The sequence below is a fragment of the Bradyrhizobium sp. WYCCWR 13022 genome, assembly GCF_030435535.1.
Taxonomy (GTDB): Bacteria; Pseudomonadota; Alphaproteobacteria; order Rhizobiales; family Xanthobacteraceae; genus Bradyrhizobium.
This window is the reverse complement of sequence record NZ_JAUIZJ010000023.1, coordinates 113367-169488: the sequence shown is the minus strand read 5'-3', so window position 1 is coordinate 169488 and position 56122 is coordinate 113367. Positions and strand designations below refer to the sequence as shown.

General features: G+C 65.4%; 55 protein-coding genes (2 of these 55 only partly in view). 31 read left to right on the top strand and 24 right to left on the bottom strand.

Annotated elements, in window-relative coordinates; genetic code table 11:
* On the top strand, positions 1–743 hold the 3' portion of the coding sequence (locus QY049_RS27780; RefSeq protein WP_258765006.1) for a bifunctional allantoicase/(S)-ureidoglycine aminohydrolase. It extends 97 nt beyond the left edge of the window; 743 of the gene's 840 nt are visible here — the last part of the coding sequence; its start codon lies off the left edge, out of view; the stop codon is at positions 741–743.
* A 33-nt stretch (positions 744–776) separates the two neighbouring features.
* Here QY049_RS27780 and QY049_RS27775 read toward each other — a convergent pair whose 3' ends face one another.
* Positions 777–2801 carry a PAS domain-containing sensor histidine kinase gene (locus QY049_RS27775; protein ID WP_258765007.1) on the bottom strand — a complete coding sequence of 675 codons (2025 nt, stop codon included), beginning with the start codon at positions 2799–2801 and terminating at the stop codon, positions 777–779.
* Positions 2802–3044: 243 nt separating this feature from the next.
* Here QY049_RS27775 and QY049_RS27770 point away from each other — a divergent pair, with 243 nt between their 5' ends.
* From QY049_RS27770 to QY049_RS27760, 3 genes are read left to right on the top strand one after another with little or no spacing between them, the layout of a single operon-like run.
* On the top strand, positions 3045–3704 hold the full coding sequence (locus QY049_RS27770) for an FABP family protein (RefSeq protein ID WP_194479385.1): 660 nt from the start codon (positions 3045–3047) through the stop codon (positions 3702–3704).
* A gap of 13 nt (positions 3705–3717) precedes the next feature.
* Positions 3718–4431, top strand: coding sequence for a dihydrofolate reductase family protein (locus QY049_RS27765; protein ID WP_258765008.1), 714 nt, complete (start codon positions 3718–3720; stop codon positions 4429–4431).
* Positions 4432–4439: 8 nt separating this feature from the next.
* A complete protein-coding gene (locus QY049_RS27760; RefSeq protein WP_258765009.1) occupies positions 4440–5711 on the top strand; it encodes an NAD(P)/FAD-dependent oxidoreductase in 1272 nt (423 codons plus the stop codon).
* Between the two features lie 36 nt (positions 5712–5747).
* Here the strand turns inward: QY049_RS27760 and QY049_RS27755 are convergent, their stop codons facing one another.
* Both QY049_RS27755 and QY049_RS27750 read right to left on the bottom strand, forming a co-directional pair.
* Positions 5748–6068, bottom strand: a complete 321-nt coding sequence (locus QY049_RS27755) for a hypothetical protein (protein ID WP_194479388.1) — start codon at positions 6066–6068, stop codon at positions 5748–5750.
* Positions 6069–6179: 111 nt separating this feature from the next.
* On the bottom strand, positions 6180–6755 hold the full coding sequence (locus tag QY049_RS27750) for a cysteine hydrolase family protein (RefSeq protein WP_258765010.1): 576 nt from the start codon (positions 6753–6755) through the stop codon (positions 6180–6182).
* Positions 6756–6997: 242 nt separating this feature from the next.
* On the opposite strand from QY049_RS27750, the gene QY049_RS27745 reads away from it, so the two are divergent.
* Positions 6998–8557: an oleate hydratase gene (locus QY049_RS27745; RefSeq protein WP_258765011.1), complete on the top strand. Its 1560-nt coding sequence runs from the start codon at positions 6998–7000 to the stop codon at positions 8555–8557.
* Positions 8558–8563: 6 nt separating this feature from the next.
* On the opposite strand, the gene QY049_RS27740 is transcribed toward QY049_RS27745, so the two are convergent.
* The 6 genes from QY049_RS27740 to QY049_RS27715 all read right to left on the bottom strand — a co-directional run bounded on the left by QY049_RS27740 (position 8564) and on the right by QY049_RS27715 (position 13869).
* Positions 8564–9142 carry a hypothetical protein gene (locus QY049_RS27740; protein ID WP_258765012.1) on the bottom strand — a complete coding sequence of 193 codons (579 nt, stop codon included), beginning with the start codon at positions 9140–9142 and terminating at the stop codon, positions 8564–8566.
* 213 nt (positions 9143–9355) lie between these two features.
* Complete coding sequence (locus QY049_RS27735; RefSeq protein WP_258765013.1) at positions 9356–10099, bottom strand: CoA-transferase; 744 nt, start codon at positions 10097–10099, stop codon at positions 9356–9358.
* A complete protein-coding gene (locus tag QY049_RS27730) occupies positions 10099–10917 on the bottom strand; it encodes a CoA transferase subunit A (protein ID WP_258765014.1) in 819 nt (272 codons plus the stop codon). The genes QY049_RS27735 and QY049_RS27730 overlap by 1 nt, the downstream gene beginning before the upstream one ends.
* A 33-nt stretch (positions 10918–10950) precedes the next feature.
* Positions 10951–12264, bottom strand: a complete 1314-nt coding sequence (locus QY049_RS27725; RefSeq protein WP_258765015.1) for a tetratricopeptide repeat protein — start codon at positions 12262–12264, stop codon at positions 10951–10953.
* A gap of 15 nt (positions 12265–12279) precedes the next feature.
* Positions 12280–13290: an aldo/keto reductase gene (locus QY049_RS27720; protein ID WP_258765016.1), complete on the bottom strand. Its 1011-nt coding sequence runs from the start codon at positions 13288–13290 to the stop codon at positions 12280–12282.
* 153 nt (positions 13291–13443) lie between these two features.
* The gene (locus QY049_RS27715) at positions 13444–13869 is read right to left on the bottom strand and encodes a PaaI family thioesterase (RefSeq protein WP_194479396.1); all 426 of its coding nucleotides are present in this window, start codon (positions 13867–13869) and stop codon (positions 13444–13446) included.
* Positions 13870–13940: 71 nt separating this feature from the next.
* Between QY049_RS27715 and QY049_RS27710 the strand changes: the two genes are divergently transcribed.
* Positions 13941–14567 (top strand): CoA pyrophosphatase, encoded by a 627-nt coding sequence (locus QY049_RS27710; protein WP_194479397.1) that lies wholly within the window; start codon positions 13941–13943, stop codon positions 14565–14567.
* 53 nt (positions 14568–14620) lie between these two features.
* Positions 14621–15838: a hypothetical protein gene (locus QY049_RS27705; RefSeq protein WP_258765017.1), complete on the top strand. Its 1218-nt coding sequence runs from the start codon at positions 14621–14623 to the stop codon at positions 15836–15838.
* Between the two features lie 73 nt (positions 15839–15911).
* Here QY049_RS27705 and QY049_RS27700 read toward each other — a convergent pair whose 3' ends face one another.
* Positions 15912–16214 carry a hypothetical protein gene (locus tag QY049_RS27700; protein ID WP_194482589.1) on the bottom strand — a complete coding sequence of 101 codons (303 nt, stop codon included), beginning with the start codon at positions 16212–16214 and terminating at the stop codon, positions 15912–15914.
* 195 nt (positions 16215–16409) lie between these two features.
* Here QY049_RS27700 and QY049_RS27695 point away from each other — a divergent pair, with 195 nt between their 5' ends.
* The 5 genes from QY049_RS27695 to QY049_RS27675 all read left to right on the top strand — a co-directional run bounded on the left by QY049_RS27695 (position 16410) and on the right by QY049_RS27675 (position 21444).
* Complete coding sequence (locus QY049_RS27695; RefSeq protein ID WP_194479399.1) at positions 16410–16889, top strand: hypothetical protein; 480 nt, start codon at positions 16410–16412, stop codon at positions 16887–16889.
* A 184-nt stretch (positions 16890–17073) separates the two neighbouring features.
* On the top strand, positions 17074–18021 hold the full coding sequence (locus tag QY049_RS27690) for a TAXI family TRAP transporter solute-binding subunit (RefSeq protein ID WP_194479400.1): 948 nt from the start codon (positions 17074–17076) through the stop codon (positions 18019–18021).
* A 112-nt stretch (positions 18022–18133) separates the two neighbouring features.
* Positions 18134–20245 (top strand): TRAP transporter permease, encoded by a 2112-nt coding sequence (locus QY049_RS27685; protein WP_258765018.1) that lies wholly within the window; start codon positions 18134–18136, stop codon positions 20243–20245.
* Complete coding sequence (locus tag QY049_RS27680; RefSeq protein WP_194479402.1) at positions 20206–20625, top strand: DUF1850 domain-containing protein; 420 nt, start codon at positions 20206–20208, stop codon at positions 20623–20625. The genes QY049_RS27685 and QY049_RS27680 overlap by 40 nt, the downstream gene beginning before the upstream one ends.
* Positions 20626–20637: 12 nt before the next feature.
* Positions 20638–21444, top strand: coding sequence for an SDR family NAD(P)-dependent oxidoreductase (locus tag QY049_RS27675; RefSeq protein WP_258765019.1), 807 nt, complete (start codon positions 20638–20640; stop codon positions 21442–21444).
* Between the two features lie 176 nt (positions 21445–21620).
* Here QY049_RS27675 and QY049_RS27670 read toward each other — a convergent pair whose 3' ends face one another.
* Together QY049_RS27670 and QY049_RS27665 are read right to left on the bottom strand one after the other, a co-directional pair.
* The gene (locus tag QY049_RS27670) at positions 21621–22391 is read right to left on the bottom strand and encodes a hypothetical protein (protein ID WP_258765020.1); all 771 of its coding nucleotides are present in this window, start codon (positions 22389–22391) and stop codon (positions 21621–21623) included.
* Between the two features lie 82 nt (positions 22392–22473).
* A complete protein-coding gene (locus QY049_RS27665) occupies positions 22474–24051 on the bottom strand; it encodes a sodium:proton antiporter (protein ID WP_258765021.1) in 1578 nt (525 codons plus the stop codon).
* 70 nt (positions 24052–24121) lie between these two features.
* Between QY049_RS27665 and QY049_RS27660 the strand changes: the two genes are divergently transcribed.
* The 4 genes from QY049_RS27660 (at position 24122) to QY049_RS27645 (ending at position 28812) form a co-directional block, all read left to right on the top strand.
* Positions 24122–24886: a tetratricopeptide repeat protein gene (locus tag QY049_RS27660; protein ID WP_301270221.1), complete on the top strand. Its 765-nt coding sequence runs from the start codon at positions 24122–24124 to the stop codon at positions 24884–24886.
* 118 nt (positions 24887–25004) lie between these two features.
* Positions 25005–26390 carry a tetratricopeptide repeat protein gene (locus QY049_RS27655; RefSeq protein WP_258765023.1) on the top strand — a complete coding sequence of 462 codons (1386 nt, stop codon included), beginning with the start codon at positions 25005–25007 and terminating at the stop codon, positions 26388–26390.
* Between the two features lie 177 nt (positions 26391–26567).
* On the top strand, positions 26568–28478 hold the full coding sequence (locus QY049_RS27650) for a propionyl-CoA synthetase (RefSeq protein ID WP_194479408.1): 1911 nt from the start codon (positions 26568–26570) through the stop codon (positions 28476–28478).
* A 64-nt stretch (positions 28479–28542) separates the two neighbouring features.
* Positions 28543–28812 (top strand): hypothetical protein, encoded by a 270-nt coding sequence (locus QY049_RS27645; RefSeq protein ID WP_194479409.1) that lies wholly within the window; start codon positions 28543–28545, stop codon positions 28810–28812.
* Positions 28813–28909: 97 nt separating this feature from the next.
* Here the strand turns inward: QY049_RS27645 and QY049_RS27640 are convergent, their stop codons facing one another.
* The gene (locus QY049_RS27640; protein ID WP_128949643.1) at positions 28910–29605 is read right to left on the bottom strand and encodes a DUF1013 domain-containing protein; all 696 of its coding nucleotides are present in this window, start codon (positions 29603–29605) and stop codon (positions 28910–28912) included.
* 265 nt (positions 29606–29870) lie between these two features.
* Here QY049_RS27640 and ispH point away from each other — a divergent pair, with 265 nt between their 5' ends.
* The 3 genes from ispH to rnhA are packed head-to-tail and all read left to right on the top strand — an operon-like array spanning position 29871 to position 32290.
* Positions 29871–30839, top strand: a complete 969-nt coding sequence (ispH, locus tag QY049_RS27635; RefSeq protein WP_194479410.1) for a 4-hydroxy-3-methylbut-2-enyl diphosphate reductase — start codon at positions 29871–29873, stop codon at positions 30837–30839.
* Between the two features lie 6 nt (positions 30840–30845).
* On the top strand, positions 30846–31829 hold the full coding sequence (locus QY049_RS27630) for a homoserine kinase (RefSeq protein ID WP_258765024.1): 984 nt from the start codon (positions 30846–30848) through the stop codon (positions 31827–31829).
* Complete coding sequence (gene rnhA / locus QY049_RS27625) at positions 31826–32290, top strand: ribonuclease HI (protein WP_194479412.1); 465 nt, start codon at positions 31826–31828, stop codon at positions 32288–32290. The genes QY049_RS27630 and rnhA overlap by 4 nt, the downstream gene beginning before the upstream one ends.
* 99 nt (positions 32291–32389) lie before the next feature.
* Here the strand turns inward: rnhA and QY049_RS27620 are convergent, their stop codons facing one another.
* The 6 genes from QY049_RS27620 to QY049_RS27595 all read right to left on the bottom strand — a co-directional run bounded on the left by QY049_RS27620 (position 32390) and on the right by QY049_RS27595 (position 39249).
* Positions 32390–32875, bottom strand: a complete 486-nt coding sequence (locus QY049_RS27620; protein WP_194479413.1) for a peroxiredoxin — start codon at positions 32873–32875, stop codon at positions 32390–32392.
* 108 nt (positions 32876–32983) lie between these two features.
* A complete protein-coding gene (locus QY049_RS27615; protein ID WP_258765025.1) occupies positions 32984–33538 on the bottom strand; it encodes a DUF924 family protein in 555 nt (184 codons plus the stop codon).
* 15 nt (positions 33539–33553) lie between these two features.
* Positions 33554–35239: a long-chain fatty acid--CoA ligase gene (locus QY049_RS27610; RefSeq protein ID WP_258765026.1), complete on the bottom strand. Its 1686-nt coding sequence runs from the start codon at positions 35237–35239 to the stop codon at positions 33554–33556.
* A 195-nt stretch (positions 35240–35434) separates the two neighbouring features.
* Positions 35435–36877, bottom strand: a complete 1443-nt coding sequence (locus QY049_RS27605; RefSeq protein ID WP_258765027.1) for a D-alanyl-D-alanine carboxypeptidase family protein — start codon at positions 36875–36877, stop codon at positions 35435–35437.
* 189 nt (positions 36878–37066) lie between these two features.
* The gene (locus QY049_RS27600) at positions 37067–38863 is read right to left on the bottom strand and encodes a glucan ABC transporter ATP-binding protein/ permease (protein ID WP_258765028.1); all 1797 of its coding nucleotides are present in this window, start codon (positions 38861–38863) and stop codon (positions 37067–37069) included.
* A 74-nt stretch (positions 38864–38937) separates the two neighbouring features.
* A complete protein-coding gene (locus QY049_RS27595; protein ID WP_194482590.1) occupies positions 38938–39249 on the bottom strand; it encodes a HigA family addiction module antitoxin in 312 nt (103 codons plus the stop codon).
* A gap of 166 nt (positions 39250–39415) precedes the next feature.
* On the opposite strand from QY049_RS27595, the gene QY049_RS27590 reads away from it, so the two are divergent.
* The 7 genes from QY049_RS27590 (at position 39416) to QY049_RS27560 (ending at position 44961) form a co-directional block, all read left to right on the top strand.
* Positions 39416–39787 carry a hypothetical protein gene (locus QY049_RS27590; protein WP_246755694.1) on the top strand — a complete coding sequence of 124 codons (372 nt, stop codon included), beginning with the start codon at positions 39416–39418 and terminating at the stop codon, positions 39785–39787.
* Positions 39788–39891: 104 nt separating this feature from the next.
* Positions 39892–40296, top strand: a complete 405-nt coding sequence (gene hisE / locus QY049_RS27585; protein ID WP_258765029.1) for a phosphoribosyl-ATP diphosphatase — start codon at positions 39892–39894, stop codon at positions 40294–40296.
* Between the two features lie 35 nt (positions 40297–40331).
* Positions 40332–40934, top strand: coding sequence for a YqaA family protein (locus QY049_RS27580; protein ID WP_194479419.1), 603 nt, complete (start codon positions 40332–40334; stop codon positions 40932–40934).
* Between the two features lie 54 nt (positions 40935–40988).
* Positions 40989–41516 carry a hypothetical protein gene (locus QY049_RS27575; RefSeq protein ID WP_258765030.1) on the top strand — a complete coding sequence of 176 codons (528 nt, stop codon included), beginning with the start codon at positions 40989–40991 and terminating at the stop codon, positions 41514–41516.
* Between the two features lie 29 nt (positions 41517–41545).
* Positions 41546–42946 (top strand): aspartate ammonia-lyase, encoded by a 1401-nt coding sequence (locus QY049_RS27570; RefSeq protein ID WP_301270220.1) that lies wholly within the window; start codon positions 41546–41548, stop codon positions 42944–42946.
* A 261-nt stretch (positions 42947–43207) separates the two neighbouring features.
* The gene (locus tag QY049_RS27565; RefSeq protein WP_194479422.1) at positions 43208–44176 is read left to right on the top strand and encodes a nitronate monooxygenase family protein; all 969 of its coding nucleotides are present in this window, start codon (positions 43208–43210) and stop codon (positions 44174–44176) included.
* 11 nt (positions 44177–44187) lie between these two features.
* Positions 44188–44961 carry a thioesterase family protein gene (locus QY049_RS27560; RefSeq protein ID WP_258765032.1) on the top strand — a complete coding sequence of 258 codons (774 nt, stop codon included), beginning with the start codon at positions 44188–44190 and terminating at the stop codon, positions 44959–44961.
* 394 nt (positions 44962–45355) lie between these two features.
* On the opposite strand, the gene QY049_RS27555 is transcribed toward QY049_RS27560, so the two are convergent.
* On the bottom strand, positions 45356–46918 hold the full coding sequence (locus QY049_RS27555; RefSeq protein WP_258765033.1) for an AMP-binding protein: 1563 nt from the start codon (positions 46916–46918) through the stop codon (positions 45356–45358).
* Positions 46919–47042: 124 nt separating this feature from the next.
* Here QY049_RS27555 and QY049_RS27550 point away from each other — a divergent pair, with 124 nt between their 5' ends.
* The 4 genes from QY049_RS27550 to QY049_RS27535 all read left to right on the top strand — a co-directional run bounded on the left by QY049_RS27550 (position 47043) and on the right by QY049_RS27535 (position 50000).
* Positions 47043–48008 carry a nitronate monooxygenase family protein gene (locus QY049_RS27550; RefSeq protein WP_194479425.1) on the top strand — a complete coding sequence of 322 codons (966 nt, stop codon included), beginning with the start codon at positions 47043–47045 and terminating at the stop codon, positions 48006–48008.
* Positions 48009–48132: 124 nt separating this feature from the next.
* Positions 48133–48381 carry a hypothetical protein gene (locus tag QY049_RS27545; RefSeq protein ID WP_194479426.1) on the top strand — a complete coding sequence of 83 codons (249 nt, stop codon included), beginning with the start codon at positions 48133–48135 and terminating at the stop codon, positions 48379–48381.
* Positions 48382–48516: 135 nt separating this feature from the next.
* Positions 48517–49236: a hypothetical protein gene (locus QY049_RS27540; RefSeq protein ID WP_258765034.1), complete on the top strand. Its 720-nt coding sequence runs from the start codon at positions 48517–48519 to the stop codon at positions 49234–49236.
* An 83-nt stretch (positions 49237–49319) separates the two neighbouring features.
* On the top strand, positions 49320–50000 hold the full coding sequence (locus QY049_RS27535) for a hypothetical protein (protein ID WP_258765035.1): 681 nt from the start codon (positions 49320–49322) through the stop codon (positions 49998–50000).
* Positions 50001–50121: 121 nt separating this feature from the next.
* On the opposite strand, the gene QY049_RS27530 is transcribed toward QY049_RS27535, so the two are convergent.
* Entirely contained in the window at positions 50122–50346 is a 225-nt protein-coding gene (locus tag QY049_RS27530) for a cysteine rich repeat-containing protein (protein WP_194479429.1), read from the bottom strand.
* A gap of 234 nt (positions 50347–50580) precedes the next feature.
* On the opposite strand from QY049_RS27530, the gene QY049_RS27525 reads away from it, so the two are divergent.
* The gene (locus QY049_RS27525) at positions 50581–50862 is read left to right on the top strand and encodes a hypothetical protein (protein WP_194479430.1); all 282 of its coding nucleotides are present in this window, start codon (positions 50581–50583) and stop codon (positions 50860–50862) included.
* A gap of 165 nt (positions 50863–51027) precedes the next feature.
* Here QY049_RS27525 and QY049_RS27520 read toward each other — a convergent pair whose 3' ends face one another.
* The 3 genes from QY049_RS27520 to QY049_RS27510 all read right to left on the bottom strand — a co-directional run.
* Positions 51028–52947, bottom strand: a complete 1920-nt coding sequence (locus tag QY049_RS27520; RefSeq protein ID WP_258765036.1) for an ATP-binding protein — start codon at positions 52945–52947, stop codon at positions 51028–51030.
* Entirely contained in the window at positions 52944–53615 is a 672-nt protein-coding gene (locus tag QY049_RS27515; protein WP_258765037.1) for a response regulator transcription factor, read from the bottom strand. The genes QY049_RS27520 and QY049_RS27515 overlap by 4 nt, the downstream gene beginning before the upstream one ends.
* A 77-nt stretch (positions 53616–53692) precedes the next feature.
* Positions 53693–56122, bottom strand: partial view of a DUF2235 domain-containing protein gene (locus tag QY049_RS27510; protein WP_258765038.1) — the 3' portion only. The gene runs 264 nt beyond the window's last position; 2430 of the gene's 2694 nt are visible here — the last part of the coding sequence; its start codon lies off the right edge, out of view; its stop codon occupies positions 53693–53695.

Below are 56122 nucleotides of genomic sequence, written 5' to 3'. Positions count from 1 at the left end.
TTCCAAACAGCGTGCAGCGCGATATCGTCGTCAGCCACCTGCCGCACTGGGACGACACGCGCGTCTGGGTGCTGGCGCGGCCGCTCTCCGGTTTCGCCGAGACGTTCTCCCATTATCTGATGGACATCGCGCCCGCGGGGGGCAGCGATATCCCCGAGCCCGAGAAGGACGCCGAGGGTGCGCTGTTCGTCGCGGGCGGGCAGGTCACGCTCACGCTGGCGGGCAAGGACAGGGAGCTGAAAGCCGGCGGCTTCGCCTATCTGCCGCCCGGCTGCGGCTGGAGCCTGCGCAATCGCAGTTCGAACTCGGCCCAGCTCCACTGGATTCGCAAGCTGTACCAGCGCGTGCCAGGATTGGCCGAGCCCGAGCCGATCGTGACCAACGAAGAATCGATCGCGCCGGTGGCGATGCCCGATACGGAGGGGCGGTGGGCCACCACGCGCTTCATCGATCCCGCCGACATGCGATACGACATGCACATCAACATCGTGACCTTCGAGCCGGGGGCGACGATCCCCTTCACCGAGACGCATGTCATGGAGCACGGGCTTTACGTGCTCGAGGGCAAGGCGGTCTATCGTCTCAATCGCGATTGGGTGGAGGTCGAGGCCGGCGACTATATGTGGCTCCGCGCGTTCTGCCCGCAGGCCTGCTACGCGGGCGGCCCCGGCCGGTTCCGCTATCTGCTCTACAAGGACGTCAACCGCCACATGAATCTGCGGCAGGGCGCGCCGCTGATCTAGCCGACGCGCCGGATCAAGAGCCCCAAGCGTCCCTTACCGTCCCGCGTTCGCCAAATTCGCCAGGCTCGCCGCGAGCTCGTCGCTTCGGAACGGCTTCGTCAGGCGCGACAGGTCCGGCGTGATGCCTTCGTTGTTGGCGTAGCCTGACACGACGAGGATCTGGATCTCGGGGTATTGATGGCGCAGCGCCAGCCCGAGGTCCGTTCCGCTCATGCCGGGCATCAGGTGGTCCGTGACCAGCAGGTCCGGGCGCAGGCCGTCCTTGACGCGTTGAAGCGCGTCCTCCGCCGAAGCGGCTTCGACGACGCGGTAACCGAGTTCGCTCAGCATTTCGGCCGTGCTCATGCGCACCAGCGGCTCGTCGTCCACCAGCAGCGCCGTGCCGGCGGGCAGCGGTCGCAGTTTTGACTCCGTGACGGCATCGATCGCGCCAGCGGCGGCATGGCTCACCGGCAGCCACAATTCCACCGTGGTGCCTGATCCCGCCGCACTCTTGATGATCAGCGCGCCGCCGAGCTGCGAGGCAAGGCCGTGGACCATCGAGAGGCCGAGACCGGTCCCTTGTCCGATGCCCTTGGTCGAGAAGAAAGGCTCGACGGCATGAGCCAGCGTCTTCTCGTCCATGCCGATGCCGGTATCCGCGACGGAGATGCAGACATACTCGCCCGGCGCCAGGCGATAGGCTTGCGAGGCTTCGATCGTCCTGGCCTTGGCGGAGATGCGCAAGCGTCCGCCGTCGGGCATGGCATCGCGAGCGTTCACGCTGAGGTTCAGGATCGCCATCTCGATCTGGTTGGGATCGGCCATGGCCTCGGGAAGCCCGTCCGGCGTGTCCACCGTCACCTGGATCTGCGGTCCTGTCGTGCTGGAGATCAGCTCGCCCATGTCGGCCACGAGCCGGCCGATGTCGACCGGAACGGCCTGAAGCGGCTGCCGGCGCGCGAAGGCAAGCAAGCGCTGCACCAGCGTCTTGGCGCGCTCGGCTGCCTGCGCGGCGCCGGCGATCAGGCGATGCTCGCGCTCGCCGCCGATGCCCTTGCGCTGGAACAGGTCGAGCAGGCCGACGATCGGCGTCAGCAGATTGTTGAAGTCATGCGCGACGCCCCCGGTGAGCTGGCCCATCGCCTCCATCTTCTGGGCCTGGCGCAGCGCTTCCTCGGCCTGTGCGAGTCGCGCCTGCTCCTCCAGGCGATCGGTCACGTCCGTCCCGGTCAGGAACGCGCCGATCCGCGTGCCGTCGGGAGCGCGCAGCGCCTCGAACTTCATCTCGTAGACGCGGCGGTCGAAATGCGGATCGCCGAACTCCTCGATATTGGTGAAGGCTTCGCCAGCCAGCGCCCGGCCCCAGATCGCAAGGGCGGCCGCGAGATGCTCGGGCCGGTCGGCGAGGAATTCGTGCAGGGAATCGCCGACCTTCGGCCGCTTGCCGTAGATGCGCTGATAGGCGTCCGCGCATGAGGCGTTGATCGCGAGCCAGCGATAACCGAGATCGAGCGCCTGGATCTGCCCGTCGGTGGTTTCCACGATGGTGGCGAGCAAGTGACGCTCGGCGGTGCGTTCGGCCACGCGCTGTTCGAGTGTGGCGTTCAGCTCCTTGTAGCGCGCTTCGCTCGCCCGCAACTGCGTCTCGCCGAGAACGCGCTCGGTGGTCTCGGAGACGATGCAGAGAACGCCGCCGACCGAGCCATCGTCATCGGGCACGGCCGAGTAGGAGACGTCCCAGTAACTCGTCTCGCCGTAGCCGTGGCGCTCGACGTAGAATGGGCGGTCCTTCGCCGCGAATGTCTTTCTCGTTTGGCGCACGCCCGATAGCAGCGGCTCGAGATCGTCCCACAGCTCGCCCCAGTTCTCGATCGCGGGACGGCCGAGCGCGCGGGGGTGATTGGCGCCGATGCCCGGCGCATAGGCGTCGTTGTACAGCGCGACATATTCGGGGCCCCAGAACAGCACGATCTGGGCCTGAGCGGCCAGCAACATGCTGACCGTCGTCTTGAGGGCCTGGGACCATTGACGGGGAGGTCCGAGCGGCGAGCGCGACCAGTCGAGGGCACGCATCATCGAACCCAGCTCGCCTCCGTCGGAGGGGAAGCCCACTTCAGTTGACTGCCGAGCAGCTTTCTCCGACAGCACCGGACCCCCTCGTGACGCATGACATGATTGGGCATCCTTGCCCATTCGAGCCCGGATTTCGAGGACTCGCACTCAACGGCTCATAACGCGCATGCAGCCTTCGAGTTCCATTCCGCTCGATTCGCGCCGGCCGTGTGGTATTGCTGCTGCGCGCAACGTTGCGAGGTCGCCATGCTCCCCATTCCCGCCGACATCTTCACCGAGCCCGAGGACGTTTCTCCGGACAGTCTTGCCAATCTCGGGCCACTCCGCCGGCTCGCCGGCACCTGGCAGGCGGACAAGGGCATCGACATCAATCCGAAGGCGGATGGGCCGGAGCGGCGGACCTTCATCGAGCACATCCGGATGGACCCGATTGATCCGCAGGCGAACGGGCCGCAGCTGTTCTACGGGCTGCGCTATCACATCCACATCAATACGCCCGAGGAAGACATCACCTTCCACGACCAGGTCGGCTATTGGCTGTGGGAGCCCGCGACCGGGCTGATCATGCAGACGCTGGCGATCCCGCGCGGACAGGTGCTGCTGGCTTCGGGCCAGGCCAAGGCGGATGACAAGAAGATCTCGGTCACGGCGAAGCGCGGCGACACTTCTTACGGGATCTGCTCGACCGACTTCCTGGAACGAGCCTTCCGCACCGACTCCTACCGTTGCGACATCACCTTCAACGACGACGGCAGCTGGAGCTATCTGATCCAAACCGCGTTGTTCGTCCGCGGCGCGCCGTTCAACCATCACGACAGCAATACGCTTCTGCTGGTCGCACCGCCAAAACTGAATCCGCTCGCGACGATCGTCAACAATCGCGCCAAGGGCAACAAGCCCGCCTGAGAAGAGAATTTGCATGAAGCCCTACGTCATCTGCCTGATGCATTCGAGCCTCGATGGCCGCACCCATCCGAGCCGCTGGCGCCCGAAGGGCGCCGGCACCGACTGGTTCGAGAAGATCCATGACGAACTCGGCGGCGATGCCTGGGTGATCGGCCGCGTCACCGGCTCGGAGTTCGCCAAGGGCAAGCCCTATCCCGAGACGGGTGAGAAGCTGCCCCGCGAAAACTGGTTCGCGCGGCGCGATGCCAAGAACAATGTCAAGACCTACGGCGTCGTGCTCGATGCGCACGGCAAGATCGGCTGGGGCCGCTCGGATATCGGCGGCGATCCAATCGTGGCGGTGCTGACCGAGGGCGTGCCGGATTCGCATCTCGCCGGCCTGCGTGGCGAGGGCGTGTCCTACATCTTCGCCGGCAAATCCGAGATCGACCTCGCGCTGGCGATCGAGATTCTCAATCGCGAGCTTGGCGTGAAGCGCCTGCTGGTGGAAGGCGGCGGTGTCGCCAACGGGGCCTTCCTGCGCGCCGGCCTGATCGACGAGTTCAACCTGATCCTCAGCCCCGCGATCGACGGCGCCAAAGGTGCGCCCTTCGTGTTCGATTCGACCGAGGAAGACCAGGACAAGCGCGCGCCGCTCGCCGCGATGACGCTGGAGAGCACACGGGATGTCGGCGGCGGCGTGCTGCTGCTGCGCTATCTGATCCAGAACGATCCCGCGCGCCAATAGCGACCCGCATGCCGGACAAGCCGAACCACATCGTCATCGTCGGCGCCGGCGCGGCCGGCCTGATGGCCGCGCGCGTGCTCGCGCACGGCGGCAGGCGCGTCGCGATCCTGGAGGCGCGCGAGCGCTGCGGCGGGCGCATCCATCCGCTGCCAGCATCCAGGTTCGGCTATCCCGCCGATGGGGGCGCCGAGTTCGTCCATGGCGAGGCGCCGGTCACGCGCGGCCTCGTGCGCGAGGCGGGGCTGACGGTGCGGACGATCGGCGGCGCGCAATGGAGCTTCGACGGCACGACGTTCTCGCGCGAGAGCCCGCGCGATCCCTACGACGAGCAGCTTCATGCCGCAGTCAAGGATCTGACGGAGGATCTCACCGTCGCCGAGTTCCTGCGCCGTCATTTCGCAGGACCGGACTACGCGCGGTTGCGGCACGCCGTCGAGCGCATGGTCGAGGGCTATGACGCGGCCGACCCCGCGCGTGCCTCGACATTGGCGCTACGGGACGAATGGATGAACGACGGACATGCGACACAGGCACGCATCGACGGCGGCTATGGCGGCCTGATCGATTTTCTGACGGCGCAGTGCCGCAAGTCCGGCGTTGCCATTCGTTTCGGCGCCGTGGTCACGACGATCGAGGAGGACGGGGGCAGGGTCGCCGTCCGGTGCGCCGGCGGCGAGGTGCAACTCTGCGATCGCGTGATCGTCACCGTGCCGCTGCCGCTATTGCGCGAGATCGCGTTGCCGCCAGCCGCGCGCGCAAAGGCGGCAGCCGCCGACGATATCGGCTTCGGCAGCGTCATCAAGATCCTGCTGCGATTTACGCGGCCATGGTGGCGCGAGCGGCGCGAAGAGCTCGCCGATATGTTGTTCCTGTTGTCGGACGAGACCATCCCGGTGTGGTGGACGCGTCGACCGGACCAGCATCCGGTGCTGACGGGATGGTTCGGCGGTCCGCGGACTGCGGAGCTGTCGCACCTTGATCCACGGGGATTGATCGACGCCGGGATCTCTTCGCTCGCCGCCATCTTCGGCATTCCGCGCGAGGAGATCGCACGGGATCTCGTGGCGGCCGAAGCCGCCAACTGGGCGCACGATCCCTTTGCCCGCGGCGCCTATTCCTGGGCGACGCCGCGGACGCGCGCGGCGCAGGAGCGCCTGGCGCGCGCCGACGGCCCGGTGCTGTTCTCAGGCGAGGCGCTCTATCGCGGCCGCGACATGGGAACGGTCGAGGCGGCGCTCGCGAGCGGGCTAGAAACGGCGGAGATGATCCTGCGGGGATGAGAAAGGAAGGCCCGCATCTCCGCGGGCCTTGTTGTCTCACCAGCGATTGCCGCCGAAGCTGAACGTCACGCCGGGACCGCCGCCGCCGTAATAGCCATAGGGTCCGCCGCCGTAGTAGCGGTGGTGCCGCGGATAGTAGCCGTAGCTGCGATAGTGCGGCCGATAATAGCCGTGGTGATGCGGGCGCCAGTGGTGATGGCGATGACCGCGATGGCCGTGCCTGTGCTGCGCGCTGATGTCGGTCGATTGGCGCGCCTGCGTGCTCGGCTTGGCCTTGCCACCGCCGGCCGCGTTGGCTGCGGATCCACCGGCCAACGCCGCAGCGCCGACAGCCATCGCGACAAAGAGATACTTCATGTCATCACTCCAGTTGAGAAGTCGAGTGACAACAGATGGGCGCTGCTTGCGTTCCGGCGAGGGCGGGCGTCGAAACGACGCAGACGATCAGCGCGGAAAGCGCGCTGAGGTCTATTGTCGCAGCGCTGCAAGCGAAGCGATCACCTCGTTCGCGGTCACGATGCGGGCGAATTCACCATTCAGATTCGTCAACGTCATCGCGTGGATCTCCTCGGCCGAATGCGTCTCGCCATCGGGGCCGACGCGGTCGAATGTCCAGGTCGCATCGCGCACGAGTTGCGCATCGAAGCCGAGATTGCCGGCCATGCGTGTCGTCGTCTCCACGCAATGATTGGTGGTGGCACCGCAGATCACCAGCGTAGCGATGTTATCAGTGCGCAGGCGTGTCTCGAGGTCGGTGCCGATGAAGGCGCTGTTGACGCGCTTGACGATCACGACCTCGCCGCCCTGCTCGCGCGCTTCGTCCTTGACGGCATAGCCGGAACGCGAGGGCAGGAAGGTCGAGTTCGACTTGGTGCCTTCGTGGCGGATGTGGAAGATCGGCGCGCCGCGCGCCCTGAATGCTGCGAGCAGGTCCGCGATGCGCGCCACCGCATGCGGATTGTTGCGCCGCTTGCCCGCAGCCTCCCATTCGTCGAATGCCCGTTGGACGTCGACAACGATGAGAGCAGGGAGGGGATGGGGCATGGCGAGGGATTCCGCAGTTTTGCAGACTATGCGAGGCGTTCGCCGGCTCAGGCAATGCCGATTATCCCTCGTTTCGGGACGGCCTCACGGGTGCGGCGCGGGAAGCCGTGGTGCTCCGAGACGACAGAGCACTCACTTCGATTTGAAATCGCGACCTCGGCCGCGCTTGATCCAGCGCAATCTCGACCATCGCGCGCCGATGCAATGTCGGGCCGGAACTTGGACTGCAATCGAGGCAAGGCATGAAGGCTTATTTCATCGGCGGCGGCATCGGATCGCTCGCCGGCGCGGCGTTCCTGATCCGTGATGCGAATCTGTCAGGGCGCGACGTCGTGATCTACGAGGCGCAGCCGCTGGTCGGCGGCAGTCTCGACGGTGCGTTGCTCGAGAACGGCGCCTATTCGCTGCGCGGCGGCCGGATGCTCACCACGGACCATTACGAATGCACCTGGGATCTTCTGTCGGACATCCCTTCGCTCGTACGTCCGGGCCACAGCGTGCGCGACGAGACCGTGGCGTTCAACGTGGAGAACCCCGCGCATTCGCGCGCGCGCCTGGTCGATCGCAACCGCTTCAAGATCGATGTCTCGCATATGGGCTTCACCGCCCGCGATCGACTCGAACTGCTGCGCCTCACCGAAGCGTCGGAAGAGACGTTGGGGGGCAGTCGCATCACCGACTGGCTGTCGCCAAAATTCTTCGAATCGAACTTCTGGTACATGTGGCAGACCACCTTTGCCTTCCAGCCCTGGCACAGCGCGGTCGAGCTGAAGCGCTATCTGCACCGCTTCATGAATGAATTCCCGCGCATCGAGACGCTCGCCGGCGTCAAGCGCACGGTCTACAATCAATATGATGCGATCGTGCGGCCGCTCGAGGACTGGCTGAAGCGGCAAGGCGTGCAATTCGTGCGGGGCACGCGCGTCACCGACATGGCCTTCGAGCAGGCAGGCGAGAAGCTGCGGGTGCGCCAACTCGTGCTCGACCGCGATGGCCGCACCGCCAATGTCCGTATCGAGGACGGTGACCTCGTGTTCTTCCAGAACGGCTCGATGACGGACGCCTCGAGCCTCGGCACCATGACCGAGCCCGCGCCGCATCTGACCAAGGCCGACAGCCAGGGCTGGGCGCTCTGGGAGACGATTGCGAGGGGACGTCCCGAATTCGGCAACCCGTCGGCGTTCAACAGCTCGATTCCCGAATCCTACTGGCTGTCGTTCACGGTGACTTGCCGTGACTCGCGCTTCTTCGACCGGATGGAAGCGTTTTCCGGCAACAAGGCCGGCACCGGCGGGCTCGTGACCTTCAGGGATTCCAACTGGCTGATGTCGGTCGTGCTCTATCACCAGCCGCACTTCGCCGGCCAGCCGAAGAACGTCCAGGTGTTCTGGGGCTACGCGCTGCATCCCGATCGCGTCGGCAATTTCGTCGCCAGGCCGATGTCGGATTGCGGCGGTGCCGACATCCTGAGGGAGCTCTGCGGCCATTTGAATTTCGACCGCGCCGTGTTCGACGACGCGATCTGCATTCCCTGCCGCATGCCCTACATCACCAGCATGTTCATGCCGCGCAGCATCAGCGACCGGCCGCTGCCGGTGCCGACGAATTCGGTGAATCTCGCTTTCGTCAGCCAGTTCGTCGAGATTCCCGAAGACGTCGTCTTCACCGTCGAATATTCGGTGCGCGCGGCGCAGACGGCGGTCTATCAGCTGATGAAGATCGACCGCCCGGTGCCGGCCGTGACCCGCCACGACAAGTCGCTCGCCGTGATGTTCGCGACGCTGGAGAAGGCGTTCGCGTGATGGCCGCTACTTGAACGGATCCTGGATCGAGGGCGATGACTGCCTGATGCGGCGCACGCTCACAGGCTTGCCGTCGGAGACGAACAGCAGTTCATAGGTCCGGCCTTCGTTGTCGGTCGCCGAGCAGGTGACGTCGTTCACCTTCCTGGCGGCGAAATTGCCGGTCTGGCGGCAGGTGCCCGTGGAGGTCTGCTCTGCCGGTACCGGAAGGCCGTCGACCTTGGGCCGGTTCTTGGAGTTGAGCAGCATGCGGTCGATCGGCAGCTCGTAGGAATTGTCGTCGGCCCGCTTGCCGTTCTCGCCGGAGAACGACACGACGTGGTTCTCGTCGCTGGGGTCGTCGACGGCGACGGCGAAATTGACCCGGCCCTTGTCGTCATGAGCAAAGGCCACGGTCTTGCAGGCAAAGCGGCGACCTGCGACCGTCAGTGTCTTGCAGTGGCCCGACATCAACGCGAGCATGTCGACCAGGGAGTTTTGCCGGGCCGGCGGATTGTTCACCGGGATCGCGGTGGAAGATCCGGCAAAACAAGGGCTTGCAAAAGAGACGAGGATTGCAGCCAGACCTAACAGGCGGAGGCGCATCGTCAGGCTCATGTGCCGCGGGGCTACGGAGGGGCGGAAGTTCCGCCCGATAACCCCCGAATCGCAATTTGGTTGCGACCCCGTTTGCCTGACCAATTCCGTCTGGAATACCACCGCGCCACCCATGGGCGATTCGCCCCGATCGCCCCAACACATCCGCAGGCACTTGCCGTCAGGCCGGTGTTTTTTTCGTGGCGGGCAGGGGAGCCGACATCACGCCGCCTGCTTCATGGTCCGCGCAAAGGCCGGATAAGTCTCGGCCAGCTCGTCGAAAACCCGTCCGCGCAGCAGCGCCAGCGTCGCGTCATCGGGCCGCGGCGTTTCGCGCACGACCTCGGCCTCCTGGTAGTCAAAGCCTGTGTTCTCACGGATGTCGGCTGGCGTGAACGGCGGGTGCACGGAGCGAAGTGCGAAGCTGCCCGCCTCGCGATCGAAGTCAAACAGCGCCATGTTGGTCAGAAGTGCATGGGGCCCGCCGCGGCGTGGCACCTCCGGCGTGATGGCGCGGGCGCTGACGAAATCGACCTTGGGCACGAACACGCGCGGCGAGTGTTCTTCGCGAAACAGGATCACGCGCGGGATGAGGTGATAGAGATAGGCCGAGCCGAACGAACCGGGCCAGCGCACGCTGCTGGTGGGATAGTCGCCGGTGCCGACCAGGTTGATGTTGCCCTGGCCGTCGATCTGGCCGCCGCCGAGGAAGAACGCGTCGACCCGGCCTTGCGCGGCACAGTCGAACAGCTCGATGCCGCCATTCGTGAAGAAGTTGTGCGCCTGCGACCCCAGGATCGAGATGCGCACCGGCGGCTTGCCACCGAGTTCGTTGCGCGCGCGCAGCAGCATGGCGCCGGCTGCGGGGATCGGCGACGACGCGCCGACGGCGACATGATGGATGCCGTCGAGCAGATCGGCGATGGTGGCGATCAGGATCTCGCGTCGCTCGCGTTCGGCCGACATCAGGCCACCTGCTTGCGATGGGTCAGGAAGGTCGAGAGATAGGCGCGAAAGCCGTCCTCGCTGCGCGCCATCGCCGCGTAGCGCGCGATCTCGGCCTCGTCGGCGGGATATTCGTCCCACAGCGCCAGCGGCCAGGCGCCGCGTGCGGCGACCGCGATGCCGTCGACATAGAGCGAGGGCAGAACGCCAGCGGCGGAATCCTCGCTTTCCAGCAGATTGCGATCGACGATGCGCTCCACGGTGACCAGCGTGCGCTTCGAAGCATAAGCGAGGTCGGCGAGTTCGCGATGCCGGCCGATGCGGACATTGCCGGCACGGTCGGCCTCGGGCGCGTGAAACAGCGCGACATCAGGCGAGATCGCGGGCACCACGACCACCTTGCGCGCCTCGCCGACGGGACTGTCGATCACCCGCCAGTCCGGCCGCACGTCGAGCAGATCGCTGCCGATGATCCCGGCGATCGGCATGAACGGCACGCCCTTCTGCGCGGCGAGCAGGCCGGCATAGATCGCGGGGCAGGTGGAGTCGCGGATCGTGAAGGAGCCGTTCTTGACGCCGGCCGTGAAGCGCGGCGCGGCGCCGGCTTCGCCCAGAGACACCGCGCTGGTTTCGAGCGAGGCGATGCTACCTGCGCCGATCAGGAGGTCGGCCTGCATGCCCGAGATCGGCACGCAGATCAGCTTGAGGTCATGGATGCCGGCCTCCAACAGCGCTGCGGTCGCCGCCATCGCCACGCCCGAACCGTCGACGGGGATTGCCAGCGACTGGCCAGGTGCAACGCGCGCAGCCAGCGCCTCCAGCGCAACGATCTCGGTCATGGGCGTCCTCCGGTCTGTTGTCTCCATCCTGCCTCAAGCCATCGCTGCCTGCCAGCGCCTATCGCGCAAGGATGGGCGGCGGTGCAGGCGGGCGTCGAGCAGCTCGCGGGCGCGCGGCAGCTCGCCGCTGCGCATCAGGGCGACGAGGAACGTGTCCTCGATCAGCTCGCGCTGCGCGTGGCTACCGCCGATGCGCACCACCTCGCCAAGGACTGGCTCCAGCTCGCGCACGCAAGTCGCGTAGTTCCCACCCGCAAAGGCTGCCAGTGCGCGGCAGATCGCCGGCACCACGACACCGGCCGGCAGCTTGCCGTCGCTGAGCCGCTGCTCGATGACGGCAAGGCGCGCGGCAAGCGCCTCGCGGTTTTGCGTCGCGGCTGCGAGCAACGCCATGTGGACGTCGGCGAAGGGCAGGCCCGATTTCGGGAACAGTTTTTGCGCCGCGGCGTCGGCCTCGACCCAGAGCGGCTTCGGCACCGCGTGGCCGTAAGCCGACAGGCGCCAGAGCAGCGAGGCACTGTCGGTAATGACGTTGAGCGGCGGCGCCTGGGTGGCGGAGGGCTGGAGCACGTCGGTATAGATTTTGAGTGCGCGAGCGGCATCGCCGTGCTCGAGCGCACCGAGCGCCTGGTGCCACAAGATATGGCCGTGCAGGATGCCGGCGCGGTCATAGGTCGGAATCCACGCGTCGACGAGGCGGTCGGCGTCCTCGATAGAGCCATCCTCGAACATCGCATGCAGCACGGCGTGCGCGGCATGGGCGTTGGCGCGACGAAGGTCGAAGCCGCGCTCGGTCACAGCGCGGCCGCGCGCGACGTCGCCATTCTCGGTCATCGCCCAGCCGGACATGGTGAGGAACCACCAGTCCTCGCCATAATGATGCGCGACGCGTTGGCAGAGCTCGTGCCGCGCGCGGTCGTGATCGGCCATGCCGGAGAAGGCGAACAGGCCGAACGCGCCGAGCGGCAGCGACAGCACCACGGCATCGCGCGGCCAGCTCTCGATATGCCTGGACATGGCTGCGATCGCGTCGGCCCCGCGTCCCTCGATCGCGAGCGCCAGCGTCTCGACATGCGAGCGCTCGCGCTCGGTGCCACGTTTGGCGACGAGTTCGCGCGCCGCTGCGGCCTTCTGGCGAGCGAGATCGCCTTGCTGGTAGAAGGCGTGGACGCGGGCGCGGGTGATGTGGGCCAGCGCGAAATCGGGATCGGCGGCGATGGCGCGCTCCAGCGCCTCCGCCGTGCCGGTCCACCCCGCAAGCATGAGATCGACGCCTTCCCGATAGGCGGATGCGGCCTGATCGGAGGTGGTGGAGAGCTGCAGGCCGTAGCGGTCTTCATGCGCCATCGTCGTCTCCCGCTCTCACGCCGTCCGCGCGCGGCGTCCTTCGATCGGATAGGCCGGATCGTTGTAGCCCGGTGTCGAGGGATGGCCCGGCACGACCAGCCGGTCGATCAGCGCCTCGTCTTCCGCGGTGAAGCGGTAGTCGAGCGCGCTGATGTAGCCGTCCCACTGCTCCTCGGTGCGCGGGCCTGCGACGATCGACGAGACGAAGGCGGAGTTCAGCACCCAGGCGACCGCGAATTGCCCGGCGGTGATGCCGTTCTTCTCGGCGTGGGTCTTGATCTCCTGCGCGAGCTGGAGCGATTCCGGTCGCCACTCGGTCTGCATCATCCTGACGTCGTTGCGGCCCGCGCGTGTCTCCTTGTCCGGAGCGGCGTCGGGCTTGTACTTGCCGGTGAGCACCCCGCGCGCCAGCGGGCTGTAGGGCACGATGCCGAGGCCGTAATAGGAGCAGGCCGGAAAATGCTCGACCTCGGGCATGCGGTTCATCGCGTTGTAGTAGGGCTGGCTCACCACGGGACGGTCGATGCCGAGCCGGTCGCAAATGTTGCAGATTTCGGCGACGCGCCAGGCGCGGTAGTTCGACACGCCGAAATAGCGAATCTTGCCTGATCGGATCAGGTCGCCCATCGCGCGCACCGTCTCCTCCAGCGGCGTCGCATGGTCTTCCTTGTGCAGATAGTAGATGTCGATGTGGTCGGTGCCGAGCCGCTTCAGGCTCTCCTCCGCCGCCTGCAACACCCAGCGCCGCGACAGCCCAACGCGATTAGGATCATTCCCCATGGGATTGGCGAGCTTTGTCGCGAGCACCCAGGCGTGCCTGATGTTGCCGATGGCGCGACCGACGACTTCCTCGGAGCCGCCCTTCGAATAAGCATCCGCTGTGTCGATGAAGTTGATGCCGGCATCATGCGCCTTGGCGATGATGCGCCTTGATGCCGCCTCATCGGTCGGCCCGCCGAACATCATGGTGCCCAGGCAAATCGGCGAGACTTTCAGGCCGCTGCGGCCGAGTTGGCGGTATTGCATGGGCTGTTTCCTCGAGGCTTCCGTTGCGGGACACCATAGCCAGCTACGCTGGTCATTGCGAGCGTAGCGGAGCAATGCGGAGATGCATCCGGTCAAGCCGGGCGACGACGGGGGAGGGCGCGATGAGCAGCGGCGGGAGCCTGACCGCAGACCCTACGCCGGCCCCTTCAAGATCTTGAATACGCCGTTCGCCATCACGATGCAGCGGTCGTCGACCGTCACCTCTGTGCTCATGAAGATCAGGCTGCGGGTCGAGCGCACCACGCGGGGGCGGGAGATCAGAATGTCGCCGATCTTGCCGGCCTCGACGAAATGAGTGTCGAGCTGCACCGTTGCCATGTACTCCTTGCCGGAGACGTAGCGGGCGGTCATGCCGCAGGTGCGGTCCGCGAAGGTCATCATCACGCCGCCCTGAACCATGCCGCGGCGGTTGTGGTGCTTGTCTTCGGTCGCGAGTGCGAACTCGTACTGGCCGCCGACCTTGCGCTCCCACAACGGGCCGACCAGATGCATGAAGCCTGTCGTCTCCAGGATGGTCCAGCCGTCGGATTTGAGCTTCGCTGTGGCCTTGCTGGTCATCGCTCCGTCCATCCTTGCAACACGTGTCTCTCCTCGTTTCATCGAGCGCGGTCCTGGTGTAGTCAAGCATCATGAGAGCTTTCGGCGATGCCACCAGACGGAATATCGAAGAGGCCTGCGCGTCCTTCGCGCGGCTGCCGGATGCAGCCGGGCCGTCGGCACTGAAGCGCGCCGCGGTGGTGCTGGCGCTGACCGCATCCCATGACGGCGACGACACGGCGTTTCTGCTGACCAGACGCGCATCGAGTTTGCGCTCCCATCGCGGCCAGTGGGCGCTGCCGGGTGGACGCTGCGATGCCGGCGAGACGCCGGTCGAGGCGGCGCTGCGCGAACTCGACGAAGAGCTTGCGCTCAAGCTTCCGGCCGATGCAGTGCTCGGCCTGCTCGATGATTATCCGACGCGCTCCGGTTATCTGATCACGCCGGTCGTGGTCTGGGCCTCGAGCAGTGATGCGATCGTGCCGAACCCGGACGAAGTCGCCTCCGTCCATCGCATCGCGCTCGACACGATCGAACGCGACGACGCCTTCGATTTCACCGCCATCCCCGAAAGCGCCCGTCGCGTGATTCGCTTCCATCACCAGATGAGCCTGATCCACGCGCCGACCGCGGCGCTGATCTACCAGTTCCGCGAGCTGCTGGCGGGGCGGCAGACCCGCGTCGCCGACCTGGAACAGCCCGTTTTCGCCTGGAAATGATGGTAAACGGCGCGTTAACGTGACGGTTACCGGATGCCTGCTAAGAGGGCAGCATGCATCATTCGATTCGAACACATCTGGCGCTGGTTCCACTCGCGCTCGTCCTGCTCGTTCCCGCTGCGCGCGGCGGCGAGTCCGACACGCTGCCGCCGGCCGTCAGCAATGCCAACGCCCAGCTGTTGTCGCAGTTTTTTGCGCAAGGCGGGGGCGCATCGCCCGCGGTGCTCGAATATCGCCGCAAGCTGGCCGAGTATCAGGCTATCAGGGGCGCCTTTGACCAAGAGGCCGGCGCCTATTGGGGCCAGGTCACTGAAAAGCGGAAAGGGCGCAACGCCAAGCGGCGCAGCGGACAACAAATCACGCTCGACGACTACGTGCTGGACCAGCCGCCGGTTTACACCGGGCCGAAGCGGCCGGTGAATCCGGAGCCGGAGGAAACGCCGGAGCGACCGCCTCGCAAGCCGCTTCCGGTCGCCTCCGATCTGCTGCGTGCCGCGCGGGATCTCTATCAATTCACGCCGCAGCGCCCCGCGAACGAGGTCGAGTTCAAGCGCGCCTATGCGCGCTACGCGCTCGCTTCCGGGCTCACGCGCGAGCAGGCGGTGCGGGTCTATTCGTTCGAGACCGGCGGCACCGGCAATTACGACGTGCAGGCGGGCATCGAGCATGGCGGCAAGCGCGCGATCTCGACCGCGATGGGCTACAACCAGCTGCTCACCACCAACAGCGTGGAACTGCTGGCCGAGCAGGGCCGCGAGCTCATCCGCGCGCTGTCAGACAAAGTGGCGCGCGCCTCAGGGCCGGCGCGGCAGTCGCTCGAGCACAAGCTTGCCGTGCTGAAGAAGATGGTGGCTCATGCGAAGTCGGTGCCGGACTCCTGGTCGGAGCACGAGAAGATCGGCGACACCGCGCAGGGCTGGGCCATGCATGCAATGGTGCTCGACGTCGACATCGGCCCGATGCTGCAGACCCACAAGCTGCTGACCTCGGTGCTGTTCGCCCGCGCCAAGGGCTATACCCGTCCGCTGACTGCTGCCGAGCTCGAGATGATGAATCTCACCGGCGACGGCACCGGCCTCGACATGGTGACGATGCCGCAGGCGATGCGCGAGCAGGTGCCGACCTCGAACTTCTTCCAGCGCGGCGGCTACGAGCGCAACCCGGTCGCGATCCGCCACAACACGGTGGCGAAGCTGCTGGCCGTGACGGATGCGCGGATGGATTCGAACAGCAGCAAGCCCGGCGCAAGGGAACTGGCAGCGGCGTTCTAGGGTACTGGCTGGTTGCCTCCTCACCTCTCCCCGCAAGAGCGGGGTGAGGGAGCGCGCACCGTGTTCGTGGCGTTTACTGATCCGGCCCGAACTTGAACCTGCCGTCGCCTTCCAGATATTGCCCGCTGCGCATGTAGAGCTGGCCGTTCTGGCCGATGAAGAACAGCGTGCCCTTGGGCACCTTCTTGGCGCCCTTCAAGAGTTCGCCGGCATTGCTGGTGCCCATCTTGTAGGAAAAGGTCTTGCCTTCCTTGTCATAGGCATAGCCGGTGTCCGGCCTGAGCTCCCACGGCGTTGCCGCTTTTTGCGCGCAGGCGGGAGCGGCGAGTGCGCCGAGCGCAGCTACGATTGCAAATGTCTTGATTGAAAATGCCATCATCCATCCTCCCCAACATCGGGGCGCCCTTGCTTGAACAAATCACGAACGATAGATCCGGGTCAACTTGCGATGACGTCGCAGCGCATCACACCTTGCCCAGCAGTTTGTGATTTTCCCTTCGTCCCCTCGCGACTATGTTCCGCTTTCAGTCTAGAACGCAACACGACAAAGATATTGGTGGGGATGATTCGAATGCGCCATGTCATTAAATTCTGCGGAATCGCTGCGGTGTCGCTGACGGCGCTGGCGCAGGCCGCCCGGGCCGATGACTTCCAGCTCAGCCACAACCAGCGGATTTCGTGCAGCCGCGGTCTTGCCCCCGGCAAGCTCAACACGGCGACCTGCAAGTCCTACACCTATCTCTTCAACACCAAGACCTCGGAATATTTCCGCTGCCAGGTCTCGCTGGCGCTGACCCGCGACAACAAGGAAGTCATCAACGTCCAGACGGACGGTGGCTGCACCAAGAAGCCGCGCATCTTCGAGGCCGATGGCCACTATGATTTCGACGCAACCGAGACCGAGCCGCCGAACACCAACTCGTTCTTCGGCCCCGGCGGTTACTCGGTCTGGGCGGCCGACATGACCGCGCAGAAGATTCGCGGCTGCATCACCATCTCCTCCGGGCTCGGCTCCGACATTTCCAAGTGCGTGGACATGACTTTCCAATGACGGCCTGCCTGCGGCGGCGAGGCGGATGCCGACGATCCGGCTGCGCCACGTCGCCGCACCCACCGGGTTCCCTCAAAGCCCAGCCAAAACAATCGCTTCCGCAGCCCTGTTTTGCCTTTTGGATGGGTTGACCCGTCCGCCTCATCCGGCCAATTTCGCCGCCGGTTTGGGGAGTACAACAACCATGAAACGGACGATTTTTGGCGTGGCCGCGGCTTTGGCTCTGGCGGCGTCGGCACCTTGCGCGCAGGCGCAATCCTTCATCAACGTACTGACCGGGGGCACCTCCGGCGTCTACTATCCGCTCGGGGTCGCGATCGGGAAGATCTACGGCGACAAGATTCCGAACGTGAAGACGCAGGTGCAGGCCACCAAGGCGTCGGTCGAAAATCTCATCCTGCTCCAGCAGGGCCGCGGCGAGCTGGCGTTCACGCTGGGCGACTCGCTGAAAGCCGCCTGGGATGGTGACGAGGAAGCCGGCTTCAAGACCAAGCTGGACAAGCTGCGCACCATCGGCGCGATCTATCCGAACTACATCCAGATCGTCGCGACCGCCGAGAGCGGCATCAAGACGCTCGCCGACCTCAAGGGCAAGAGCCTGTCGGTCGGCGCGCCGAAGTCGGGCACTGAGCTGAACTCGCGCGCGATCCTGGCCGCCGCCGGCATGACCTACAAGGATCTCGGCAAGGTGGAATATCTGCCGTTCGCCGAATCCGTCGACCTGATGAAGAACCGCCAGCTCGCGGCGACCCTGCAATCGGCGGGCCTCGGCGTGGCTTCGCTCAAGGATCTCTCGACCTCGGCCCCGATCACGGTGGTTGCGGTACCGAAGGAGACCGTCGACAAGATCGGCCCGCCCTTCATCTCGGCGGTGATCCCGGCCAACACCTATACCGGCCAGGACAAGGACGTGCCGACCGCGGCCGTGGTCAACTACCTCGTGACCTCCTCGGCAGTGTCGGACGACCTCGCCTATCAAATGACGAAGCTGGTCTACGAGTCGCTGCCCGAGCTCGCCAACGCGCACGCGGCGGGCAAGGAGATCAAGCTCGAGACGGCGGCCACCGGAAGCCCGGTTCCGCTGCATCCCGGCGCGATCCGCTATTACAAGGAAAAAGGGCTGATCAAGTAACACAGGTGTCATGGCCGGGCTTGACCCGGCCATCCATCCTCGAACAGTCATCTCTCGATGGATGCCCGGGTCAAGCCCGGGCATGACGATTTCAGGGCGCGGGGACAGATCGATGTTGCAGGCTGAGGGTACCGACGCGGCGCCCATCAAGGTCGAGTTCGACAATTTCGAGCACGGTTTTCCGGAAGGTTTTGGCCCGGGCTGGTGGGGCGCGCTCGCCTACTGGATCGGCATCGCCTTTGCGACCTTCCAGCTCTATGTCGCGGCCTTCAACTATCTGCCGAGCCAGGTGGTGCGTGGCGTCCACGTCGGCTTCCTGGTCCTGCTCACCTTCGGCCTGATCGCCAACTTCACCGCGAAGAGCAATTTCGGCCGTGCGCTCGGCTGGACGATCGGCGGCGCCGGTTTCTTCTGCGGTCTCTATCAGTGGATCTTCTACGCCGATTTGATCGCGCGTGACGGCGATCCGACCAGGCTCGACCTCGCTGTCGGCACGCTGCTCGCAGTGCTGATCTTCGAGGGCACGCGGCGCCTGATGGGTGCGGCGCTGCCGCTGATGTGCGGTGCGTGTCTCGTCTATTGGTTCTTCGGACAGTACCTGCCGTCGCCGCTGAACCATCGCGGCTATGACTTCGACCAGATCGTCACGCATCTGTCCTACGGCACCGAAGGCTTCTACGGCGTGCCGATCTACGTCTCGGCGACCTACATCTTCCTGTTCATCCTGTTCGGTTCGTTCCTGGAGCGCGCCGGCATGATCCAGCTCTTCACCGACGTTTCGCTCGGGCTGTTCGGCCGGACCCGCGGTGGACCTGCCAAGGTCGCGGTGTTCGCCTCGGGCATGATGGGTACGATCTCGGGCTCCGGCGTCGCCAACGTCGTTACCGTCGGCCAGTTCACGATCCCCTTGATGATCAGGTTCGGCTACCGCCGCGCCTTTGCCGCCGGCGTCGAGGCGACGGCCTCGATGGGCGGCCAGATCATGCCGCCGGTGATGGGCGCGGTCGCGTTCATCATGGCGGAGACGCTCGGCGTTCAGTACTCGGAGATCGTGAAAGCGGCCGCGATCCCCGCAGTGCTCTATTTCGCCTCCGCTTTCTGGATGGTGCACCTGGAAGCCGGCAAGCACGGCCTGCACGGTATGAAGCGTTCGGAAACGCCGAGCGCCTGGAAGGCGCTGGTAAAGGGCTGGTACTTGGTGTTGCCGCTCGCAGCCCTTGTCTACATGCTGTTCGAGGGCTTCACGCCGCTCTATGCCGGCAGCATGGGTCTCGCGCTGACGGTGACGCTGATCCTGGGCGCGAGCATCACGGCCGGCGCGTCCTCGATGCTGATCCGCTACATCTTCTGGATCGGGCTCGCGCTGGTCGTTGCCGCGCTCTCGCATGACGGGCTGAAGATCGTGCCGGTCGGCTGCGTCGTGATCGCTCTGGTCCTCGTCACGGCCTTCGTCCGTGGTGGTGTTGCGGCACTGCGCTCATGCCGTGATTCGCTTGCTGAAAGCGCAAAATCCGCCATCACCGTCGGCATGGCCTGCGCCATCGTCGGTGTCATCATCGGCATGATGTCGCAGACCGGCGTCGGCACCATCTTCGGCAGCTGGGTGATCGGTCTCGGCGAGAAGAGCCTGTTCCTGGCACTGATCATGACCATGCTGCTGTCGATCCTGCTCGGCACCGGCATCCCGACCATCCCGACCTACATCATCACCGCAGCGCTTGCCGCGCCGGCGCTGGCGAAACTCGGCGTGCCGCTGATCGCGAGCCACATGTTCGCGTTCTACTACGGCATCATGGCCGACCTCTCGCCGCCGGTCGCGCTCGCAGCTCTTGCGGCCGCGCCGATCGCGAAGGAGAACCCGGACAAGATCGGCTGGGAGGCGATGCGCATTGCGCTTGCCGGCTACGTCATCCCCTTCATCTTCGTCTATTCGCCGGCCTTGATGCTGCAGGCCGGCGATCCCATGGCGGCCAGGCTCGGTTTCTACGGCGCGGTTGCGCTGGCGAGCTTCAAGGCGCTGGTGGCGATCGCGCTGTTCGGCATGGTCGCGATCGGCTTCCTGTTCACGCGGCTGTCGCTGCTCGAGCGCGTGGTGGCGCTGGGCGCCGCGCTGTGCCTGCTCGGCGACTTCCCGTTCAGCGACACCGCGGGCTTCGTGCTCTCGGCGGCACTCGTGCTGTGGCAATGGCGGCAGCGTCCGCCTGCCGTCGTCGAGGCGGTGTGAGCCTCTGCTTCGCAACGGCCGGCGGCGTGAAGGCGCTGGCGCTGTCCGCGTTCACACTTGTCTGGACGCATTCGATCGCGAAGGTCGACTGGCAGGAGGACTGGCGCGTGACGCCCGCGGGTCTCGAACTCGTGCAGGCCCGCGTCAAGGGCACCGGCCCCGGCATGGAGCCGCCGCCCGAGGCGCGGCTCGTCGACGGCTGGTTTCAATGGCAGCCGAAGCGCGCTCCGATGCCGGAGGTCGTGCTCGGCAATTCCGGCGCCGCCGGCGAATGGCGGCTATGCCATGACGGGACGTGCCGGACGCTTTCGGAGATTGTCGGCCATCCCATCGGTGCTAACGTCACCAAGATGAGCATCTGCGACGAACAGCAGAAATAAGGGAGAGATGCGATGGACCGGCTCAAGGGCAAGGTTGCGATGGTGGTGGGCGCCGGGTCGATCGGCCCCGGCTGGGGCAACGGCAAGGCGACCGCGGCGACCTTTGCGCGCGAGGGCGCGCAGGTGTTTTGCGTCGACCGCAACGGCGCAGCCGCGGAAGAGACTGCCAGGATCATCACCGGCGAGGGCGGCAAGGCAACCGCATTCACCGCCGACGTCTCGCGGCCTGCCGAGATCGAGGCGATGGTCGCGGCGTGCCTCAAGGCCTATGGCCGCATCGACGTGCTCGACAACAATGTCGGCATCGCCGAGATGGGCAGCGTCGTCGAGGTGACCGAAGAGAGCTGGGACCGCGTCTTCAGCGTCAACCTCAAGAGCGCCTATTTCGCCATGAAGCACGTGATCCCCGTGATGGTGAAGCAGGGTGGCGGCTCGATCATCAATATTTCCTCGATCGCCTCGATCCGCCACATGGGCATCTCCTACGTCACCTACGGCACCTCGAAGGCCGCCATGAACCAGATGACCCGCACCACGGCAATCGAGTTCGCGAAGCACCATGTCCGGGTGAATGCGATCCTGCCGGGCCTGATGAAGACGCCGATGGTGGAGCATTCCGCCGGCCTCGCCAACAGCTACGCCAAGGGCGATGTCGAGGCGATGTGGCGAGCCCGCGATGCGCAGGTGCCGATGGGCCATATGGGCGACGCGTTCGACGTCGCCAACGCCGCGCTGTTCCTGGCCTCGGACGAGTCGAGATATGTGACGGGGATCGAGCTCGTGGTGGACGGCGGGATCACGTGCAAGGCGGGGGCCTGATCTGGCTTCAGCTAGCCCCGTCATCCTGAGGCGCGAGTGGCGCGATGCAAGGCATCGCGCCGGGAGCCTCGAAGGATGAACGGCCCCGCTGCAGCCGGGCCGTCGCCCTTCGAGGGCCGCTGAAGAAGCGGCCACTTCAGGGTGACGGCGCTACATTGATGCTGCGGCTACAGGACTTACTGCGCCAGCGCCAAAATCCCTCCGGCGAAGGCGTGCCACGCCGCCGTCTCGCTGATCGGCCAGTTCAGCACCTTCACGGCCAGCAGCGCGAGCGTGCCGGTGATGTAGACCGGATGCACACGGCCCTCGACGCGCCAGTCTCGCACCATGGCGACGACGAGCAGCAGCGAGGCGACCACCGCCGGGGCGATCGTCACCGGCACTGGCGGCGGACCCGGCGGCCCGGGAGGTGCGAGGAAGGTCAGAAACCAGCGCGCGATTGCGGCGTCGAGGATCGAGACTGCGGCGAGGAGCATCAAGCGCTTGTGGATCTCGGGCCTGCGCGTATTCATGATGGCGAGCACGAATATCACTGCGAAGAACGCGATCCCGCTCATCGGCACGATCGAGAAGGAGATGCCGGCGTCCTTCTGCCCAAGCGCAGCGGAATGCTGCATCACATGCACGGAGGCGAGGAAGCCGAAGATCGTCATCGCGGTCGCAAGCGAGACGCCGGCAATTCCGAGCGAACGGTGATTGACCACGCGGCCCGACGCCGCCAGCCAGGTCTGGAGCACAAAATAAAGTGTCCAGGTGAAGAACAAGAGTCCGTGAAAATGAATCACCGGGCTCGCGGAAAATGTCCGGTGGACGAGCGGCACCCAATAGGTCGGCGCGAAGCCGAGGAAGGCGGTGGCTGCGCAGGCCAGCGCCATGTGGAGGTAAAAATATCGTGCGGGCGACGCATCACGCGCGCGCACACGACGGTCGTCGATCAAGGTCGTCATCTGGAATGAGTCCGGGGAGGGGCAGTTTGGTTCGATCGATGAGTCTGTCATCTCCCAGATACGGCCCCTTCCCGCGCCGGGTTCATCCCCCCGCGCTCAATTCCGCCCGATCCAACTCCTCCTCCAACCGGTGAAACGCGTCGTCGCCGATGACTTCGGTGGTGCGGAGGTCGAAGATCGACTTGCGCGCGGCCTCGATGGCGCGGCGGCGCAGGGGATCGGCGGGGAGTTCGCCGTTGGCGATGCCGCCGTGTGGATCGTCGTCCGCCTGCATCAGGATGGCGCGGTATTCGAGCCGCAGGATCTCGGCCTCCTCCGACGGATCGTCCTCGATCGCATCGAGCGCGGCGCGATAGGCGATGGCGCGGGCGCGCGCGACCTCGATGCCGACGGGATCGTCGTCCTTGAGGCCGAAGGCCAGAATCAGCGGCCGCAGCGTCAAGCCCTGGATGATCAGCGATCCCAGCACCACCGCGAAGGCGATGAACACGATGAAGTCGCGATAGGGAAAATTCTCCGGCAACGCGAAGGCGGTGGCGAGCGTGACCAGGCCGCGCATGCCGCACCAGGAGATGATGAGGCCGCCCTTGGGCGAGGCAACCTGCTTGGGATCCTTCGGGTGATAGATCCCGCGTGCGATCAGCACGCGGAGCGTGGTGCGGTAGAACGTGATCCAGAGCAGCCTGACGAGAATGACGGTCGTCAGGATCCACGCCGCGGCCACGCAATATTCCCAGCGCACGTCCGCGTCCAGCTTGGTCCAGATCGGCCGCATCTGCATGCCGATCAGCATGAAGGCGAGCACGTTGAGGACGAACACCGTCGTTTCCCAAACCGCGTAGGACGGCACCCGCAGCCGTGCCGGCATGCGGGCCGGTGCCGTCTGCGCGATGGTGATGGCATAGACGACGATGGTGAGGATGCCGGAGAGGCCGAGATGCTCGGCGCCGATCCAGATCATGAAGGTGGTGGCGAATTGCACGATGATCGCGCTCGGCACCTCCGTGATCCGCTCCATGATCGGCGGGATGATGCGGCCCGCAGCAAGGCCGGCCAGCACGCTGCCGACCAGGCCGAGCGCGATTGTCGGCGCGACCTCGCTCCATTTCAGGTGCTCCATGACGACGGCGCCGACCGCGATCCGATAGATCAGCAGCGCGCTGGCGTCGTTGAGCAGGCTTTCACCTTCCAGCACCTTCACCATGCGGTGGGGCAGCTTGACCTGGCTCAGGATCGCGACTGCGGCCGCGGCATCCGGCGGCGCCACGATGGCGCCGAGCGCGACCGCGGCGGCCCAGGGCATGTCAGGCATCAGCCGATGTGCCACATAGGCGACGCCGATCGTGGTAAGGCCCACCGCGGCCACGACCAGGGTCGAGACCGGAACCCAGTTGTTGCGCAGGTCGCGCAAGGATGTGTCGAAGGCGGCGTCCAGCAGAACCGGTGCGACAAAAAGCGCCAATGCCAGATCGGGTTCGAGCGTCCATGTCGGGCTGTGGGGCACGAACGCAATCAGAGCGCCGCCGATGGCGAGAAAGGTCGGGTAGGGGACCTTGATCCGCCGTGCCAGCGCCGATAAGGCAACGGCGCCGAGCAGGAGCACGATGATCCATTCGAATGTCGACAAGACGATCCCCGAAACCGATGTGAGCGGCGCCACAGGCTAGCACCAATCCGGCCGTATGATGGATAGTGTAGCCAGAAAGCAAGACCTTCCGACTGCAACGAGCATGCGTTTTCAGAAACCCATTCGGACGTCAGGAGCCGTGGTGCTCGCAGCGCTCTTGTCCGGCCCGGCCCAGGCCGCGACAGGGGGCGAGCCGGTGGCGACAGTGCAGGTCGACGTCGCTGCATGCCTCGCCGCAACGGCTGCCGACGACATGGACAAGGCGGGCCCGGCCTGCGCCGCCGTCATCGACAGCGAGAAGACCGCAAAGCGCGATCTGATCAAGGCGCTGGTCGCGCGTGGCGCGCTGCTGGCGCGGCACGACCAGATCGACCGCGCCATCGCCGACGACAGCCGCGCGTTGCTGCTCGATCCCTCGCTGGCCGACGTGTTCAACGCGCGTGGCGAACTCTGGCTGAAGAACGGCGACAAGCCCAAGGCCGTGCAGGATTTCGGTGCGGCGTTGCGGATCGATCCGAACCACGAAAAGGCCAGGGCCAATCACAGGGCGATGGCGCGCGAGCTCGAGCGGATCGGCGCGCAGATGGCGGTCGCCGGCAAGCCCAGCTTCAATTGCGCCGGTGCGCGCCGCCCCGTCGAGAAGGCGATCTGTGGAAACCGCGAGCTCGCCGACCTCGATCGTGAGGTCTATGCCGCCAATGCGCGCGTGATCCGCGAGGCCGGCAGCGAGGGCGAGGCGAAGAAGTTCCAGCGCGAGCAGGACGACTTCATCGCCCGCCGGAACGCCGGCTTCGGCCGACCGGGGTATGATTTGAAGAAGGCGATGCAGGAGCGACTGCAGCGGCTGAACGGGGTGGACGGGTATTGAGGTTCTAACCTCAAAAGAGGTCGTCATGCCCGGCCATGCCGGCGTGGGTAGCCCCAATTTGAACCCATTCTCCCCCCGCCGCGACAACGGGAAAACCTGATGTCACGGAGTTGTCGCCATGTGCGGCTCGCGTTCTTCCGCGCAAGTGTTCCCGATCACAAATGGCCGGCTGCACACCTTCCTCCTCGGCGCCGCGATCAGTATTGCCTTCGCCGTCCCGGCATCTGCCGCCGCCGATTGCGTCATGGGCAGCAAGGCCGCACCAGCCGAAATCCTCTCGGCGTGCAGCGCCATCATCGACCAGACCTCGAACCCGATTTCCGACCGCGTCGCGGCGCTGCTGGTGCGGGCCGATGCCAATGCGCGGACATCGGGCGGCCTCACGCAGGCACTGCGGGACATCGACCGCGCCATCGCGTTCGACGGCAGGAACGCCCGGGCCTGGCGCCTGCGCGGCGACCTGTTGCGCGAGGCGGGCGGTGATCTCAACCGCGCCACGTCCGATCTCGGCAAGGCGATCGAGCTCGACCCGCAGGACGCCGAAGCCTATGAGCTGCGCGGCGTCGCCTACACCAATCAGCGCCGGCTCGACCGCGCGATCGCCGACTATGACCAGGCGATCAAGCTGAGGCCGGATTATGCGCAGGCCTGGTCCGACCGCGGCGCGACCTATTACCTCAACGGCGACAACGACAAGGCGGTCGCCGATCTCAGCGAGGCCCTTCGGCTCGATCCGAACCGGGCGCGCAGCTACACCAACCGCGGTGCCGCCTACAAGAAGCTCGGCCAGCTCGACAAGTCGATCGCCGACGACAGCGAGGCGATCAGGCTCGATCCGAAGGTGCCTGAGTATTACGACAATCGCGGGCTCTCCTATGCCGCGATGAAGGACTACGACAAGGCGATCGCCGATTACGACCAGGCGCTGCGGCTGGCGCCGAAACCGAACTTCTTCACCAACCGTGGCGATTCCTACCAGTTCAAGGGCGAGTTCGGCGCAGCGCTCGGCGATTACGAGGCCGCGCTGAAGCTCGATCCTGACTTCGCGAAGACCTACAACAACCGCGCCGTGCTCTATTCCAAGATGGGCGACCGCAAGAAGGCCCTCGCCGACTACGAGACCGCGCTGCGGCTCGATCCCGGCAATACCAACGCTGCGGACGGCCGCCGCACCATGATCGCGGAGATCGCGAAGTTCGGCGCCGCGCCTCCACAACCGCTGGCCGCAAATTCCGGCAACGGTCCGTCGTTCGATTGCGCCCATGCCAAGCGCGAGGTGGAGAAGGTGATCTGTGCCGATCCGCAACTGGGCGCGCTCGATCGCCAGCTCGCCGAGGCCTATGAGCGCGTGCTGAAATCGATGAACCGGCGCGCGGCCGCCGATCTGCGCAGATCCCAGCGCGATTTCCTCGCCACCCGCGACGCCAGCTTCCGCCGCCCCGGCTACGATCTGAAGAAGGTCATGCAGGACCGGCTGCAGCGGTTGAACGCGATGGAAGGGTAGGCTCGCCTCTCCCTCTCCCGCAAGAACGGGGAGAGGGAGAAGGATAGAGCTTGAACCGCGGCCCGTTCCCGGGAAAATACCCCTCAAACAAGGCCGGCACTTGATCCCTGTCATGGCGGGACTGACGTCCTGCCGTCAGGTCAAGGTCAGGCCAATAGAGGGAACGGGAGCGCGGGAATGAACGTCCAGGGAAAGAGCAGATATCACGAGGTCCATGCGCGCTCGCTGGCCGATCCTGAAGGCTTCTGGGCCGAGGCGGCCAAAGAAATCGACTGGATCGAGCCGCCGAAAAAGATCTTCGACGCCACGCAGGGCGTCTACGGCCGCTGGTTCGCCGGCGGGGTCGTCAACACCTGCTACAACGCGCTCGATCGTCACGTCGAACGCGGCCGCGCCGACCAGGTCGCGCTGATCCATGATTCGCCGCTGACGAACTCCGTCACCAAATTCACCTATGCCGAGATGCTGGCCGAGGTGCAGGCGCTCGCCGCCATCATGCAGGATTTTGGTGTCGCCAAGGGCGACCGCGTCATCCTCTACATGCCGATGGTGCCGGAGGCCGTGGTCGCGATGCTGGCCTGCGCGCGCATCGGCGCGGTGCACTCCGTGGTGTTTGGCGGCTTTGCCGCGAAGGAGCTTGCGACCCGCATCGACGATGCACAGCCGAAACTCATTCTTTCGGCAAGCTGCGGCATCGAGCCCGGCCGCATCGTGCAGTACAAGCCGCTGCTCGACGAGGCGATCAAGCTGGCATCCGCGAAGCCGAAGGCCTGCATCGTGCTGCAGCGTCCGCAGCTGACTTGCGATCTCACGCCGAAGCGCGACTATGACTGGGCGAGCCTGCGCCGCAAGGCGATGAACGAAGGCAAGAAGGCGCCTTGCGCGCCGGTCGCCGCCACCGACCCGCTCTACATTCTCTACACGTCGGGCACGACAGGCATTCCCAAGGGCGTCGTACGCGACAATGGCGGGCATCTCGTCGCCGTGAAATGGTCGATGTTCAACCTCTATGGCGTCAAGCCGGGCGAGGTCTGGTGGTGCGGCTCCGATATCGGCTGGGTGGTCGGCCACAGCTACATTGTCTATGGCCCGCTGCTGCATGGCGCGACCTCGATCATGTATGAGGGCAAGCCGGTGGGTACGCCCGATGCCGGCGCGTTCTGGCGCGTCATCAGCGAGCACAAGGCGGTCGCCTTGTTCACCGCGCCGACCGCGTTCCGCGCCATCCGCAAAGAGGATCCGGAAGGCAAGTTCATCCGGCAATATGACCTGTCGAAGTTCCGCACGCTGTTCCTCGCCGGCGAGCGCGCCGATCCACCGACGGTGGAATGGGCGGAGCAGCAGCTGAAGGTGCCTGTGATCGACCATTGGTGGCAGACCGAGACCGGCTGGTGCATCGCCGGCAATCCGGTCGGCCTCGGTCAGTTGCCGGTGAAGCACGGCTCGCCGACGGTGCCGATGCCGGGCTACCAGGTCGACGTCGTCGACGAAGCGGCCAAGCCTGTTGGTCCCAACACCATGGGCTCGATCGTGATCAAGCTGCCGATGCCGCCGGGCTGTCTGCCGACGCTATGGAACCAGGACGCTCGCTTCAAGGAGGCCTATCTCAGCGAATTCCCCGGCTACTACAAAACGTCGGATGCCGGCTACAAGGACGAAGACGGTTATGTCTTCGTCATGGGCCGCACCGACGACATCATCAATGTGGCCGGCCACAGGCTCTCCACCGGCGGCATGGAGGAGATCCTGGCTTCGCATCCCGACGTCGCCGAATGCGCCGTGCTCGGTGTCAAGGATGCGATCAAGGGTGAGGTACCCTGCGGATTCCTGGTGCTGAAAGCCGGCGTGAAGCGTGCGCCTGCCGAGATCGAGAAGGAGATCATCGCGCTGGTGCGCGACAAGCTCGGCCCGGTCGCCGCGTTCAAGCTCGCCATCACCGTCGGCCGCCTGCCGAAGACGCGCTCGGGCAAGATCCTGCGCGGCACCATCAAGAAGATCGCGGACGGCGAGGCCTGGACCATGCCGGCCACGATCGAGGACCCCAAGGTGTTAGACGAGATCGGGGATGCGCTGAAGGGGAGGGTGTGAGGTGCGGGGACCTTACAATCTCCTCATTCCGCGCTAAACAGGGCCGGCCAACAGGGGACCACTCATGTCACTCGCCACCGCGCCGCGGCTGCTTATTGCCGTGGGGCTCGCCATCGCTCTTTCCGCGTGCTCGGCGCGTTACCAGACGCCGACGGCCATGGGCGGCGACGACGATGATGCGGTGTGCCAGAGCCGCGGCCTCGCGGTCGGCTCGCCCGAATATGTGGCCTGCCGCAAGGATCGTGACGTCCAGCGCAATGCGGCGATTTCCCGCGCCGATCGCCGTCAGCGCGATCTCGGCGAATACATGCTGAACCATCCAGAGCGTCCGTAAGCGACGCTTCTTGCGCAATGACGAGATAGAGCTCGCCCCAAACAAAAACGCGGCGGGTTTCCCGCCGCGTTTTCGATGACGATACGAGAGGAGAGTCTTACTCTTCCTCTTCCTCGTGCTTCTTGCCGCCGAGGGTCTTGAGCTTGGCGAACACGGCGTCGACGTTGAGATCGTCGCTCGACTTCTCCGACGGCTCGTACTCGTCCTTCTTGGTGGTCTCGGAGGCCGGCAGCAGGGTGGCGCCGCCGTAGTTCGCGTCGATCGGCTTTTCCTTGGCCGCGCGCGCCACTTCGAAATCGAGCTCGATCTGCGAGCAGAGGCCGAGGGTCACGGGATCGATCGGGGTCAGCTGCGAGGTGTTCCAGTGGGTGCGGTCGCGCACGCTTGCAATCGTGCTTTTGGTGGTGCCGACCAGGCGCATGACCTGGGCATCCTTGAGCTCGGGATGGCTGCGCAGCAGCCAGAGGATGGCGCTCGGACGCTCGTGGCGGCGGGACACCGGGGTGTAGCGCGGGCCCTTGCGCTTGGGCTGGGGCGGCAGCACGACCTTGCTCTCCTGGAGACGAAGCCGGTAGTCCTGGTTCTTCTCGCCCTTCTCGATCTCCTCGCGGGTCAGCTGGCCGTTGGAAATCGGGTCCATGCCCTTGATGCCCTGCGCGGCGTCGCCGTCGGCAATCGCGCGCACCTCGAGGGGGTGCATCTTGGTGAAATCGGCGACCTGGTCGAAGGTCAGCGCGGTGTTGTCGAGCAGCCAGACGGCGGTCGCCTTGGGCATCAGAGGTGCGTTGCTCATGGCAAATCTCCTTTGTGCTTCGCCCACCCCTCTGGAGGCGAAACCGGTGGTCATCAGCGATGACAGGGAATTCGCGCTATATAAGCCCGGAGGGGGTAGCCACGCAATGGTTCTGCTATAGATAGTGCCTTGACAGCGCCCGAAAGGGGGCCCAATTCCCTCTCAACTCGCTATAACGTCTCAGCAGACCGTTTTAGGCCCTTTTCCATCCATCGACCGTCCCCCGCCAGCAGGCGAACGGGTGATTCGGTCCCGAGATCGCTCAATGTCAGCCAAACCAGACCTCAAGATCGTGCTTTGTTCTCCTCGCGGCTTCTGCGCCGGAGTGGTCCGGGCGATCGACACCGTGGAACGGGCGCTCGATAAGTACGGCGCCCCCGTCTATGTTCGCCACGAGATTGTGCACAACAAATACGTCGTCGACGGGTTGAAAAAGAAGGGCGCGATCTTCGTCGAGGAGCTGGCTGAAATCCCGGAGAACACGACAGCCCCTGTGGTGTTCTCGGCCCATGGCGTGCCGAAGTCGGTTCCCGCCGACGCCCAGTCCCGCAATCTGTTCTCGCTGGATGCGACCTGCCCGCTGGTGACCAAGGTTCACCGCGAGGCCGCGATCCACTTCAAGCGTGGCCGCGAGATCTTCCTGATCGGCCACTCCCACCACCCCGAGGTGGTCGGCACGCTCGGCCAGCTTCCGACCGGCGCGGTCACCCTGATCGAGACCGCCGAGGACGCCAAGACCATCAATCCGAAGGATCCGAACAATCTGGCCTTCGTGACCCAGACGACGCTGTCGATCGACGACACCGCGGAGATCGTGGCGCTGCTCAAGGAGCGCTTCCCGAACATCAACGGGCCGCACAAGGAAGACATCTGCTACGCCACCACCAACCGCCAGCTCGCGGTGAAGAAGGTGGCGCCGGTGGTCGACGCGCTCATCGTCGTCGGTGCTCCCAATTCGTCGAACTCGCAGCGCCTGCGCGAGGTCGCCGAGCGCGAGGGCTGCAACATCGCCGTGCTGGCGCAGCGCGCCGCCGACATCGACTGGACCAAGTTCGGCAACATCACCAGTCTCGGCATCACCGCCGGCGCATCCGCGCCCGAAGTGATCGTCGAGGAGATCATGGACGCGTTTGCCGAGCGCTACACGCTGCATGTGGAAACGGTCTCGGCCGCGGAGGAGAACGAGTTCTTCCCGCTGCCGCGTCAGGTGCGTCCCGAAGCCGCCGCCGAGTAGACCTTCATGGCGGTCTACACCGACGTTGCCGCCGACGAGCTTGCGGATTTCCTGAAGCAATACGATCTCGGCGAATTGCTGTCCTACAAGGGCATCGCCGAGGGCGTCGAGAACACCAACTTCCTGCTCCACACCAGCAAAGGCTCGTTCATCCTCACGCTCTATGAAAAGCGCGTGGCGAAGAACGATCTGCCGTTCTTCCTTGCGCTGATGACGCATCTCGCCGAGCACGGCGTGAGCTGTCCGCTGCCGGTGAAGGCGAAAGACGGCGAGGCGCTGCACGAGCTGCAGGGACGACCCGCCGCGATCATCACCTTTCTCGAAGGCATCTGGCCGCGCAAGCCGAACGCGACCCATTGCGCCGGCGTCGGCGAGGGGCTGGCGAGGATGCATCTCGCCGGCGCCAATTTTGCGATCAAGCGCGCCAACGCGCTGTCGGTCGCGGGCTGGCGGCCGCTGTTCGATGCGGCAGCCGATCGCGCCGACGAGGTCCAGCCGGGCCTGCGCGCGTTTCTCGAAACCGAGCTCGACTATCTCTCCGGCGGCGTCTGGCCGAGCACCCTGCCCGAAGGTGTGATCCACGCCGATCTCTTCAACGACAACGTCTTCTTCCTCGGCGACAAGCTCTCGGGCATCATCGACTTCACCTTCGCCTGCAACGACATGCTGGCCTATGACGTCGCGATCTGCCTGAATGCCTGGTGCTTCGAGCCGGATCATTCCTTCAACGTCACCAAGGCGCGCGCTTTCCTCAACGCCTACGGCCGGGTGCGAAAGCTCTCGGAGGCGGAAGAGGCCGCGCTTCCGCTGCTCGCACGCGGTGCGGCGATCCGCTTCCTGCTGACGCGGCTGGTGGATTGGCTCAACGTGCCTCCCGGTGCGCTGGTGAAGCCGAAGGATCCGCTGGAATATGTCCGCAAGCTGCGCTTCCACCAAAACGTTTCGAGCGCGCGCGACTACGGGCTGATGCCGTCAGGACTGGTTGCGTGAGCGAGCTTCCCAATGTGACGATCTATACCGACGGCGCGTGCTCGGGAAATCCCGGGCCCGGCGGCTGGGGCGCGATCCTGAAGTTCGGCGACAAGGAAAAGGAGCTGAACGGCGGCGAGCGCCACACCACCAACAACCAGATGGAATTGATGGCGGCGATCTCCGCGCTCGAAGCGTTGAAGAAGCCGTGCACCGTCGATCTCTACACCGACAGCCAGTATGTCCGTCAGGGCATCACCGGCTGGATCCACGGCTGGAAGCGTAACGGCTGGCGCACCGCCGACAAGAAGCCGGTGAAGAATGTCGAGCTATGGCAGCGCCTCGATGCCGCGCTGAAGGCACACGAGGTCCGCTGGCACTGGGTCAAGGGCCATGCCGGCCATCCCGAGAACGAGCGGGCCGATCAGCTTGCGCGGGATGGAATCGTCAAGGCCAGGACGCAGCAGCGCGTGGGCGAATAGAGGTTTGTTCCGTCATTCCGGGGCGGTGCAAAGCACCGAACCCGGAATCTCGAGATTCCGGCTTCGCCTCGTCGAGGCGCCCCGGAATGACATCCAGTCTTACAGCTGCCCCAGCAGCGTATCGCCGCCCGACACCTCGACCTTGCCGGGCATCGCTTCGAGGTTCAGCTTCTTGACCACGCCGTCCTCGACCAGCATCGAATAGCGCTTGGAACGGATGCCGAGGCCGTTGCCGGAGGCATCCAGCTCCATGCCGATCGCCTTGGCGAAGTCGGCGTTGCCGTCGGCGAGGAAGACCGCCTCGTCGCGCTGGTCGGTGTCGCGCTTCCAGGCGTTCATGACGAAAGCATCGTTGACCGAGACGATCGCGATGGTGTCGACGCCCTTGTCCTTCATCGCGTAGGCGTTGAGGAAGATGCTCGGCAGATGCATCTTGTGGCAGGTGCCGGTGTAGGCGCCGGGCACCGCGAACAGCGCCACTTTCTTGCCCTTGAAGATATCGTCGGTGGTCTTCACCTGCGGGCCTTCCGCCGTCATCACGCGGAATTTCGCCTCGGGCAGCTTGTCGCCAGTCTGGATCGCCATCGTCAGTCTCCCTGAAAATCGGTCCCGCTTTTTAGACCGTGCGGCCGGCCTGTACAATATTGCCTGCGGGGGAAGCTGAGGGGCCGGCAACCCTTCACCGTTATGTCATCAGCCGGCAAAGCCGCCGCCGTCGAGGAAGGCCTGCTCCTCCTCGGAGGTGTCGCGGCCAAGCAGGCGGTTGCGGTGGGGGAAGCGGCCGAACCGCTGGATGATGTCGGCGTGCTCCCGGGCATATTTCAGGTTTTCGGCATTTTCGGTGTTCTCGAACAGGGCGACGCAATGCAGCTTGTCCGGTAGATGCTCGGAATGCATGAAGGGCAGATAGAGGAATTCGAGCAGGATGGGATCGGCCCTGCGATCCGTGCCCCGCGCGATGGCGCGGCGGGCGACATCTCGCGCGAACGCGTCGCTGGCAAAGGCCTGCGGCGTGCCGCGGAACATGTTGCGGGGAAACTGGTCGAGCATGATGACGAGCGCGAGCGCGCCCTCGTCGCTGTCTTCCCACGACGCCAGCTCGCCCGCGGTTGCCTTCTGCCAGAGCGGAAGAAAGCGGCGCCTCACCTCCGCGTCGAACGCGTCGCTGCGCGTGTACCAGCGCTCGCGGCCGGCCTCGCGCCAGAAGGCGAGAACGCCTGATGGCATGGTGTCGCCGATGTGTGTCATGAAGCAGAAGCGGCCTTACGCCGCCTCGGCCTTCTTCTCGTCGCGAAGCTGCCGGCGCAGGATCTTGCCGACATTGGTCTTGGGCAGGTCGGTGCGGAATTCGATGTGCTTGGGCACTTTGTAGCCCGTCAGCTGCTCGTGACAGAATTTGATCACGGCTTCGGCCGTGAGGTTCGGATCCTTCTTCACCACGAAGGCCTTCACCGCCTCGCCCGACTTGGAATCGGGGATGCCGATCACGGCGCATTCCAGCACGCCCGGATGGCTCGCGATCACTTCCTCGATTTCGTTGGGATAGACGTTGAAGCCGGAGACCAGGATCATGTCCTTCTTGCGGTCCACGATCTTGGTGTAGCCCTTCTCGTCCATGATGCCGATGTCGCCGGTGCGGAAATAGCCGTCCGGGGTCATCACCTTCGCCGTCTCCTCCGGCCTGTTCCAGTAGCCCGACATCACCTGCGGGCCCTTGGCGCAGATCTCGCCGGCCTGGCCGAGCGGAACTTCGTTGCCGTCGTCGTCGCGGATCGAGATCCAGGTCGAGGGGACCGGAATGCCGATCGAGCCGGAGAACTCGGTCGTGGTCGCTGGGTTGCAGGTCAGCGTCGGCGAAGTCTCCGACAGGCCGTAGCCCTCGGCGATGAAGCAGCCGGTGACGGCCTTCCACTGTTCGGCCACCGGGCGCTGCACCGCCATGCCGCCGCCGTTGGAGATCTTCAGCTTGGAGAAGTCGAGCTTCTTGAAATCAGGATGGTGCATCAGGCCGTTGTAGAGCGTGTTCACGGCCGGGAAGCTGTTGACCTGGTATTTCGCGAGCTCCTTGATGAAGCCGGCGATGTCGCGCGGGTTCGGGATCAGGAGATTGCAGCCGCCGGCGCGCACCGCGAGCAGGTAGCAGGCCGTCAGCGCGAAGATGTGATAGAGCGGCAGCGCGCAGACGATCATGAGCTGCTCGACGTGCGGCGGCGCATTGAGCGCCGGCTGGAGCCAGGCGTCGTTCTGCAGCACGTTGGCGACGATGTTGCGATGGAGCAGCGTGGCGCCCTTGGAGACGCCGGTGGTGCCGCCGGTATACTGCAGGAAGGCGACGTCGCCGGGCGACAGTTTCGGCTTGTTGAAGGTCTGGCCGCGTCCGGCGGCGAGCGCGTCGTTGAACGACACCGAGCCCGGCAGCGACCAGGCGGGCACCATCTTCTTGACGCGCCGGACGACGAGATTGACGATCACGCCCTTGAGGCCGAGCAGGTCGCCCATGCTGGCGACGATGACGTGCTTGACCGGCGTCTTCGCGATCACCTGTTCGACGGTATGGGCGAAGTTCTCCAGCACGATGACGGCTTCGGCGCCGGAATCCTTGAGCTGATGCTCGAGCTCGCGCGGGGTGTAGAGCGGATTGACGTTGACCACGGCAAAGCCGGCGCGCAGCACCGCGGCGGTGGCGATCGGATATTGCAGCACGTTCGGCATCATGATCGCGACGCGCGCACCGCGCTGCAGGCCGCGTCCCTGCAAGTAAGCCGCGAGCGCCAGTGACATCTGGTCGAGGTCGCGATAGCTGATCGCCTTGTCCATGCAGATGAACGCCTTGCGGTCGGCGAACTTCGCAAAGCTCTCCTCGAGGAGGTCGACCAGCGATGCGTATTGCGTCGGCTCGATGTCAGCGGGCACGCCGGGCGGATATTGCTTGAGCCAGATGCGCTCCATGGAAACTCCCCTCTCTTCACTTCAGAGCCCGTTGTGTCTCGGGCTGCCTCATTGCCGGCAGTATCGAGCCTGCCGGAACGGCTGGCAAGCGGTCGAGGCTTAGGGCAAAGGCTGGGGAGAGGCTACTGGAATCCTCGCAACGGGCTGCCGCACCTGCGAAGCGCGGGCGCCGCCTGAAGGATTTGGCGCGTTAACCTAGCTGTTGTTGGGCGCGGGCTTGGGCTTCGTGGCGGCCTTGGGCTTGGCCGGCTTGGCGGCTGCCTGATCGCTGCTCGCGGCAGGCTTCGCCGCCGCGTCGGACTTGGCGGCGGCATGCTTGCTTGCCGCCGGTTTCGCCGCGGTCTTGGTGTCGCTCCTGGCCGCCGCGTCCGACTTGGTTGCCGCCGGTTTCGCCGCCGCCGACTTGGCCTCGCTGCCGGCGCCGGGCTTCTTGGCCGTACGCGACTTCTTGCCACGCGCCTTTGGCGGGTTCTGCTGGTCGGCGTCGGCTGCGACCGCTGCGACCAGGGCTGCGCCGGTGCGGGTCGGACCGGTGTAGACCACCACGGGTTCTACCGGGGCCGGGGCCGAGGCCATCAGCTCGGATGCCTTCATCAAAGGCGGCTGGAGGCCCGCGGTGAAGAACGTCACCGGGGCCGCGCCGCCGGTTAAGGAACCAGATCCGCCGGTCGCGCCGTTGGTTGCGATCAGCGCATCGTCGTCGTCGCTGGCCGGACGCTTGCGATGACCGCCGCACATCTCCTCGCGCAGGTTCGGCGGCGAGGCGTCGACCGGCACGAGGTTCTCGACGGTGCCGAGCGAGGGGCGCAGCCACGACAGATTGTCCTGGCTGAAGCCGCGTTCGAGCAGCTGCGCCGCCTTCACCGCGCGCGCGGTGCCGGAGCTGGCGCCGAGCACGACCGCGATCAGGCGGCGGCCGTTACGCGTTGCCGACGCCACGAGATTGTAACCGGAGGCGCAGATGAAGCCGGTCTTGAAACCGTCGGCGCCGGGATAGCGGCCGATCAGCTTGTTGAAATTGCCGGTGACGCGCTTGCCGAAACGGATCGCGGGGATGTGCACGTAGTACTCGTACTCAGGCAGGTCGCGCAGGAACGAGCGGGCGAGAATGCCGAGATCGCGCGCCGAGGTGACGTGTCCGTCCGCAGGCAGGCCGTTCGGATTGACGTAGTTCGTCTGCGTCATGCCGAGCCGCTTCGCATTATCGTTCATCATCGCGGCGAAGCCGTCGATCGAGCCGCCGATGCCTTCGGCCAGCACCACGGCCATGTCGTTCGCCGACTTGACCATCATCATCTTCAGCGCATTGTCGACGGTGAGCTGTGTTCCCGGACGGAGGCCCATCTTCGAGGGCGCCTGCGATGCGGCCGTCGGCGATACCGTCAGCAGCGTGTCGAGCGTGATCTTGCCGTCCTTCACCGCCTTCAGGGTCACATAGGCGGTCATGATCTTGGTGACGGAGGCCGGATACCAGGGGATGGTCGCGTTGTCTGCCTGAAGGACCTTGCCGCTGTCGGCTTCGATCAGCAGCAGCGCTTCGGCATGGGCGAGGCGCGGTACGATAAACGCACCTACGGCGAGGGTCGCGGCGAACAGGTTGAACAGGGATTTGCGAAGCAGCGGGCGAAAGGCGTGCACTATCCGATTCCGGTCCTTGGAGATCCGCCCGACAAGGACGGTTCTCGTGATCTGATGTTCGGTTCTGAAATCCAGCGCCGCCGCTTGCGGCGTCGCAAACCTATACCGGCTCGTGCGTCGAGAATAGGGGCTTCCGATGCGTATTCCGCAATGAACTAGGCCGAATTTCGACGGTGGCGCCGGGACTTGTTAAGGGGATCTGGCGGCGGCAGAAGCAGCCTCCGCGGCACTCACGCCGGCTCGTGCATTTTCCTGCACCATGAACTGCGCCTTGGCGAGCTCGGCGAAATGGCCGCCTTTGGCCACGAGTTCATCGAAAGTTCCGCTTTCGATCACCCGCCCGTTCTCGAACACCAGGATCCGCGTGGCGTTGCGGATGGTGGAGAGGCGGTGGGCGATCACGAAGGTGGTGCGGCCCTTCATCACTTCATCGAGAGCGGCGTTCACCTTGGCCTCTGTGACGGCATCGAGCGCGCTGGTCGCCTCGTCCAGGATCAGGATCGGCGGGTCCTTCAGCAGCGCACGCGCGATCGACAGCCGCTGCCGCTCGCCGCCGGAGAGCATGCGGCCGCGCTCGCCGGCATTGGTCGCAAAGCCGCCGCTGCGCTCGATGAAGTCGATCGCCTGCGCGCGCTCGGCCGCCTTGCGCATCTCGGCTTCGGTCGCGTCCGGCTTGCCGACCCGCAAATTCTCCTCGATCGAGCGGTTGAAGAGCAGCGCTTCCTGAAACACCACGCCGATGTTTCGGCGCAGCGATGTCAGGGTCACGCCGCGCACGTCCATGCCGTCGATCTTGATGAAGCCGGATTGCGGGTCGAAGGCACGGTGCAACAGCGCGATCGCGGTCGACTTGCCTGCGCCGGTGGGGCCGACCAGCGCGACGGTCTGGCCCGGCAGCGCGGTGAAGGTGAGGTCCTCGATCGCGGGCCGCTTGCCGTCATAGGAGAAGGTGACGTCGTTGAACTCGACGAGGCCGGAGAGCCGCCCGGCGTCGATCGCGTCGGGCCGGTCGTGGACGGCGGGCACGGCGTCGAGCACGTTAAAAAACTCGCGCAGGCGCGGCGCTTCCATGAACACGTTGTTGATGAAGCTGACGACCTGCTCGAGCTTCTGGATCAGCATCGTCGCGAAGCTCACGAACATCACGATCTCGCCGACGGAGGTCAGGCCCTCGTCGTGCAGCGCGATGCCGAGCGTGAAGATCGCGAGCACGGTGATGGTGGTGGAGGCGCGCGTGATCACGGTCACGAGCGCCCACCAGGACAGCACCGGCATCTGCGCGGCGAGCAGCTCGTCGGCGACCGAGCGCAGTCCCTTCACCTCGGACTCGACGCGCACGAAGCTCTGCACCAGCGCGACGTTGCCGAGCGCGTCGGAGGCGCGTGCCGAGAGCTCGCTGTAGTGCTCCTCGACCGCCATCTGCATGCCGAAGGTCCTGCGCACGACGAAAGTCGTCAACGCGGTGAAGACGACGCAGAGCACGAACAGCAGGATCGCGAGCCGCCAGTTCAGGTAAAGCGATAGCGGCAGCAGCACCACCACCGACAGGATCGCGGCAAAGTGCTCGCGGAAGAAGCCGAGCCAGAGCCGCCACAGCGCGTCCGTGCCGTTGAGCATCACCTTCATCAGCCGTCCCGAATGGGTCCCGGAGTGGAAGGTCAGCGGCAGCTGCAAGATGTGCTCGAAATAATCCGTCAGCACCGCCTGGCGCTGTCGATGCGAGAGACGGTCGGCCTGGAGCGCCACGAGTGCGCTGCATCCGATCGTGAACAGTCCGAATGCCACCCAGGCGGCCAGAAACGGCCAGGCCGAGTTGGAGCCTGCCACGGTCTTGCCGGAGAGCACGTCGACGATCCGGCCGAACAGCACGGGTTCCGCGAACTGCGATGCCGCCAGCAGGAGGTTGGCGACCGCAAGCAGCCAGCCCAGCCGCGCTTCCTTGCCGAGCAGTTCGAGAACGCGGGTGTAGAGGCGGAGGATGGACATGCGATACGCTGAACCGTGGAAAGGTCGTCAGTCAACGGGTTGAACCTCTGCACGACTATACTGGTGTGGACATTTCAGGCCACCTTTAAGGTGGGGATATTACTGACGTCGACAGTCTGTTCCGCGTGCCACGTGTCGTGGGCCGCCTGCATCCGGACCCAGATCCCGGCCCCGCCTCCAAACAACTTTCCGACGCGCACCGCGACCTTCGGCGACAGCGGCTTCTTCTCTTCCATGATGTCATGGAGATGCTGCCGTGAAATGCCCAACAGGCGCGCGATCTCGACCTTGGTCTTTCCCGAGGCCGGCAGCATGTCCTCGCGCAACACCGCGCCTGGATGAACGGGGCAGCGGCGGGGATCAAGGTTCGGTGCTCGGTTGATCAATCGGCGCGAGCCGTACCTGAACGGCAGATGAGCGGCGGTTGCGTCACGATCACGCAACCCCGTTCATGTCCCGTTGGGGTTGGGGAACCCAACATGGGATGCGGGTGTTTGAAAGACATGAGCCTGTCTCGAGGCACCATTGAAGGTCCCAAGGAGGGTCCAGATCATGTTTGACCGATTTTCGAAGTTTGCCGGCCGCAAGGCCGTTCTCGCCACGGCCGCGGTGCTGGCGCTGACATCAGTCGCGCCGACCGCATCGTTCGCTGGCGGCCGCCATTGGCATGGAGGCGGCGGCGCAGCCTTTGCCGGCGCGGCGATTGCCGCCATCGGTACCGGGCTTGCGATCGCTGCGACCCGAGACGCCTACGCCTACGATGCCCCTGCCTATTACGGCGGCGGCCCGGTCTATTACGATGAAGGCCCGGTCTACTATGGCGGCCGGTACACTGGCCCGGGTAGTCGCGAATATCCGGGCAATGGCAGCGTCGGTCGCGACCCCTTTGCCTCTTGCAGCCGAGGCGGCGCGGGTTGTTGGTAAGTCGTTGACTACGATAGGCCGGCGCGCTTGCCGCGTCGGCCTATTTTGCCTTTTAATCTCAAGCGTTAACGCGTCGACCATGTGTTTAGAGTAGTTTTGCGTACATGAGTGATTCGCTTGAGCGGCTATATCTGGCTGTGCTCGCGGCCAGGGATCTTGATCCGGCAACATCGCGTACGGCCCGGCTGTTTCAGCGCGGGCCCTCCAAAATGGCGAAGAAGCTGGCCGAAGAGGCCATCGAGGTCGTGATCGATGCGGTCAACGGCGACACCGAGGCCGTGGTCCGGGAAAGCGCCGATCTGCTCTACAATCTCACCGTGCTCTGGGCGTCCGCCGGCGTCTGCCCCGAAGACGTCTGGCGCGAGATGTCGCGGCGGGAAGACATGCTCGGTATCGCGGAAAAGCTGCCGAAATCGTCGATGAAGCTGCCCAAAGTCGCCTCACCGCGCATCTCCGCGAGGCGGCCAATTGTCGCTATCGAGGGCCGTGCGGCCCGCAAACGGCACTAAATCGTCACAAAACTCGCGATGGACAAATCCGTCCCATGGTGCTTCATCGCGGCGCCATGCTGAAACGTATCTACGACTGGTGCATCGACGCCGCCCACAAGCCCTACGCGCTCTGGATCATGGGTGTCGTGGCTTTCGCCGAAAGCTCGTTCTTTCCGGTTCCCCCTGATGTGATGCTGATCCCGATGTCGCTGGCGCGCCCGCAGCGCGCCTGGGTCTATGCGGCGGTCTGTACCGCGACCTCGGTGCTGGGCGGCCTGCTCGGTTACGCCATCGGAGCGTTGCTGTTCGACTCGGTCGGCCATTGGCTGATCCAGGTCTATGGCCTCGGCGACAAGGTCGACGCCTTCCGCGCCTCCTACGCCGAGTGGGGCGCGGTGATCATCCTGCTCAAGGGCTTGACGCCGATCCCCTACAAGCTCGTCACCATCACCTCGGGCTTTGCCGGCTACAATCTCGTTTTCTTCGTCCTGTGCTCGATCGTCGCCCGCGGCGGGCGCTTCTTCATCGTGGCGATCCTGCTCAACCGCTATGGCGACTGGATTCGCGAGCGGATCGAGCGGCATCTCGGCCTGTGGGTGGCGCTCGGTGCCGCCGTGCTGGTGCTCGGCTTCGTGATCGCCATCAAGCTGATCTGAGGCCTGGAGCCGGAGCGCTTTGACGCCGCGCCGGCTTCGGTTACGGTTGGCCGCATGATGGCTCGATCCGGCAATCCGGTCCTGCGGCTGGGGACGCTGATATTTGCGGCGCTTTCGCTTCTGCTTGGCGCAAGCGGGACGGGGTGGCCGCAAGCGGCGCCGCCGTCGCTGGACCTGCAGCAGCAGGGCCCGCAGGCCGCGCCGCCGCCCTCTACGCCCGAGCCGGCCGGCGATGACAATCCCGGCCTGATCCACGAAATGGGCAAGCTGTTCGACAAGCCGCCCGCGGTCCTGCCGCCGATCAAGAGCCCCAGCGAGACCATGAAAGATCTCTCGCGTCTCGTGCGGCCGTCCATCATGGTGTCGGGGCGTGCGGCCTGTCCGCCCTCGTCGAACGGCGCGCCCGACTGCAAACCCGCTGCTGACCAGTTATGCCAGAGCAAGGGCTACAAGGAAGGCAAGAGCCTCAACACCGACTCCGCCGAGAAGTGTTCGGCCAAGGTTCTCATTCCGGGCAGGCAACGCAAACCGGATGATTGCCGCACCGATACCGTCGTCACCAGCGCGCTGTGTCAGAACTAGGAACGTCGCGCGAGCAGCAAGGAGCGCCCATGAGCCGCTACGAGCAGGACTTCCTCGGACAGCGTAAGATCGCCGACGACATCTACTACGGCGTCCAGACCATCCGGGGTAAGGAGAACTTCCACATCACCGGCATTCCGATGAACCAGGAGCCTTACTTCGTGAAGGCACTGGGTTACGTGAAGAAGGCCGCGGCGATGGCCAACCGCGACCTCGGCGCGATCGACGCCAAAGTCGCCGATGCGATCATCCTGGGCTGCGACCGCGTCATCGCCGGCGACATGATGGATCAATTCGTCACCGACTTCATCCAGGGCGGCGCCGGCACCTCGACCAACATGAACGCCAACGAGGTGATCGCCAACCTCGCGCTGGAATCGCTCGGCTTCAACAAGGGCGACTACCAGCACGTCAGCCCGAACGACCACGTCAATTACGGCCAGTCGACCAACGACACCTATCCGACCGCGTTTCGCCTCGCGTTGATCCTCCGGCTCGAGAGCTACATGACAGCGCTGCGCCAGCTCCAGGAGGCCTTCTTCGCCAAGGGGCGCGAATTCGACCGCGTGCTGAAGATGGGTCGCACGCATCTCCAGGACGCCGTGCCGATGTCGCTCGGCGCCGAATTCCGCGGATGGGGCACCACGATCGGCGAGGAGGTCGACCGCATCTCCGAAGCGCGCGCGCTGCTGCGCGAGATCAATCTCGGCGCCACCGCGATCGGTACGTCTGTCACGGCTGCCGTCGGCTATCCAAAACTCGCGGTCCGGCATCTGAGCGCGCTGACCGGCGTCGACTTCATCCTCGCGGGCGATCTGGTCGAGGCGACCTCGGACACCGGCGCCTATGTGCAGCTCTCCGGCGTGCTCAAGCGCACCGCGAGCAAGCTGACGAAGATCTGCAACGACATCCGCCTGCTTGCCTCCGGCCCGCGCGCCGGCTTCAACGAGATCAACCTGCCGCAACTGCAGCCGGGCTCCTCGATCATGCCGGGCAAGGTCAACCCCGTGATCCCCGAGGTCGTCAACCAGACCAGCTTCCTCGTCATCGGTCTCGATACCACGGTGACGCTGGCGGCTTCCGCCGGCCAGCTCCAGCTCAACGTGATGGAGCCGGTGATCTCGTTCGCGCTGTTCTTCTCGATCCGCACCATGGAGCGCTCGGTCAACAGTCTGCGCGAGAACTGCGTCGTCGGCATCACCGCGAACGAGGAGCACACCCGCAACATGGTGCTGAACTCGCTCGGCATCGTCACCGTGCTGAAGCCGCTGCTCGGCTACAAGCAATGCGCCGAGATCGCGCGCGAGGGCTACAAGAGCGGCAAGTCGCTGCACCAGATCGTGGTCACCGAGCGCAAGCTGCTGACGCAGGAGACATGGGACGAGATGTTCTCGTTCGAGCGGCTGATCAATCCGGATCTGATTGGGTAGGCGCTGGTATTTCCCCAGTCATTCCGGGGCGACGCGTAGCGTCGAGCCCGGAATCCGTCGGGCCTCAGCGTAGATAGCGAAATGGATTCCGGGTTCGCGCCAGGAGGCGCGCCCCGGAATGACAACCAAGGAATTCCGCTGCTTGGAATTGCGGTAGCCGCATCCTTCCGGCGTCAAAACGCAATACTTGACAGTGGAAAGATTGCCTTGTTGGTATGGTCCCAACATCTCATGCGTCTGCCAGCAAAGGATCGCGCCGCAATGTCCATGCCTGCTCTGTTCAAGGGACGCCTGTCGATCCCGGTGATCGGTTCGCCGCTCTTCATCATCTCGGTGCCCGACCTCGTGATCGCGCAGTGCAAGGCGGGCGTGGTGGGCTCGTTCCCGGCGCTGAACGCGCGGCCGCCGGAGCTGCTCGACCAATGGCTGGCGCGGATCACCGAGGAGCTCGCGGCCTATGACCGCGCGCATCCCGACAAGCCGTCGGCGCCGTTCGCGGTCAACCAGATCGTGCACAAGTCGAACAACCGGCTCGACCACGACATGCAGCTCTGCGCCAAGTACAAGGTGCCGATGATCATCTCCTCGCTCGGCGCGCGCGAGGAGCTCAACCAGGCCGTCCACGGCTGGGGCGGTATCGTCTTCCACGACGTGATCAACCAGAAGTTTGCCCACAAGGCGATTGAGAAGGGCGCCGACGGCCTGATCCTGGTCGCGGCCGGTGCCGGCGGTCACGCCGGCACCATCTCGCCGCTCGCCTTCGTCGCCGAAACGCGCAAATGGTTCGACGGCCCGATCGCGTTGTCCGGCGCCATCGGCAATGGCAAGGCAATCCGTGCCGCACGTATTCTCGGCGCCGACTTCGCCTATATCGGCTCGGCCTTCATCGCGACGAAGGAAGCCAATGCGGTCGAGAAGTACAAGGAGATGATCGCGGGCTCGACGGCCGACGACATCGTCTATTCGAACCTCTTCACCGGCGTGCACGGCAATTATCTGAAGCCGTCCATCCTGGCCGCCGGCATGGATCCGGAAAACCTGCCGACGTCAGACCCCTCCAAGATGAACTTCGGCACCGACGCCTCCGGCGAACGCGCCAAGCCGAAGGCCTGGAAGGAGATCTGGGGCTCGGGCCAGGGCATCGGCAGCATCGAAGGCATCATTCCCGCCGCCGAACTCATCGCGCGCTTCAAGAAGGAATACGACGAGGCGATCGATCCGCCGTTGTGACGGCGATCGCAATGAGTGCGATCTATCGCGTCGACGGCAACAGCGTCGTCACCAGCCCCAATGCCGCCGGTCCCTGGGACCGGCGCATGCAGCATGGCTCGGCGCCATCAGCGCTGGTGACGTGGGCCGCGGAGCGGATTCCGACGCCTGTGTCGATGAACATCGCGCGCGTCACCATCGACCTGATGCGCCCGGTGCCGGTGGCGCCGCTCGCGATCGAGACGGAGGTTTTGCGCGAGGGCCGCAAGATCCAGCTCTGCGAGGTCAAGCTCTTCGCCGACGACGTGCAGGTCGTCGGCGCCACCGTGCTCAAGATCAAGCAGCAGTCGCAGCCGCTGCCCGACGACGTCGAGGACCTGCCGGTCACTCTGCCGTCGCCCGAGGACTCGCTGGTCGAGGACGGCCACGGTGCGACCAGCCCGTTCGCGGGCATGGTCTCGATGCGCGCCGCGCGCGGCCGCTTTGGTCAGGCCGGTGCAGGCGCGATCTGGTTTCGCCTCGATCATCCGCTGGTCGAAGGCGAAGCGGTCTCGCAGGCGATGCGCGCGGTGGTCGCTGCAGATTTCTCCAACGGCACCGCCTCGACGCTCGACTTCCGCACCTGGACCTACATCAACGCCGACCTCACGGTGAGCATGGCGCGTCAGCCGGTCGGCGACTGGATCTTGCTCGATGGTGAATCCTGGATCGGCCCCGACGGCGCGGGTCTTGCGATGTCGCGATTGGCGGATCGGCAAGGCTATTTCGGCCGTGCCGTACAAAGTCTGGTGATTGAGAAGCGGTGAGCCCAACGGCAGCGCCGTGATCGCTCCCGAGGCCGATTGAACGGCAGGCTTCCGCCGCCGCGGAAGGGATGTCCCAGCATCCTGCCAGTTCACAATCCGTAGAAGATCTTGATCTCCCACAGCACCACGATGATAGCCGTGATCAACGTGACCGCGGCGACTGCACTTTCCAGGGAAGCGACTCTCATTGCTTACTCCGCTTCCCAGCCCCGTCAGCGGTCTAGTTGATTCCCCGATTCGCCGGCAATCGTGCGGTCGGCTCGGATACGCACTCCGTCGCGCGATGTGGTGCGGGGGCCACAACGGCACCGTAAAATCCCGGGTGAAAGCGCCTGAAAATACCGGCGCTTCGCGCGATGCGTGTATTCCGAACCCGTCGCTGCAATCAGGGAGATTACCCCACCATCCGGTCCCGGCCGCTCCAGAAGCCGGCACGCAATACCTTCTTGTCGACCTTGCCGACGCCGGTCATCGGCAGCTGCTTGACGAACTGGATCTGCTTGGGCGCATGGGCCGAGCCCTTTCGCGTCCGCACCATGTTGATCAGTTCGTCCGGATCGGGACTGGCGCCCTCGCGCGGCACGACGATGGCGGTGACGGCCTCGCCCCATTTCTCGTCGGGCACGCCGACGACCGCGACCATCGCGACGTCCGCGTGTTGCGACAGCACGTCCTCGACCTCGCGTGGAAAGATGTTGAAGCCGCCTGATACGATCATGTCCTTCTTGCGGTCGAGAATGAACATGTAGCCGCGCTCGTCCTGGCGCGCGATGTCGCCGGTGTGAACCCAGCCGTTCCTCAGCGTCTCTGCAGTGATGTCGGGCCGCTTCCAGTATTTCGCCATCACATGCGGTGCGCGCACGCAGATCTCGCCGGCTTCGCCCGTCTTCACCTCCTGGTCGTTGTCGTCGAGGATCTTGACCTCGCAGGCCGCGATCGGAAAGCCGCAGGACAGGAACAGTTCGGGCGTCTTGGGATCGTGATCTCTCTTGCGCAGCACCGAGACCGGATAGCATTCAGTCTGGCCGTAGAGCTGCGAGAACACCGGACCGATGCGCTCGATGCCCTCGAGCAGCCGGCTCGGCGACATCGCCGATGCGCCGTAAAGCACCAGCTCGAGCGAGGAGAGGTCGGTCTTGCCGAGCGTGGGATGATCGAGCAGCACATAGATCATGGTCGGCACGAACAGCGTGAAATTGATGCGCTCGCGCGCGATCGTCGCCAGTACGGCTTCGGGATCGAAGCCCTTCAGCATGTGCACGGTGCCGCCGCGCATCAGCGTCGGCAGCACCTTCGTGCCGGCGACGTGGCTGATCGGTGCCACCGTTAGATAACGCGCGGCGTCGGGGATCTCGAAATCGGCGAGGATCGCGCCGGCAGCACCGGCGTTTTCGCGGTGGTAACGCAGCGCGCCCTTGGATTTTCCCGTGGTGCCGCCGGTGTAGTTGAGCGTGGAGAGATCGTCGAGGCCAGCGAGGCATTGTGCGCTGGCATGTCCCGCGCTCTCGATCGCAGCCAGCAGATCGACGCCATAGTCCGCCGGCCCCATCGTGAAGACCGCCTTGAGCAAACTCGCCTTCGCGGCGAGCTCGCCGCCGCGATCGCGGAAGGCGGCGACATCGACCACCAGTACTTCCGCCTCGGAATCTTCGAGCTGGAAGAGCTGGTCGCCCTGCGATCCCAGCGGATGCAGCCACGTGATGCAGCATCGCGACAATTGCGCGGCAACGCCGGCGCACCAGGTGTCGGCGCGGTTCGCGGTGAGAAAGGCGACGCGCGCACCTCGCTGCAAGCCGAGCCGCATGAACACGCCCTGGATACGTCCGATCAAATCGATGGTGCCCCGATAGCTCAGCGATCCGCCGGGCCAAGCGAACGCGGTGCGACCGGGATAGCGCGCCAGCGCCCGTAGCGTCTGCGCACAAGTCGGGGACGATGCGTGGAGCGGATCGGACATATGTTTCCTCGTTGCTTTGTCATCGGCTTCTTGCGTGCCAATGTTGCCGACGACGCTAGCACAGGGAATGCGGGATGGAACGACAAAGCCCGCACGCGGAGCCAAGAGTGACAGGGAGGCATGGTTGACATCCGATCGACTGCAACGCTTCAGCGACCGCCTCGCTCTTCCGCTGATCGCGGCGCCGATGTTCCTGGTGTCCGGCGTCGAGCTCATGGTCGCGGCCTGCCGCAATGGCGTGATCGGGAGCTTCCCCACCGTGAATTGCCGCAACACGGAACAGCTCGATGATTGGCTCACCGAAATCGCGACGCGCCTGCATCGGCACGAGGATCAGACCGGTCGCAAGTCCGCGCCGCTTTGTCCGAACCTGATCGTGCATCGCTCCAATGCGCGGCTGGAGCAGGATCTCGCCGTGCTGCTCGAGCACAAGCCCGAGATCGTCATCACCTCGGTCGGTTCGCCCGCGCCCGTGTTGAAGCCGCTGCACGATGCAGGCAGCCTGGTGCTGGCGGATGTCGCCTCGATCCGGCACGCCGAGCGCGCGGCGGCAGCAGGTGCCGATGGACTCGTGCTGCTCACCGCGGGCGCGGGCGGACAGACCGGCTGGCTCAATCCCTTCGCCTTCGTCCGCGCGGTGCGCGCGTTCTATGACGGCATCATCGTGCTCGCCGGCGGCATCAGCGACGGCCGCGCGCTGCATGCGGCTGAAGTGCTCGGCTGTGATCTCGGCTACATGGGCACCAAATTCATCGCGACGCGCGAGAGCATGGCGGACGAGCGCCACAAGCAGATGCTGGTCGAGAGCAGCGCCGACGACATCCTGCTCACCACGGCGTTCACGGGCCTGCAGACCAGCATGCTGACGCCGTCGATCGTCGCCGCCGGTCTCGACCCCGACGACCTGCCGGCGCGCGGCGCCATCGACATCGGCAAGGATATCGACGTCACGGCGCGTGAGAACCGTCCCAAGCGCTGGCGCGATATCTGGAGCGGCGGCCATTCGACGTCGGGCGTCACCGGCGTGATGGCGGTCGATGACCTCGTTGCGCAGACGGTCGCGGAATACCGCGAGGCGGGTGCCCCGTAGCGTTTTGCGCCGCCCGGCACGGTCAATCCCGCATGGCTGAACAAGCCCGCACTTAACGCCAGATTAACCATCGACCGCCAAGAATCCCCCTCACGGCCGCCAATCAGGACGAGAGGGACAGGCGATGGATTTCGATTTTCTCAACAGCAAGACAGCAGCAACGCTGGACGAGATCCGCGTCCGCGTCGCCCATGCGCTGGCCCGTCACCCGCTGTGCCGTAATGTCCGCTTCGACATCGTCAGCGTCCCTCGCACCCGTCGGGGCGGCAACTGGACGGTGACGCTGCAATCGGTCGAGCCGCGCGCCGTCTGGGAGGCCTCCGAGATCGTGGCCGACATCCAGGACGCCTACGATCTCGCCGCAGCTGCTTGATTTCATTTGGTATTTCTGTCTTGACGCCGCGGGCATGGTGATTGTCGCCGCAAAGGCACACTCAAGCCTTAATTCGTGCCCTTTTGCCGGGCATCTCTAACAACATCGTGAAGCGGCCCTCCCGGAGAGAGACGTTTGTCCAGAGCCATCACCATCACCGTGCTGACCTGCTTCCTCGTCCTCGGTGCCGCCACCACTGCCATTCTCAGCCGGGATAGCGTGCCCAGCGCCAGTGCCGAGATGATCACACAAGCCCCGCCGAAGCCGCTTGCCGCCAATCGCGCCGCCAAGGCCGACCGGCTGGTTCCGACGCTGGCGCTGGCCTCGGCCGCAATCGACCCGGTTCAGGTTCCGGCCGACAGGCTCTCCCAGGCCCCGGTTCTGACCGAGCCGCTGCGCCAGGCCTTTGCCGCGGCGACCCCGTCCGATTTCCCGATGCCCGCGTCGTCGTCGTCATCGGCGAGCGTCAACGAGGCGCCGGCGGAAACCACCGCCGCCGTCGAACCCGCGCCGAAGCCGAAGCCCGTCGCCAAGCCTCAGCCGCAGAAACACTACTCTCTGCTCTCCGACGTCCAGATCGCCGGCATCCGGGATCGCCTGAAGCTGTCGTCGTCGCAGGAATATTACTGGCCGTCGGTCGAGAGCGCGCTGCGCAACGTCGTCAAGAAGATCTCGGCGAACAAGCTCTCCAATCCGGGCGGGCCGAACGTGCAGATCGATCCGAACTGCGACGAGGTCCAGCAGCTGAAGTCGGCCGCGATGCCGCTGCTGTTCCAGCTGCGTGACGACCAGAAGGAAGAAGTGCGCAAGCTCGCCCGCATCATCGGGCTGGAAAAGGTCGCGCAGCAGATCTGACGTCGTTCCGTCACAGGAACTGCGTCCTTCAGGAACATCCGGCAATCCTGCCGCGTTGCCCGCTCCAAACAGGGAGTGGGCCAATGCGTGCCTCGACAGCTTATTTCGTCGGTGCCGGAACGATCGTCGCCGCCATCGCCATTGGTCTCGGCGGCGGCATCGTTGCCGGCAATATCATGAATCCGATCGCGCCCAAGCAGGGGCCCGACACCAGCAAGACGGCGCAGCGCGCGGAAGCCAACGCGCCGGCCGCGACCAATGCGCCCTCGGAGCGCGTGCAGTACATCACGGGGTCGCAGGCGTTCACCACGATGATCGCCGCACCGGTTCAGGCGCAGAGCGAAGCCAAGCCGGATGCGAAGCCCGATGCAGGGACCACTTCAGCCAAAGCGGACACGTCGCCGCCTGCGCAGACCGCAGCCGTCGAACCGCCCAAGCCGGCGCCATCGCCTTCGCAAGCGACGAAGCCCGCTGAGCAGCAGGCCTCGACGGAGCCCGCATCCTCTGCCGAGAATGCCTATGCCAGAGCCAGCAATTCCGACGTCAAGCGTGCCGCAGCGGAGCGCCGGCGGGCGAGCCGGCACGAACGCTGGGCCGAGCGTCGCCGCTATGAACAGCGCGATGCGCGTGCGGCGCGCGACCAGACCGATTGGGATGATGTCGCGCGCAGCGTCCGCGAGGATTCCGATGCGCGCGACTATGCCAGCCGCCCGCGCGGCGGCCTCCCGCAGATCCGGATGTTTGGCCCCGATGACGACGACTAGCGACCGGTACCACGCACGCGAACGTGAAGCGGCATAGCCCAAGCTTCGCTTCGGCGTTCACGGAGACGGAGGCCGTCGGCCGCCATGCCGCCTGCTCCCGCAACGAGAGAAGCAGGAAACGTCACCCACCGTGTGACTCCACCACCTTGCGGCAGCCGTCCGAAAGCTTCGCCTTGTTCTCGCGCAGGCAGGCGTTCATCTGCGGCGGCTTGCCGATGTGCTCGGCGCAGAACTTGCCGGCGTCACTGCGGCAGGCCATCTGCTCCTGCGGCGTCGGGCCGGATTGTGCCGCGGCGGGCATGATGGCGGCGGTGAGCAGCAGTGCGGCAAGAACCGTAGTCTTCATAAGGCACCTCTTTGCAATTGCGATCGGTCCCGCTCGGGATCGGGCGAGCGGACCATCTCGCGGAGATCCATGGCCGGTCCATGCCATGTTCATGGCATCGGTTCGGAGGCTGGCCTGCTGCACCCCCATCTTCATGGCATGTCTTGGCGCGGCGTCTTTTGCCATTGAGGCTGCACGTCGGCTGCGAGATCAGGTGATTGCACCGGGGCGCCGAACGGGAAGCAGGAGAGCGAGATGTCGAACAAACTGGGAGCGCTGAGCGTCGGGCTGACGGTGATGATGCTGGCGGGTGCGGCCACGGTGTCGCTGGGCACGAGCCCGGCGCAGGCGGTGGTCTATTGCAAGACGGTCGGCGTGCCCAAGGGTTGCGTGGTGCGGCCGCCTGCGGCGGTGGTCGTTGCGCCGGTTGCGGCCGCGGCCGTGGCAACACCCGGCATAGGCGCGCCCGGCGTCGGCGTCCGCGCCGGCACGCCGATGAATCGCGGCGGCCCGGTCAATCGCGTCGGCGTGCGCTAAGCGCCACCTCTTCACCTGGCCCCGCTTGCGGGGAGAGTGGAGGAAAGGCTTCGGGCCAAGGGAGCTCTGCAAGCGAGCCTGCGAACGAACCCCCCGTCCTTCGCAAGCCAAATCCCGGCCCGTCCCCTCTCCCCGCACGTCCGATGCGTCCGGGGAGGGGGCTTTTCAGACCGCGGCCACGTCGCTGTCGGGAAAGACCCTCGGCAATTGCAGCCGCACCTGCGTGCCTGAGGTATCCGAATTCAGATCGAGCACCGCGCCACAGCGCGTGGCACGGCCTTTCATGTTGCGCAGGCCGCGCGCTGTCTGGCTCGCGCCCGCCGCTTCGCCGTCGTCACCAAGTGCAAAGCCGCGGCCGTCGTCGGCGACGCTGATCACACCGTACGGTCCCTCGCCGTCATCACGTGTCTCGATGGTCACGATGATGTGGCGCGCAGCGGCGTGCTTGACCGCGTTGGTCACGGCCTCGTCCAGGATGCGTACGATCTGGATGACGTGCCAGGGCCGCAGTTCGGGATGCAGCGGCAGGCCTTGCGGCGTTGCCACGCGCCACTCGAGCGCGATGTCATGCGGCCGCAACTGCATCGCCGCGCGTTCGCGCCAGGAGCCGAGCGCAAGCATGAGGTCGCCGCCGATGTCGTCCATGGAATCGATGACGAGGCGCAGATCCTTCAGCGCGGCGCGCGCAGCATCCGTGATGGTCGCGCCCTCGTGCCCACGCTCGGAGAGCGCAACGATGCTGATCAACTGGCCGCCGAGGCCGTCATGCAAATCGCGCATCAGCCGCGTGCGCTCGTTGGCCAGCGCTGCGGCCCGGGCGCGCGCCTCCTCGCGGGCAAAGCTCGTCTTCAGCCGCTCCTCGGCCTCGCGCACCCGCGCAACGAGCTGGCCGGCAAAGCTGTCGACCTGGTTCAGCGCGCGGGCGAAGCGCCAGGTCAGGCCGGCGCCGATCGCAATCAGCAGCGCGGAATAGGACAGTCGCGAGACGAAGGTGCGTTCGTTGGGCATGATCTCGAACACCGACAGCATGTCGTGGACCCAGCAGGTCAGCACGATGGTCGCCGCGCAGCCGAGCGCGAAGCTGACGACGTCCTGTCGTCGGAGCACGGCGTAGGCCGCGATGCCGGCCATCAGCACCAGGCAGAACCCGACCGTTGGGATACCCAAAAGCATGAAGAGAATGCGCGGCAGGGGCGGCCCTGCGATGAGGCCGCCGGCGATCACGATGAGCCCGGGCACGAACAGCAGCACGCCGTAGCGCGGCCAGCGCCAGCCGAGGAAGAGCACGGCCGACGCCACGATCAGCGCGCTCTCGATCGGTGCGGAGGAGAGCAGCACTCCGGCCAGGCGGGACGAGGTGGCCGGCGGCACCGGCGGCGTCAGGAAGGCCTGCACCACGCCGAGCACCATCGCCGTCGCGAGCACGCCATAGACCGGCTCGTGGCGCCGCATCAGCCACATGATGGCGAGGATGACGGCGAGGATCGACTGCCAGGCGGAGAACACCACGGGCAGCGTCACGAACAGCAGCGTGCGGGTCTCGTAGGCCGGGCGCAAGGCCGCATCCGGGCCGACATAGACGGTGTCGAGGAAGCCGAGCAGCGGTCCCCAGACGAACAGCCGCACGTTGATGTCGTTGCTGCCCTCGCGCAGCAGCGAGGCGGGGATGACCGCGATTTCGGGCGTGTTGCGGTCAGGCCGGTTGGCGGTGGGATCGTGCCGGGAGTCCAGGATCACGACGCCATTGACCGCGACCTCCACGCCGTTGCTGAAGCGCGGCAGGAAGACCGACCAGGTCGTGTTGGCGCCATCCCGCTTCAAGAGGAACTTGCCGGAATAGAGCGGCGGATCGGCGAGCGAATAGCGCGACGCCGTGAAATGCGGCAACGTCACGGGGCGTGTCGTGCCGGCTTCGCGCAGCGAGAACTCGCTCACGGCAAAACCATCGGGGTCTCGCGGCTCGAGCAGCCGCAGCCCGAGGACGATGGCGATCACGATCAGGATCTGGAGCAGCAGATACGGCACGATGCGCGCGAGCCGCAGCCTGCGCCGGGATACCACGGCCTTCGCGGCGATCTCGCTCACAGCTTGATCAGGCCCTGCTGCACCGCCTCGAACACCGCTTCGCTGCGCGTGTGCACCTCGAGCTTGCGATAGATGTTCTTGATGTGGCCGGGCACGGTCTGCCGGGACAGGCCGAGATGGCTCGCGATCTCGGCGTAGCTGAAGCCCTTGGCGATGCCCCAGAGAATGTCGATCTCGCGCGGCGTGAGCCTTGCGGTGTTGAGTGCGGGGCCCGGTGGCGGCTCGGCCGAATTCTGGGTTCGCCGCACGATGAAGCGCGCGATCGAGGCCGAGATCGGCGAATGCCCGGCGACCAGATCGCGCACGGTGGTGGCGATGTCGGTCGGGAAGGCGTCCTTGAGCAGATAGCCGGTGGCGCCGACGGTGATGGCGGAGATCACGCTTTCCTCGTCGCCCAGCGCCGAGATCACCATGATCTCGGTGTCGGGAAAGCGCCGCCTGGTCTCGCGGATCAGCTCGATGCCGTGACCGTCGGGCAGCCGCAGATCGGTCAGCAGTACGCGCGGTGCGCTCCCTGCGAGCGCGCTCCGGGCCTCACCGAGCGTGCCGCCCGTGCGCACGTCGTGGCCGGCCTTCACCAGCGCGTCCTGAAGCCGCCAGCAGGTCGGTGCGTCGTCTTCGACGAGGAGGATGGTGATGGCTTCACCGGTCTCGCCCTGGTCCGTCATGATCATGGTCCCGGCCGCGTGTCCCCCGCGGCGTGCAGCCAAGCTTAGCCGCGGTGCCGCGCGCGCGACACCCATAATCATGGGGGCGGCGGCGCTGGCAACCGCTGCACCCGGATCGTCGCCGTTCCGCTGTTGTTTTTGTAGAACTGGACGCGCCGGCCCTGGACCGGAACGAGCCAGCGCGGCGCATGCCGCGTGGTCATGAGGCGCGGGAAGATCTGGACGGCATCATTGACGTAGAAGAACAGCTCGCCGGCCTCGGGGGCCTCGAACTCCGCGACCAACAACTCGGACAATCCCTGCTTGCGCCAAAGTGCGCGCGCCGCCGGCAGCGCCGCATCCGGGATCGGCTCGAAATCCCCGAACGGTTTCCAGACGCGGCTCAATTCGCTGCCCGGTTGCTTGAACTCGGCGGAGTCCTCGACGTGGATGGGGTAGTTGTCCTTGCTGTCGTCATCATAGGCCGGCACCGTGGCGTTGACCCGCCGCGGCAGCTCGCTCGCCGGCACTCCGTTGATGGCTTGCAGCGGCAGATCGTAAGATCCGCGCGCGCCGATCCGCACGACCGGCTGGAACCAGTCGGCGCCCCGGAGGCGCAGGATCGGGACGGCGAGGCGGTGGGTCAAATCGGGCGGTGTGGTGAATCCGTTCAGACCGGTCATGATGGTGCGGTCGAACCACGGATCGGCCATCTGGATCCAGACACGGTATTTGCGGCCCTTCTCGACCGCGAGGCGGCTTGGCCAGCAGAAATCGCCGACGTCGAACAACTCGCCGTCGCGCGCCGTCACCGGCGTATCGCCGACAGCTTGCGTCGATGCGCTGCTCTTGCAGAAATCGCCGACGCCTGCGCGCCAGTCGAAATAGCCGCGGGACAGGAGCAGCAGTCCGGAGCCGAAGATGGCGGCGAGGAAAACCGCCGGCATCAGTACGTTGGTGAAGGCCATCCGCACCGGCCAGGCATGCAGCCGCATCCAGCGGCCGATCGCGAGCAGCCAGCCGGACTTGCTGACCCGCTTTCGCGAGGCCATCCGGTCTGGCCGGTACCAGGCTAGTCGGGCGCGCTCCTGTATGCTGTCGCGCAGCGTCGCATTCCTGTTCCACGCGATTAGGATGATGATGACGAGCACGGTGGTGAGCGTGGGATAATAGAGTGCGATGGCAAGCCACGGCGCCACATAAGACGGCAGCACGCTCGAAACCAGATCGGCGAACGGCTTGATGACCGTGCTCGTGCCGTTATCGATCGCCGTGATCACTTTGAGCAGCGTGGTGTTTTCGAGACCGTGCGCCTTGGACGATCCGACGACGGTGCGTGCGATCCAGGGCCATGCGGCGAAGATGATGAGCGCGATGACCAGCGAGAAATAAGCCACCCGGCGCCACCACACGGTGTCGAGGACTTGCCGCACCATCTCGGAATTCGGCGGACTCATTGCCATGAAGGCGTCGGCTTCCGCCGCCTTGTGGCGGTCGCCTTGCCGCTTCGCGTAGGCGGATCTCATGGCCTTGCGCGTTTCGTCCCGCGTGAGCGGCAGCACCTGATCATCCGGCAGCAGCACCCGGGCATTGGCTGGGAGCATCAGCGGCGCGTAATTGTCGCACCCATGCAGCATCCGTTCGACCACGCCGAAGTGCACCACCGGCGGTCCGCCATCCTCGATGCGGTCGTGGATCGGCCGCGGGCCGTAGCGGTACAGCACGCCGGCGCCGCTGCGTGAATCGTGCATCGGCCCGATCGCCGACTGGTACTCGCGGAAATGCTCGATCGTGCCGTCCTGGAAACGGAGCTGGTCGCGGAGTTGCTCGGCCATCCACACCAGCGGCACGAACGACAGCGTGGATTCCGGATAGCCGCCGCCGATGTCGGAATGCACGCCGGCGAACCACACTTCCTTGACGATCTGCCCCTCGGCAAGATTGGCCTGATCGATGCGCAACGGGTGAAAGGTCGTGCGTTCGTCGTCGAGCGCGAGTGCGTGGCAGGCGTGTTTCACCTTGTCGGAAAGCCGGTAGTTTCGGAACGAGATCGGCCAGATCGCCCAGTCGATCGCGACACGGAGCTCCTCGACTGGCACCCCGAACGCCTCGACCGTGTCGAACAGTCCGAGGAATTCGATCTTGACCTCCTTGCGCCCGTCCATCGCTTCGCGAACGCTGGCATAGGAGCGATGCCTGAGAAGGAAGTGATAGAGATAGATCACGACGTTGCGCAGCCAGCGCGCCAACCAGATCGTTGGCAGGCTGTAATAGCCGACGGACTCCTCGCGGTACTTTCGCCAGGCGGCCATCGTGTTGCGCTGCATCTCCGCATGCGACACGGCCACCTTGTCGATCACCGCCGGCACCAGACCCTGGCTGGCGATCAGCGCCGCCAGCGTGCGCGCGGTGAAGGCGCCGCGGCTGAAGCCGAAGATGTAGATCTCGTCGCCCTCGCGCCAGTTCCAGCACAGGAAGCGATACAGCTTGCGGACGTTGGCGGGCACGCCGATGCCGGTGGCGCCGTC

Bases quoted from the DNA above. Each gene is read 5' to 3' on its own strand.
- QY049_RS27775 (WP_258765007.1), bottom strand. From the start codon at position 2,801: ATGATGCGTGCCCTCGACTGGTCGCGCTCGCCGCTCGGACCTCCCCGT.
- QY049_RS27770 (WP_194479385.1), top strand. From the start codon at position 3,045: ATGCTCCCCATTCCCGCCGACATCTTCACCGAGCCCGAGGACGTTTCT.
- QY049_RS27765 (WP_258765008.1), top strand. From the start codon at position 3,718: ATGAAGCCCTACGTCATCTGCCTGATGCATTCGAGCCTCGATGGCCGC.
- QY049_RS27760 (WP_258765009.1), top strand. From the start codon at position 4,440: ATGCCGGACAAGCCGAACCACATCGTCATCGTCGGCGCCGGCGCGGCC.
- QY049_RS27755 (WP_194479388.1), bottom strand. From the start codon at position 6,068: ATGAAGTATCTCTTTGTCGCGATGGCTGTCGGCGCTGCGGCGTTGGCC.
- QY049_RS27750 (WP_258765010.1), bottom strand. From the start codon at position 6,755: ATGCCCCATCCCCTCCCTGCTCTCATCGTTGTCGACGTCCAACGGGCA.
- QY049_RS27745 (WP_258765011.1), top strand. From the start codon at position 6,998: ATGAAGGCTTATTTCATCGGCGGCGGCATCGGATCGCTCGCCGGCGCG.
- QY049_RS27740 (WP_258765012.1), bottom strand. From the start codon at position 9,142: ATGCGCCTCCGCCTGTTAGGTCTGGCTGCAATCCTCGTCTCTTTTGCA.
- QY049_RS27735 (WP_258765013.1), bottom strand. From the start codon at position 10,099: ATGTCGGCCGAACGCGAGCGACGCGAGATCCTGATCGCCACCATCGCC.
- QY049_RS27730 (WP_258765014.1), bottom strand. From the start codon at position 10,917: ATGACCGAGATCGTTGCGCTGGAGGCGCTGGCTGCGCGCGTTGCACCT.
- QY049_RS27725 (WP_258765015.1), bottom strand. From the start codon at position 12,264: ATGGCGCATGAAGACCGCTACGGCCTGCAGCTCTCCACCACCTCCGAT.
- QY049_RS27720 (WP_258765016.1), bottom strand. From the start codon at position 13,290: ATGCAATACCGCCAACTCGGCCGCAGCGGCCTGAAAGTCTCGCCGATT.
- QY049_RS27715 (WP_194479396.1), bottom strand. From the start codon at position 13,869: ATGACCAGCAAGGCCACAGCGAAGCTCAAATCCGACGGCTGGACCATC.
- QY049_RS27710 (WP_194479397.1), top strand. From the start codon at position 13,941: ATGAGAGCTTTCGGCGATGCCACCAGACGGAATATCGAAGAGGCCTGC.
- QY049_RS27705 (WP_258765017.1), top strand. From the start codon at position 14,621: ATGCATCATTCGATTCGAACACATCTGGCGCTGGTTCCACTCGCGCTC.
- QY049_RS27700 (WP_194482589.1), bottom strand. From the start codon at position 16,214: ATGGCATTTTCAATCAAGACATTTGCAATCGTAGCTGCGCTCGGCGCA.
- QY049_RS27695 (WP_194479399.1), top strand. From the start codon at position 16,410: ATGCGCCATGTCATTAAATTCTGCGGAATCGCTGCGGTGTCGCTGACG.
- QY049_RS27690 (WP_194479400.1), top strand. From the start codon at position 17,074: ATGAAACGGACGATTTTTGGCGTGGCCGCGGCTTTGGCTCTGGCGGCG.
- QY049_RS27685 (WP_258765018.1), top strand. From the start codon at position 18,134: ATGTTGCAGGCTGAGGGTACCGACGCGGCGCCCATCAAGGTCGAGTTC.
- QY049_RS27680 (WP_194479402.1), top strand. From the start codon at position 20,206: ATGGCGGCAGCGTCCGCCTGCCGTCGTCGAGGCGGTGTGAGCCTCTGC.
- QY049_RS27675 (WP_258765019.1), top strand. From the start codon at position 20,638: ATGGACCGGCTCAAGGGCAAGGTTGCGATGGTGGTGGGCGCCGGGTCG.
- QY049_RS27670 (WP_258765020.1), bottom strand. From the start codon at position 22,391: ATGACGACCTTGATCGACGACCGTCGTGTGCGCGCGCGTGATGCGTCG.
- QY049_RS27660 (WP_301270221.1), top strand. From the start codon at position 24,122: ATGCGTTTTCAGAAACCCATTCGGACGTCAGGAGCCGTGGTGCTCGCA.
- QY049_RS27655 (WP_258765023.1), top strand. From the start codon at position 25,005: ATGTGCGGCTCGCGTTCTTCCGCGCAAGTGTTCCCGATCACAAATGGC.
- QY049_RS27650 (WP_194479408.1), top strand. From the start codon at position 26,568: ATGAACGTCCAGGGAAAGAGCAGATATCACGAGGTCCATGCGCGCTCG.
- QY049_RS27645 (WP_194479409.1), top strand. From the start codon at position 28,543: ATGTCACTCGCCACCGCGCCGCGGCTGCTTATTGCCGTGGGGCTCGCC.
- QY049_RS27640 (WP_128949643.1), bottom strand. From the start codon at position 29,605: ATGAGCAACGCACCTCTGATGCCCAAGGCGACCGCCGTCTGGCTGCTC.
- ispH (WP_194479410.1), top strand. From the start codon at position 29,871: ATGTCAGCCAAACCAGACCTCAAGATCGTGCTTTGTTCTCCTCGCGGC.
- QY049_RS27630 (WP_258765024.1), top strand. From the start codon at position 30,846: ATGGCGGTCTACACCGACGTTGCCGCCGACGAGCTTGCGGATTTCCTG.
- QY049_RS27620 (WP_194479413.1), bottom strand. From the start codon at position 32,875: ATGGCGATCCAGACTGGCGACAAGCTGCCCGAGGCGAAATTCCGCGTG.
- QY049_RS27615 (WP_258765025.1), bottom strand. From the start codon at position 33,538: ATGACACACATCGGCGACACCATGCCATCAGGCGTTCTCGCCTTCTGG.
- QY049_RS27610 (WP_258765026.1), bottom strand. From the start codon at position 35,239: ATGGAGCGCATCTGGCTCAAGCAATATCCGCCCGGCGTGCCCGCTGAC.
- QY049_RS27600 (WP_258765028.1), bottom strand. From the start codon at position 38,863: ATGTCCATCCTCCGCCTCTACACCCGCGTTCTCGAACTGCTCGGCAAG.
- QY049_RS27590 (WP_246755694.1), top strand. From the start codon at position 39,416: ATGTTTGACCGATTTTCGAAGTTTGCCGGCCGCAAGGCCGTTCTCGCC.
- hisE (WP_258765029.1), top strand. From the start codon at position 39,892: ATGAGTGATTCGCTTGAGCGGCTATATCTGGCTGTGCTCGCGGCCAGG.
- QY049_RS27580 (WP_194479419.1), top strand. From the start codon at position 40,332: ATGGTGCTTCATCGCGGCGCCATGCTGAAACGTATCTACGACTGGTGC.
- QY049_RS27575 (WP_258765030.1), top strand. From the start codon at position 40,989: ATGATGGCTCGATCCGGCAATCCGGTCCTGCGGCTGGGGACGCTGATA.
- QY049_RS27570 (WP_301270220.1), top strand. From the start codon at position 41,546: ATGAGCCGCTACGAGCAGGACTTCCTCGGACAGCGTAAGATCGCCGAC.
- QY049_RS27565 (WP_194479422.1), top strand. From the start codon at position 43,208: ATGTCCATGCCTGCTCTGTTCAAGGGACGCCTGTCGATCCCGGTGATC.
- QY049_RS27560 (WP_258765032.1), top strand. From the start codon at position 44,188: ATGAGTGCGATCTATCGCGTCGACGGCAACAGCGTCGTCACCAGCCCC.
- QY049_RS27555 (WP_258765033.1), bottom strand. From the start codon at position 46,918: ATGTCCGATCCGCTCCACGCATCGTCCCCGACTTGTGCGCAGACGCTA.
- QY049_RS27545 (WP_194479426.1), top strand. From the start codon at position 48,133: ATGGATTTCGATTTTCTCAACAGCAAGACAGCAGCAACGCTGGACGAG.
- QY049_RS27535 (WP_258765035.1), top strand. From the start codon at position 49,320: ATGCGTGCCTCGACAGCTTATTTCGTCGGTGCCGGAACGATCGTCGCC.
- QY049_RS27530 (WP_194479429.1), bottom strand. From the start codon at position 50,346: ATGAAGACTACGGTTCTTGCCGCACTGCTGCTCACCGCCGCCATCATG.
- QY049_RS27525 (WP_194479430.1), top strand. From the start codon at position 50,581: ATGTCGAACAAACTGGGAGCGCTGAGCGTCGGGCTGACGGTGATGATG.
- QY049_RS27515 (WP_258765037.1), bottom strand. From the start codon at position 53,615: ATGACGGACCAGGGCGAGACCGGTGAAGCCATCACCATCCTCCTCGTC.